Here is a 57,671-nt window from a genome sequence, read left to right as displayed (position 1 = left end):
GGCGGTAATTTCCGGCATCGACACGCGGAATTTTTGCTGAGTCAGGATCGCCAGAATGTCATCGGTCTTCAGCGAAAAGGCGATACGCAATTTTTTCAGTACGATATTGTTATTCACCCGGCGCTCAACCGCCAGCGGCGGCGCTGACTCATCTTTGCCGCGCTTGTCGTAAATCAGACCGTTGAGGAAATTCGACAGTACGACATCCGGGCAGCGCGCAAACCCTTCTTCGTCTTCTTTTTTCAGCCAGGGTACCAGTTGTTCCGCACTCACCGGCGCATCCGCCAGCGCAAAGATGCGTACCAGACCGTTATTATTCGTTTTCAGGGTGTAGCGCAGGCTACGTAAAATATCGTTACTGATCATAATGCCTTCATGATGAAAAATGCTGGCGCTAAGTCTACCATGATTCCGCGTTTTTACAGACCAATCGCCTCTTTCAGGCTTTTCAGATAGCGGCGGCTGACCGGCACCGTTTGTCCGGCGCGCATTAACAATTCCGCCTGCCCATTCTCCTCAAGGCGGATCTCCTTCAAATGCGCCATGTTAACGAGATATTGACGGTGGCAGCGCAACAGCGGCGTACGGCTTTCCAGCGTACGCAAAGTCAGTTCGGTAAACCCTTCTTTGCCTTCACTATCGGTGACGTAAATCCCGCTCATTCGGCTACTCACAAAAGCCACATCTTCCATCTGCAGCAGCCAGATGCGGCTGTGGCCGGTACAGGGAATATACTTCAGCGCCTGCTGGGCATCATCCAACAGTGATACATCCTGCAGGCTGCGCTCGTGGCGCAGGCGACTCAGGGTTTTCTCCAGCCGGGCGTTTTCGATAGGCTTGAGCAGATAATCGAAGGCGTGCTCTTCAAAGGCCTTCACCGCATACTCATCGAAGGCCGTTAAAAAGACGATATAGGGGCGATGTTCTGGATCGAGCATGCCAACCATCTCCAGCCCACTGATACGCGGCATTTGAATATCCAGAAACAGCACGTCCGGGCGCAGCTTATGCACTGCGCCAATCGCCTCGACGGCGTTGCCGCATTCGCCGACGATATCAATATCGCTTTGCGCCTCCAGCAGGATGCGCAGATTTTCCCGCGCCAGCGGCTCATCATCGACGATTAAAACTTTTAGCATGCATTCTCCTCCACAGGCAGTCGCAGCGTGATGCGGGTATATTGTTCCGCTTCGCAAGTGACGCTAATTCCGCAGTCGGCGCCGAAGCGCGTGCGCAGTCGTCTGTCCACCAGACTCATCCCAAGCCCGCTGGCATTAGGGTTATCCCGATACAGCCCGGCATTGTCTTCCACGTCCAGCTGTAGCCAACGCTCATGCTGACTGGCGCGAATGGTAATTTCGCCTACGCCAAGATGCTGAGAAGTGCCGTGCTTGATTGCGTTTTCAACTATCGGCTGTAACGTAAATGCCGGTAGTTGCAGGTGCTCAAGCGACGCAGGCACCTGCATGCGTATCTGCAAATTATCCTGGAATCGCGCCTTCTCAATTTGCAGATAGGCATTCACATGTTCAATTTCGTCCGCCAGGGTGACGATCTCCGTTGGTCGCTTCAGATTTTTGCGAAAGAAGGTCGATAGATACTGCACCAGCTGTCCGGCCTGATCGCTATCGCGGCGGATCACCGCCTTAAGGGTGTTAAGGGCATTAAACAGAAAGTGCGGGTTGACCTGGGCGTGTAGCAGCTTAATTTCCGACTGGGTCAGCAACGCTTTCTGCCGTTCATACTGGCCAGCGAGGATCTGCGCCGACAGCAGTTGCGCTATCCCCTCCCCCAACGTGCGGTTAATCGAGCTAAACAGGCGGTTTTTCGCTTCATACAGCTTGATGGTGCCAATGACCCGTTGATTCTCACCGCGCAGCGGAATGACCAGCGTCGAGCCCAGTTTACAGCCAGGATGAATTGAGCAGCGGTATGGCACCTCGTTGCCGTCGGCATAAACCACTTCGCCGGTATCAATCGCCTTTTGTGTATAGGAAGAGGAGATAGGTTTACCTGGTAGATGATGATCGTCGCCGATACCGGTAAACGCCAGCAGCCTGTCACGGTCGGTAATCGCCACGGCGCCGATATCAAGTTCCTGAATCAGCACCTGAGCGACCTTCATACTGTTCTCTTCGTTGAATCCCTGGCGCAGGATCCCCTCGGTGGAGGCTGCCACCTTTAGCGCGGTGGCGGAAAAAGCCGAAGTGTATTTCTCAAACATCGCCCGTTTATCCAGCAGGATACGCATAAACAGCGCGGCGCCGACGGTATTGGTAACCATCATTGGCGCGGCAATACTCTGCACCAGGTGCAGCGCATCCTGGAATGGCCGCGCAATCAGCAGGATTATCAGCATCTGTACCAGTTCAGCGAAAAAGGTTATCGCCCCGGCGGTGAGCGGGCTGAAAACTTTATCCGGACGTCCGCGTTTAATCAGAATGCTGTGCACCAGGCCACCGAGCAGCCCTTCAACTATGGTCGACACCATACAGCTTAGCGCCGTCATTCCGCCCAGCGAATAGCGATGCAGGCCTCCGGTCAGCCCCACCAGACCGCCGACCACCGGGCCGCCGAGCAGGCCGCCCATCACTGCGCCAATAGCGCGTGTATTAGCAATAGAGTCTTCGATATGTAGACCGAAATAGGTCCCCATAATGCAAAAAATCGAGAAGGTGACATAGCACAGCAACTTATGCGGCAGACGCACGGTGACCTGCATCAGGGGGATGAACAGCCGCGTTTTACTCATCAGCCAGGCGATGACCAGAAACACGCACATCTGCTGGAGCAGCAGCAATACCAGATCGAACTCGTACATACCCGCCAACCACACAACCTTTGAAAGCGCGTAACATACACTGACCGCTTATAACTTTCTTTGAAGCGATACAAGAAAATGATAAATCATGGTGACGATCACACTTCTCACCGTCTCGCCGTCGCCGTAAAGTGCAAAAAATGAACAATTGATAAACCCCTTCTACAGTTAAATGAGGAGAACACGGCGGGAGGGGAAAATGGCGCTGTATACGATAGGCGAAGTGGCTCAGCTTTGTGATATCAACCCCGTGACGCTGCGAGCCTGGCAGCGACGTTATGAACTTATCAAGCCGCAACGCACCGATGGCGGCCATCGTTTATTCAATGACAGTGAAATCGATCGCATCCGCGAAATTAAGCGCTGGATTGATGCCGGCGTTCAGGTCGGTAAGGTAAAAAATCTGCTGCCCGATCGCGAAGCGGATGTCGAAGACGGCTGGCGCGAACAGCAGGAAATTTTGCTCGGTTTTCTGCAGGAAGGTCATTACCAACGGGTGCGGCTATGGCTCAAAGAGCGCAGCCACAGCTATAGCGCACAGATGCTGGTACATCATCTGCTTAATCCGCTTCGTCACCGCCTGCTAAGCCCTCAGCCGACTTTACTGGCGCTGCGTAGCCTGCTCGATGGTATCTTAATCAACCACATCGCCCAATGTCTCGCCCACGCCTGGAAGCGCCCCGGTCATCACGCGGTGGTGGTGGGTTGGAATACCGATGACACCACTCAATTGTGGCTGGAAGGGTGGATCGCCTGCGAGCAGGGCTGGCGGGTGGATATTGTCGCGCATTCGCTTAATCAGATCCGCCCGCAGCTATTTCCCGACAGTACCCTGCTGGTGTGGTGCCCCGCGCCGCCGGGTAGCCCGCAGGCAGCACAGCTCCGCGAATGGGAACAGCGGGAAAATCTGATCTGGCTAAATAGCAATTAATGTTTCATTAACACCTGCGCTTCACCGTATAATCCCACCGTTAACAAAAGGAGCCTATCATGAAGCCTGCGAAAATCGCGGTCATTACCCTCTTCTTATGCATGGCCATTGGCGGGATCGGCGGCGTCATGCTGGCGGGTTACTCGTTTATTGTTCGCGGTGGTGTCGGCTGATCCACTGGTTCAGCCGTTCAAAAAAGCGGTCGATAATGATCGCGGCGAGCGCCACCAGCAGCGCCCCCTGCAGCACATAAGCGGTATTAAAACCGCTGAGGCCGATAATTATCGGCGTGCCGAGCGTGTTGGCGCCCACCGTTGAGGCAATGGTTGCCGTACCAATATTGACGATGGTCGAGGTGCGGATCCCGGCCAGCATTACCGGCGCCGCCAGCGGCAGCTCCACCTTACACAACCGCTGCCAACCGCTCATCCCCATCCCCTCGGCAATATTCAATACCCCAGGCGATATCGAACTTAATCCAGCCAGCGTTCCCTGCAGCACGGGCAATATTCCGTATAGCGCCAGCGCAATAAGCGCTGGCTGCCAGCCGAACCCCATCACCGGCACCGCGATCGCCAGTACCGCTACCGGCGGAAATGTCTGTCCCATGGCGGCGATGGTTTCCACCAGTGGGCGAAACTCTCGTCCGGCGGGTCGGGTGACGAGAACCCCCGCCCCCACGCCGATAACCGTCGCGGCAATACTGGAGAGCGCCACCAGCCAAAAGTGGGCCAGCGTCAGCGCCAGAAAACTCTCCTGCTGATACACCGGGCGCGGCAGCTCCGGAAACAGCCAGCTAAACAGCGGCGCGCTGTGGGGCAATGCCAGCAGCAGCGCGATAAACAGCGCCACCAGCCACAGCAGCGGATCGCGAAGCGCCTTCACGTCGTGCCCCTATCGTGTAGCAGGTCTGCAAAGTGCAACGTACCACACGCTTCGCCCTGTTCATCGACCACCGGCAAAACGTCGCGACGGTGGGCCACAAATTGCGACAGCGCCTCGCGCAACGTCATAGAGACGTTCAGCGCATCGCCCGTCAGCCGTTCATCCCGGCGCAGGTAATCCCCAACGCCGCGTAGCGAGAGCAACCGAACGCCCAGTTCGCTACGGCCAAAAAAGGTTTCAACAAAAGCGTTTTTCGGCTGCAGCAGCATTTGTAACGGCTCCCCCTGCTGCACCACTTCGCCGCCGTCCATCAGCACCAGATGATCCGCCAGGCGTAGCGCTTCGTCGATATCATGGGTGACGAGCACGATCGTGCGCCCAAACAGACGATGAATGCGCAGCATCTCCTGCTGCAACGCTTCGCGGGTGACCGGATCCAGCGCGCCAAATGGCTCATCCATTAACAGCACCTCCGGGTTGGCCGCCAGCGCCCGCGCCACGCCAACGCGCTGCTGCTGGCCGCCGGAAAGCTGATGCGGGTAGCGATCGCGCAGCAGAGGTTCCAGGCCAAGTAACGCCATGAGTTCATCAATCCGCTCGTTAATTTTTCCGCGCGGCCACTTTTGCAGCTGCGGCACGGTGGCGATATTCTGCGCCACCGTCCAGTGTGGAAACAGGCCGATAGACTGAATGGCGTACCCCATACGGCGACGTAGCGTCAGCAGCGGCTGTCGGCGGATATCCTCGCCGGCGAAGCGTATCACTCCGCTATCCTGTTCCACGAGTTGATTAATCATCTTCAGAGTGGTCGATTTTCCGGAGCCGGACGTCCCTATCAACACCGAAAACGCCCCCTCGCACAGATGCAGGTTGAGATCCTTTACCGCCGGCTGCCCGGCAAAGGCTTTATTCACCCCGTCGAACTCAATCATGCGCCTCTCCTTTTAGCAACGCGCCCCATAGCGCAAACACGGCGTCCACTACCACCGCCAGCGCAATCGTCGGAATGACCCCCAGCAGCACCAAATCCAGCGCGCTGCTGAGGAGCCCCTGAAACACCAAAGCGCCGAAGCCGCCCGCGCCTATCAGCGCCGCCACCACCGCCATACCGACGGTCTGCACGCTGACCACCCGCAAGCTGCGCAGCAGAATCGGTAGCGCCAACGGCATTTGGACCTGGCGGAAACGCTGTCCGCCGCTCATTCCCATCGCGGTCGCGCTTTCCAGCGCCTCGCGCGGTACCTGTTGCAGCCCGGTCACCACCCCACGCACCAGCGGCAATAGCGCGTACAGCACCAGCGCGATCAGCGCCGGCGCCAGACCGGTTCCGGAAATGCCAATATCCCCCAGCCACGGAAAATGGCGCGTCAACCCGGCCAACGGCGCAATCAACAAACCGAATAGCGCCACCGAGGGAATAGTTTGAATCACATTAAGGAAGGTGAATACCGGCGCCTGCCAGCTGGGGCGTCGCCAGAGGACAAAGCCTATCGATAAACCCAATAACAATCCGGGCAGCAACGTCCCGAACAATAGCCATAGATGCTGACGCAGCGCGTCATTAAAGACATCCTCGCGGTTAGCATATTCTTTCAGCAAAGAGAGTTGGTCGAGCGACCCATGCCACAGCAGCAGGCACGGTAGCAGCCAAAGCTGCGCATTCAGCAACCAACGCCACAGCGCTCGCGGCGTCAAACGGCGAATAATATCGCTGGCAATCAGCAGGCATAGCGCGAGAGCAAGCCATAATCCGCTACCGGGAGAAGTACGCGCCAGCGGGGAGCCCTGTTGGACCAGTTGTAGCGCGACATGCCCGGCGCCCCACATTAGTAAAGGCAGGAGTAAATCGGCAATAAGCAGACTACCGAGCAACGCCAGACGACCGGGGAGCCAACACATTAGCAATAACAGCAGCCCCCCCGCCAGCTGCGCCGCCGCCAGCCACGGCATCTGCGTCCAAAGCCAACGCGCTTCCCCGGAGAGCAGACGGTTAGGGGCATAAGTGACAAACGGCAGCGCCGCCACGGCCAATAGCAGTAGCGTGAGCAGCAGCGCCACGCGGTTATAACAACGAATAGTCACCAGTCCTTACTTCAGCAGCCCTTTTTGTTGCAGGTAATCGGCGGCCACGCTCTTCGCGTCACGCCCTTCAACGGCAATACTCGCGTTTAATTTCTGCAACGTTTTTTCATCGAGGCTGGCGAACACCGGCTCCAGCCACTGCGCCATCTGCGGATACGCCTTCAGCACCGCGTCGCGCACAACCGGCGCCGGCGCGTAAATGGGCTGTACGCCTTTTGGATCGCTCAGGGTTTGTAACCCCAGCGCCGCCACCGGCCCATCGGTACCATAGGCCATCGCCGCGTTAACGCCGGAGGTTTGCTGTGCCGCCGCTTTGATCGTCACTGCGGTATCGCCGCCCGCCAGCGACAACAGCTGATTCTGATTAAGCTTAAATCCGTAAGCTTTTTCAAATGCCGGCAGGGCATCGGCGCGCTCGATAAATTCCGCGGAAGCCGCCAGTTTGAAGTCGCCGCCCTTCTGTAGATAGGCGCTAAGATCGGCCAAAGAAGTAAGATGATTTTGCTCTGCCACTTCCTGTCGCACCGCGATAGTCCAGGTATTATTGGCGGGGGCAGGAGTCAGCCAGATCAGCTTGTTTTTGTCCGCGTCCAGCTTCTTAACTTTTTCATAGCCCTGTTTGGCGTTTTTCCACGCCGGATCATTTTCATCTTTAAAGAAGAAAGCCCCGTTGCCGGTGTATTCCGGATAGATATCCAGCTCACCGGCGGTAATCGCTCCGCGAACCACCGGCGTGGTGCCAAGCTGAACTTTATTGATCGTTTTCACACCGTGACTTTCCAGCACCTGCAAAATGATATTGCCGAGCAGCGCCCCTTCTGTATCAATTTTCGAGCCCACCTTCACCGGTTCTGCCGCCAGTGAAGAGCAGCTGATGAGTACCAGGCCTGATACGATTGTCTTAATCTTTATTTTGCTCATCAATTTTCACCACTCCTCATATCTCAGTACTAAAGCTTAGGCGCTAAGCTAAAATTCATCAAAGAAAAGTAGCAAAACAATAAAATCATGAACCTTAAAAAACATTAAAAGAAAATCGTCACTTTACTTCATGCATTAAATGCCGAATATCGAACATTAAATATTGCATCCCTCGTCCAAAATCACGATACTTCAACAATTAAGATTTAACGAAAGGTTTCCCTCTAGATAGAGCATGAATCAATGAATTAGAAAATAATAATTCAAATAACGAATTCATGATCACCCCACACCCATTTTAAATGGATAAGTAATGCTTAACTCATGCAGGTGAAACAATTCCCATCAGAACGGATTTATCTAATGAAATTTTTACTGAATGAACATATCGTTTTCGATTTCGACACCAGCACAATATTCACCGAAGAATCTCCTGACGATCCAATACAAATTTCGAACCCTGCCAAGAGACTTCTTTATTTATTACTCTCCCATTCCGGGGAGGTTGTTTGCCGGGAAGTATTATTCAAAAAAGTTTGGGATGACTTTGGTATGGTTTCCAGCAATAACAATCTTAATCAATGTATTAGTAAATTACGCCGAATACTACGCCATTTTAATCAGAACGAAGAAATTATTATTACCGTCCCGAAAGTGGGATTTATGCTAAACAAGCAAATTGTTGTTGAAGAACTTGTTGATCATGCCTCTCCGATTGCCAATACATCAGCAATCATATCCGATTGTCCAACAGTAAAACTATCACAGTATCATAGGCAACATTTTGCGCCGGGGTTGTGGACATGTATCTTCGCCGCATGTTGTGTATCCATATCGCTAATATTATTAATCACATTTCTATTTTTCAATAGCTCACATCACCAGGATGAATTATTAATAGGTTCAGCAAGAACCTGCGCAGTACGGATTGCAGAAAATGCAGCCGATCTGGCGACACTATCTAGTTTTAAAAAAGATGTCCTTCAGAGTCTGCAACAACTTAATTTACACTGTAACCATGATCAATATATTCTGCTGGTTCGTAATGAATCTCTCACGTCCAGAACGTTGGGGGTATCACGTTACTCCCCTCTTTTGTGCGAAAAAATAATATCAAACGAATCAGATATTTGCCTAAAAATACAAATATCAACCATTCTCAAGTAGCGCAATAATATCGCAAGCAGAATAGCCAAACGCTCCACTCGTTAGATGGTCACATAAATATTCACCTACTAAATTAATCAATAAAAATTAATAAATAAAATCAGAAAATGAAAATTAACCATCAAAACAAAAATATAAATAATAAGAAAGTGATATTTAATATTTACAATAAATTCATTCGACAATATTATTCAATCTACATGAATACCTGCCGCGAGAAACATGAAGGAAAGATCGCAAACATCAACCTTTATCTAGCTCCAGCTCTAGCAATTATTATGAGTCAGGCATCATGCAACAAGGGAATTATATACATTATCTTAATATAGGATAGATTTATATGTTTAAGAAAAATATTTTAGCAATCCTGACAGGTTCTTTGCTGCTTTCCGCAAACGCGATGGCAGCTTCAGATAATACCATTAGTTTCCAGGGCGAAGTGAGTGACGAAACCTGTTCCGTCGCTATCAATGGCAATCAAACTTCACCCGTTGTACTACTGCCTACCGTTAGCAGCACTGAACTGGCCGCCAGTGGCGATACCGCAGGCCAGGCGACTTTTGATATTGGCCTGACTGGCTGTACTGGCAACACCGCTGCAGAGACAAAAATCTCCACCGTATTCGTCGGCAACCAGGTCACCACTAACGGCAACCTTGGTAACACCGGAACCGCAGCAAATGTCGAAGTACAAATTCTGGATACCGCCGGTAAGGCAATTAACCTGACTGACAGCTTCAAAGGGGATGGTGACCTGACGCTGGCAGCAGGCGAAACCGAAGCCAGCGCAACGTATACCGCACAGTACTACGCCAACGGCAAGGCAGCTGCAGGTACTGTAGAAGCCACCATGCAGTACGCCGTGTCTTACCAGTAATCGTTTATATGTGGCCTACTGCGTTTGTGTAGGCCACATTTTTAGCCTTCATGGAGCCGTTGAAATGGTAAAGGACTTTATCCGTTATGGCATTCGATATCTCACTGGCGTGGCGCTTATATTACTGCCACTGACCTTTTCATGGGCCAGCGTGACGCTATTAGGTAGCCGTATAATTTATCCTTCAGATGTCACATCCGTGGACGTCCAGTTAAAAAACAACGATACGTTCCCCTATGTTGTACAAACATGGTTTGATAATGGCGATATCGACGCCGACCCACAGGCTGTCGGCACTGTCCCTTTCCTGGCAACGCCGCCCGTTTTTCGTATTCAAGCGAAATCTGGCCAGGTTGTCCGTGTTGTATACAGTAAGACCAAAGCATTACCGCTGGATCGCGAATCGGTTTTTTGGTTTAACGCCCTACAGGTTCCGCCAGCTAACGTTAACGGCGATAAAAAGCAAAATAAAATGCTGGTGATGCTGCGTACGCGTATCAAATTATTTTATCGCCCAGCCAAATTAGGCGCACCAGGAAATCTGGTTAAAAAACTACAAATAAAAACGGTTTTCGACGCAAATAAAGGCACTGGTATTAACGTTATTAATCCACACCCCTGGTACGCCTCTATTAGCAATCTAACGGCGAGCGCCAGCGGCAAAACGTATACACTGAAAACCGATATGGTTGCCCCATTCAGTAACCAAATATTTTGGCTGCCGGAAAATAATAATGCCAAACGGACTACTGGTAGCGTAAATGTCACCCTGGTTAACGATCAGGGCGCAAGGATTAGCGAGCGATATAATGTTACTTATCCCTGAACTCCCCCCGCAAAAACTTGCAGTGCTAGTCGGCTTACTTTGCATTAATCCTGCTTTAGCCGAAGATTTCTATTTTGATCCTAACTTATTCCAGGGTTCGTCCTATGGTCAAAATATAGAGAAATTTAACCAACCGCACACCGCCTCTGGCCTTTATGTGGTGGATATTTTCGTCAATAATACACTAGTGAAATCTGGTGTACCGATTCAGTTCAAAGTCTTAGAGAATGAAAAGGATACTGAACCCTGCCTGCCGCTGGCAATCATGAAAACCGCGCAAGTAAAATCATTACCCGAAAAAGATGATGCATCATGCCGCTCCCTAACTCAGTGGGTGCCGCAGGCTAAGTGGGATTTTGAAGCAGCGATACTTCGTTTATCGCTGACTATTCCAATGACTGAACTCAATCGTGTTCCGCGCGGGTATATCCCACCAACGGAATGGGATAGCGGCGCCCTGGCGCTTTTTTTTCGCCACAATAGTAGCTATACCGTCACCGAGAATACCGACAATAACTCTCGCTATCAGTATTTATGGAGCGGGATTAATGCTGGAACCAATCTTGGATTATGGCAAGTGCGCCATCAGGGAAATATGCGTTATGCCGATAGCGACGAAAGTGGAAACGAATATCACTACGATAGCGTTCGTACCTGGGTGCAGCGGCCTATCCAGCAAATCAATAGCGTCATCAGCGTGGGTGATAATTATACCGACTCAAGTCTATTTGGCAGTATTTCCTTTAACGGTGTCAAACTTGCCACTGATGAACGAATGTGGCCTCAGGGAAAACGCGGTTACGCGCCAGAAGTTCGTGGTATAGCGGCAAGCAGCGCCCGGGTAGTGGTGAAACAGCTGGGTAAAACTATCTACGAAACCAATGTTCCGCCTGGGCCGTTTATCATTGACGATCTGTATAACACCCGTAATCAGGGGGATTTACAAGTCGAAGTGATTGAAGCCAGTGGTAAAACGTCTTCTTTCACCGTTCCCTATTCCGCGGTGCCTGATTCCGTTCGTCCAGGCAATTGGCATTATTCGCTCGCCTTAGGGCGCGTACGCCAATATTACAGCGTTGATAATGACTTTTTCGAGGGAACGCTGCAGCACGGGATCAATAACAATGTCACTATTAATCTCGGTTCCAGAATCGCCGAGGACTACCAGGCCTGGCTGGCTGGTGGAGTCTGGGCCACCTGGCTTGGCGCATTCGGCGTAAATGCCACCTGGTCTAATGCTGTCGTGGAAGATAATAATCGCCATCAGGGCTGGCGCGCGGAATTGAGCTATAGCAAAACCTTCGAAACCGGCACCAATCTGGTACTGGCGGCATACCGATATTCAACAGATGGATTCCGCGATCTCCAGGATGTCTTGGGTGTTCGACGCCAGCAAGAAACTGGGACTGATTATTATTCGGATACCTTACAACAGCGTAATCGCCTCTCCGCTACCATTAGTCAGCCGTTAGCAGGCTTCGGTACCTTAAATTTAAGCGCCAGTACGGCGGATTATTATAGTAATCAGTCACGACTCACCGAACTACAGCTTGGGTACAGCAACCAGTGGAAACAAATAAGCTACGGCATCAACGTCGCCCGCCAGCGCAGCACCTGGGATTACGGCCATTACTATTACGGCGTTGGCGACGAATCAGACAGCAGTACGCAGGAGAAATATACTGAAACCACCGTTTCGTTTAATATTTCCATTCCATTGGATTGGGGCGAAAACCGCACTTCGATGGCCATGAACTATAACCAAACGCACGAAAGCCGGTCATCAACCATATCGATGACCGGCACCAGCGGCGATAACAGTAATTTGTCATGGTCGGTGTATGGCGGCTATGAACGCTACCGCAATGGCGATAGCGGGTCATCGTCAACCTTTGGCGGCAATGCCCAGCAAAATACGCGAATTGGCGCCCTACGGGCCAGCTACGATCAGGGCAATAACTATCGCCAGAGCGCGATTGGCGCGTCCGGAACAATTGTTGTGCACCCTGGGGGAATAACCGCAGGGCCATACGCCAGCGATACCTTCGCCCTAATTCACGCTGATGGCGCAGAGGGAGCTGAGGTACAAAACGGCCAGGGCGCAGTTATTGATCGTTTTGGTTATGCCATCTTACCGTCGCTTTCTCCTTACCGCGCCAACACCGTCGCTCTGAATACACAAAAAATGAACAGCAACGCTGAATTAACCGGCGGTAGCCAACGCGTCGTACCCTATGCAGGCGCCATTGCACGCGTTAATTTTGCCACCCTTTCCGGAAAAGCCGTGCTGATCAACGTAAAAACCCGCGATGGCCATCTGCCGCCGATGGGCGCCGACGTGATAAACGGTGAAGGAGCGGTAATTGGGATGGTCGGCCAGGGCGGGCAGATTTACGCCCGTATCGCCACGGCCTCGGGCTCGCTATTGGTGCGCTGGGGAGATAACAACGCCCTCTCCTGTCGGGTGAGCTACCAAATCGATTTAAAAACCAATGACGATCTTCAGTATCTGGATAAGATCTGTGAAAAGGATTAACGCTATGCGTTCGGCTATTCATTTATTATTACTCATTGCCGCGATGGCTACGGCGGGGATATCTTCGGCTTCCTGCATCAGGGTGACCAGTTCGTCGTCATTATCCTCAGCCGCAAAAGCGGCAGGTTATACCGCCGCCAGCTGGAGCGGAGCCTGTGACACCTGCACCAGCAACATCGGTCTGCCCTCGGTCATAAGCGTCAATTCCGGGAAAAATTTTCAGCCGGCGGGGACGCTCCTCGCCAGCGCCGTCGGCAACTTCCTGACCGCGTCAACTAATCAGACCTATGGGAGTAATCAAGTCCTGTTTCGCTGTGCGCTGGCAGATGCGGGTAGTTTATACGAAATGTACTCGACCAACGGTGACAGTACCTATGCCGGCAAATATGCGGTATCCGATGTCGACGGCGCTTATTATGACGCGGAAAAAAATGTCGCCGTACGCATCACCAACTTGAGTACAGGGGAGTACTACAGCCGTTACTGGAAGGAGCGGCAGCTTACATCAGATAGCTGGTATCAGGATGATCAATACATTTATATCCCGGCAAGCGCCTTCAGCAACGTGCTATATGAAATGTATAAAACGGATGATACAGCCTACTATGTTTACTCCAACGCTACGAACAAAGACGTCTGGAGCCAACCTCGCGGTTATATTGCGTTCAAAGGACCTGGTTTAGCGACCAATGCGCTCTCTCCTGGAGAAGATCACAACACCCATTATGATGGCTGGTATAGCCTGTGGCCTGGCGGCTGGAGCACCTACAACAATGTCACCTACGTACGCGGCGCGCTTTGCCAGATAAAAGATTATCCCTCGGTGGTCACCTTGCCACCGATTGCGGTTGGCGCACTTGCGGCGGGCGGCAGCAGCCAACGCCCTTTCACCGTCAGCCTGGAGTGCGAGTCTGGAGCGAAGTCGAGCACATCAGCTTCCACCAGCAGTTCAGCCAACGTCGCGATGGGTTTTTTAGTTAACCAACCAACCGCGGTCGCCGCAGCACAATCATTAGGACTGGTCACCTCCGGCGGCGGGCTAACGTGGCTATTGGATACCCACTATGGAAGCGGCGGCATCGCCTCAGGTGTTGGGATCCGGATTTACAATCAGTCAGGAAATGCGATCAATTTATTGCCTGACAGACAAAGCACCGGCAGTGGAAATAGCCGCGGCTGGTATGCGTATCAGGATCTCACATCGCTCATCTCCTCTGGCAGTACCAATATCTACAGCGGCGATTTCACCGCCTCGCTGGAGGCGATAAGCGGTCAAACCATTACAGCAGGGACGGTGAATGCGCAGCTTCAGGCAGTGGTCAGCTTTCAGTAAAGCGCTGGCTTTCGCATTGCTGGCAGCGGCGGGAACGACCCGCCCTGCCCTGGCGATAGTCAACGTTGAAAAAACCCGCGTCATTTTCGCCGCCGGCGAAATGTCACAGGCAATTACGTTATCTAATGACGGCGAGACGCCTATGCTTTTGCAAACCTGGAGCGACAAGGGTGATATCGCCGCTTCGCCGGATAGCCGTGACACGCCTATTGTCGTTCTGCCTCCGGTGTTCAAAATGCAGCCCGGCGAACTGCGTTCGCTGCGCTTAATGCTTACTTCACGGCAAATTTTAGCCGCGGACCGCGAAAGCCTGTTTTGGCTCAATCTCTATCAAATCCCCCCCAACACTAAAACCGCTGACACCGGATCACGTCAGGTTATCCTGCCGCTGCGGTTACGGTTAAAGGTTTTTGTTCGACCGGCAAATTTGAAAGCGCCAACCCCCGATACGGAACAGCAACTGAAATTTAGCGTGGAGGGGAAAACCATCACCATCGATAATCCCACGCCGTGGTTTATGAGCATAAGCGTGCAGCCAGGTATGCAAAAATCGATTGATAACCTGCTTATCCCGCCAAAATCAGGTCAAAAGATAGAGTCTAGCCAACCGCTACAGCGCAGCGACGCCATACGTTACTCGGTAATCGGCGATGATGGAAACGCCAGGAATTACGCCGCAACACCGCAATTTATGCATTAAAAAACCCCTTCCGTTTCTACGGAAGGGGTTTGTAGTCTCAAAAATATTGCTGGTTACAGCAGTTCAAATTCGCTCTGCTTAACGCGGGCGGAATCCACCCCAATAAAGACGTTGAATTTGCCCGGTTCGGCAACGTATTTCATCTGCTGGTTCCAGAACTTCAGCGCTTCAACATCAATCGGGAAGCTAACGGTTTGCGTCTCGCCCGGCTTGAGATTCACCTTCTTAAAGCCGCGCAGCATTTTCACCGGCCGGCTCATCGACGCGGTCACGTCCTGCAAATAAAGCTGGATCACCGTCGCCCCTTCGCGTTTGCCGGTGTTGGTCACCTGCACGCTGGCGGTCACGCTGCCGTCGCGCGGCATCGTTGACGCCGACATTTTGACATCAGAAACGCTAAAGGTGGTGTAGCTCAGGCCATAGCCAAATGGATACAGCGGGCCATTCGCTTGATCGAAATAACGCGAGGTGTATTTATTAGGCTTTTCCGGATTATACGGACGGCCGGTATTCAGATGGCTGTAGTAGGTCGGGATCTGCCCCACCGAACGCGGGAAGGACATCGGCAGCTTACCGGAAGGGTTATAATCGCCAAACAGCACATCGGCGATTGCATGCCCGCCTTCAGTACCGGCAAACCAGGTCTCCAGCAGCGCATCAGCCTGCTGATCCTCTTTCACCAGCGCCAGCGGACGGCCGTTCATCAGCACCAGCACCAGCGGCTTACCGGTCGCTTTCAGCGCGCTAATCAGGTCGCGTTGGCTTTGCGGCAGGGTGATATCGGTACGGCTGGAAGCCTCATGCGCCATGCCCTGCGCTTCGCCCACTACCGCAACGACCACGTCGGACTGTTTCGCCGCCGCCACGGCTTCATCGATCATCTCCTGCGGCGAGCGCGGGTCGACTTGCACTGCTTTCTCATACAGGTTAAGGAAATCGACAATGCCTTTATCGTCGGTAACGTTAGCGCCTTTGGCATAAATCACTTTGCCTTTATCGCCCAGCGCTTCTTTGATGCCGGTCAGCACGGTGACCGACTGATCGGCCACGCCCGCCGCCGACCAACTGCCCATCATGTCGCGCTTGCTATCCGCCAGCGCGCCCACCACCGCGATGGTGCCGGATTTTTTCAGCGGCAGGGTATCGAGACGATTTTTCAGCAGCACCAGGCTTTCTCGCGCCACTTCACGCGCCTCTTTACGATGCAGACGGCTTTCGGCGTTGGTGTCCTGCGGGTCGGATGCTTTCGGCCCCAGGTGGCTGTACGGATCGTTGAACAGCCCCATATCATACTTGACGTTGAGCACGTGACGGGTAGCGTCATCCAACTCGGCCATCGTCACCTTGCCGGATTTCACCAGCCCCGGCAGATATTTGCTGTAGTACTCATCGCTCATGCTCATGTTGATACCGGACTTCAGCGCGACGCGCACCGCGTCTTCCGGGTCGGAGGCGACGCCGTGTTTAATCAGCTCTTTGATGGCGCCATGGTCGGAAACGGTGATGCCTTTGAAGCCCCACTGGTCGCGCAGGACGTCTTTCAGCAGCCAGGAATCGGCAGTGGCCGGAGTACCGTTGAGCGAGTTTAGCGCCACCATCACCGCGCCGCTGCCGGCATCGAGACCGGCTTTATACGGCGGCATATAGTCGTTGAACAGGCGCTGCGGGCTCATATCGACGGTGTTGTACTCTTTGCCGCCTTCAACCGCGCCGTAGGCGGCGAAGTGTTTAACGCTGGTCATCACCGAATAGCGGTCTGCCGGGCTCTTGCCCTGCATCGATTCCACCATCGCTTTACCCATCATGGTGGTCAGGTAAGTATCCTCGCCAAAACCTTCGGAGGCGCGGCCCCAGCGCGGGTCGCGAGAGACGTCGACCATCGGCGCCCAGGTCATATTAAGACCATCGTCAGCCGCTTCGTAGGCCGAAATACGCCCGACGGTATTCACCGCGTCGAGATTAAAAGAGGAGGCCAGACCGAGGCTTATCGGGAAGACGGTACGCTGGCCGTGCAGCACATCGTAGGCGAAAAACAGCGGGATCTTCAGGCGGCTTAGCTGCATCACCTGATCCTGCATCACGCGGATATCAGGCCGGGTTACGGTATTAAAAATCGCCCCTACCTGACCGTCTTTGATCATTTCCCGGATCGCCTCTTTCGGGTTATCCGGGCCGACGCTGATTAAGCGCAGCTGACCGATTTTTTCATCGACCGTCATTTTTTTCAGCAGTTCGCTAACAAACGCATCTCGCGCCTCAGGCGTCAGCGGATGGTTACCAAACAGCTCATCGGCCAGCGCGGGTTGCAGCGCCAGGCTCACGGCGACGCCAACAGTACACAACCATTTCATTATTATGTATCCCTCTTTGATTCGGTGCTAATAGCCCAGCGAAAACGCAGCAAAAACCGCAGTTTGCCATATATATAAACAACGCGCCCGTAGAATGCTAAGGTTCTTATCTGATTTATAGAAACATTCATGCACCAAATTGTCATACAAAGCGGTATGCTAACAGCGATATAGCTTTCCTGTGCCCACAAGGAGTGAATCATGTCATCTGCAACAACAATAAATAACCCTCCCTTTTTGGCGGAACTGGCGCGGCTGGTTGGCTCCTCGCATCTGTTAACCGATCCGGCGAAAACCCAGCGTTACCGAAAAGGTTTCCGCTCCGGCCACGGCGATGCGCTGGCGGTGGTGTTCCCCGGTACCCTGCTTGAACTATGGCGAGTTCTCAGCGCCTGCGTTCAAGCTGATAAAATTATCCTGATGCAGGCGGCGAATACCGGCCTCACTGAAGGCTCCACCCCGAGCGGCAATGATTACGATCGTGAAATTGTCATTATCAGCACGCTGCGTCTGGACAAGCTGCACCTGCTGGATAAGGGCGAGCAGGTGCTGGCCTACCCTGGCACCACCCTCTATTCACTGGAAAAAGCGCTAAAACCGCTGGGCCGCGAACCGCACTCGGTGATCGGCTCTTCCTGCATCGGCGCATCGGTTATCGGCGGTATCTGTAACAATTCCGGTGGTTCACTGGTGCAGCGCGGACCTGCCTATACCGAAATGTCGCTGTTTGCGCAGATTGACGCCGACGGCAAGCTGAAATTAGTCAACCATCTGGGAATCGATTTAGGCGCGACGCCGGAACAAATCCTGAGCCGCCTCGACGATGACCGTATCAACGATGCCGACGTGCAGCACGATGGCCGCCACGCCCACGATCACGATTACGTCACCCGCGTGCGCGATGTCAACGCCGATACCCCGGCTCGCTATAACGCCGACCCGGACCGCCTGTTCGAATCCTCCGGCTGCGCCGGTAAACTGGCGGTCTTCGCCGTTCGTCTCGATACTTTTCCGGCGGAAAAACGCCAGCAGGTGTTCTATATCGGTACCAATCAGCCGGAAGTGCTCACCGAAATCCGCCGCCACATCCTCGCTGAATTCAATAATCTGCCGGTGGCCGGCGAATATATGCACCGCGATATTTACGATATCGCCGAAAAATATGGCAAAGACACCTTCCTGATGATCGATAAGCTCGGCACCGACAAAATGCCGTTCTTCTTCACCATGAAGGGGCGCACCGACGCGATGCTGGAAAAAGTCTCCCTGTTCAAGCCGCACTTCACCGACCGCTTTATGCAGAAGCTCGGTCATGCCTTCCCGGCGCACCTGCCGGAGCGTATGAAAACCTGGCGCGATAAGTACGAACATCATCTGCTGCTGAAGATGGCCGGCGACGGCATCGAAGAAGCGCAGAAGTGGCTTACGGAGTATTTCCAGCAGGCCGAAGGCGATTTCTTTGTCTGTACCGCGGAAGAAGGCAGCAAGGCATTCCTGCACCGCTTCGCCGCCGCCGGCGCGGCGATCCGCTATCAGGCGGTACATGCCGACGAAGTGGAAGATATTCTGGCGCTGGACATCGCCCTGCGCCGCAATGACACCGAATGGTTCGAACATCTGCCTGCGGAAATCGATAGCCAGCTAGTCTACAAGCTCTACTATGGCCACTTTATGTGTCACGTCTTCCACCAGGATTACATCGTAAAGAAAGGGGTCGATGCGCACGAACTGAAGGAAAAAATGCTGGATCTGTTGAAAGCGCGCGGCGCGCAGTACCCGGCGGAGCACAACGTCGGCCATCTGTATGAAGCGGCGGAGAGTTTAAAGCGCTTCTATCGCCAGAACGATCCCACCAACAGCATGAATCCGGGTATTGGCAAAACCAGCAAACAAAAATACTGGGGCGAGGCGCAGAAGCCAACGAAAGCACAATAATCGTCACCAGGACTATTCAGCCGCCGGGCTTCTGTATTACGCTGCAGGCCGGAGAAAAAGACTCTCCGGCCAATTAGCTTGAGGAGCCCCCATGTCCGCCAAGGATAAGTTACAAGACGCCGACTTAGAGATCCGCGAAGCGCTGCCTGATGACGCGCATGCGATTGCCGCGCTGTACGTCTGGCACGTGCTTAACGGCCGCGCCTCATTTGAAGAGATCCCGCCTACCGTCGACGAAATGCGTAAGCGAATCAAAACTGTACGCGATAACGGGCTTCCCTGGCTGGTCGCGCTGTGGCGCGGCACCATCGTCGGCTACTGCTACGCCACCTTTTACCGCCCTCGCCCGGCGTACCGCTATACGCTGGAAGAGTCGATTTACGTTGAGTCCGGCATGGGCGGGCGCGGCATCGGCAGCGCGCTACTGACGCGGCTCATTGCGCAATGTGAACAGGGGCCGTGGCGGCAGATGCTGGCGATTATCGGCGACGGACATAACAACGCCGGCTCGATTGCCATCCATAAGAAATTTGGCTTTACCGTTGCCGGACAGCTGCGCAGCGTCGGCTATAAGATGGGCGACTGGCGCGATACCCTAATCATGCAGCGCCAGCTTGGCGACGGCGACTGGACGTTACCGGAGTGATATCAAAATTCCCGGATTGCGGCGCAATCCGGGGGAAGGACAAATTAATCGTTCTGCGCGGTCTGCGTGCCGCCTTTCAGCATCGCTTCCGCCATCTGCGCTTCACGCTGCTTTTTATAGCTCAATGCGGACGCCGGAACCGGCATCACCTTACCGGTTTCAATCCAGGTCCGTAACCGGCTGGCGTCGGCAAAGTGGGTATATTTGCCAAACGCGTCCATTACCACCAGCGCCACCGGGCGTTGATTGATCACCGTACGCATAATCAGGCAGTGACCGGCGGCGTTGGTAAAGCCGGTTTTGGTCAACTGAATATTCCAGTTATCGCGATACACCAGATGGTTGGTATTGCGGAACGGCAAGGTATACGCCGGATGCGCAAAAGTGGCGGTATCTTCTTTGGTGGTGCTTAGCTGGCCGATCAGCGGATATTGTTCGCTGGCGATCAGCAGCTTAGTCAGATCGCGCGCCGTGGAGACGTTATGCACCGACAGGCCGGTCGGCTCAACATAGCGTGTATGGGTCATACCCAGCGCCTGCGCTTTGGCGTTCATCGCGCGGATAAAAGCGTTATAACCGCCAGGATAGTGGTGCGCCAGGCTGGCGGCGGCACGGTTTTCCGAAGACATCAGCGCCAGCAGCAGCATATTGCGGCGGCTGATTTGGCTGTTAAGTCGTACGCGGGAATAGATACCTTTCATCTCCGGCGTCTGGCTGATATCAACGGTCAGCATTTCGTCCAGCGGTAAATGCGCATCCAGCACTACCATAGCGGTCATCACTTTGGTAATAGACGCCATCGGGCGCACCAAATCGGGCTGGCTGGCGTAAATGATTTTCTTGGTCGCCAGATCGACGATCATCGCGCTACCGGAAGCGATATCCGGCTGTGAAGCGGCGGTTACCGCAGTGGTTTTTGCTATCGCCTGGGGCGCAAAAGGCGCAGCCAGCAGCAAAGTCAGGCTGAGCAAAGAAATTCGAAAATTCGGCATCATGGGCATTCTGAAAAGTATTTTTGCACGTTATAGAACGTACGCCGCGGCGTAAAGTGAGCTACGCCGCTGGCAAACGCCATCATACCGCGTCATAACGCCCTGAGGCCAATAAGAATCGTGAGTAAATGCTGCATTGCCGACATAATTATTCATTTCTGCCGGCAATGCATTTGATTAGAAGAGTCGGTACCCGTAGCCCCACAGCACGACGGTGATCGCCAGCAGCACTTCCAGCACCAGCACCCCGATAGCCAGGGTTGAGCTGGCGAAGCTGAGCCCCTCTTCCTTATTAATACTCAGGAAGGTCGGAATACCCAGATACAACAGATAACCGGTGTAAAACAGCGCGATGGTGCCTATCAGCGCGCACAGCCATACCAGCGGATAGAGCGCCACGATCCCGCTTAAAAATAGCGGCGTCGCGACGTAGCCGGCAAAGACCATACAGCGTTTCAGCGACGGCTGCTGCGGATAGCTTCTGGCCATCCACCAGATCACCCGCCCCATCACCGCCACCCCCGCTAACATCACGGCGTAAAACAGTACCGCTAATACCAACCCGGTCATCAGCGAGAGCTTAATCACCGTACCGTCGCCGAAGTTCCAGCCGAGCTGCGTCGTACCGATAAAGGCGCAGATAACCGGAACCGCCGCCATCACCAGCACATGGTGCGTGTAGTGGTGCGAAACGGTCTCATTTTCACTCTTGATCACGCTCATCTCTTGATTAGGATGAGCGAAGAGTCCCCAGACATGGTTCATAGCGTCCCCCTTGTCACGGCTTCGTACAGCACTGATCCAAGTATAATTCACTCTGTAGATTATTTTGTGTACAGCGATAAAAATCCGCTTCAGCGCGTTTTAATGATCAAGGTGTATGATTAAGGGACTGGTAAGAGTAGGAGTTTATGTTTATATGGATATCAATCACCTGATTTCCCAATACGGCTACGCGGCGCTGGTTATCGGCAGCATCGCAGAAGGTGAAACCATCACCATCCTTGGCGGCGTGGCGGCGCATCAGGGTCTATTGAAGTTTTCGTTGGTGGTCATCGCCGTGGCCTTAGGCGGCATGATCGGCGATCAGCTGTTGTATTTCCTCGGACGCCAGTTCGGCGGTAAGCTACTGCGCCGCTTTTCGCGGCAGAAGGCGCGGATCCGTAAAGCGCAGCGCCTGATTCAACGCCATCCCTATCTGTTCGTTATCGGCACCCGCTTTATGTACGGCTTTCGGGTTATCGGCCCGGTTTTGATCGGCGCCAGCCGCTTGCCGCCGAAAATTTTTCTGCCGCTGAATATTTTCGGCGCCATCGTTTGGGCGCTGATTTTTACCACCCTGGGTTATCTCGGCGGCGAGGCGATCGGCCCGTGGCTGCATCATCTCGATCAGCACATCAAACACTGGATCTGGCTGATTCTCGTAGTGGCGCTGGTGGTCGGAGCCCATCTGTGGCTGAAACGCCGGGAAGCGAAAAGAAAAGCGGAAGATACAGAGGATGATAATCAATAGCGGCGCCGCGCGCCGCTATTGACGCCGTTATTTCGTCGTCTGGTGATAACCGCCGCCCAGCGCGGAAGTCAGCTGAATGCTGGCGTCCAGCCACTGGCCGTGCAGGCGCAGCGCGGTAATTCGCTCCTGTAGCGCAGGCAGCTTCGCCATACTCACGCGGGAGCCGGGTAAAATACCGGCGTTCATTCGCGCCTGGGCGAGATTGACCACCCGCTGCGCGTCTTTCTCCACCTGCTGCTGCTGCTGGTTTTTCTCCATCAGCGTCTCTACCTGGCTTGCGGTTTTCGCTACCTGGTTCACCGCATCGACTACGGCCTTGTTGTATTTAGCGATCGACAGGCCGTTCTGCGCGCTGGCGATATCAAGATTGGCATTCAGCCTGCCGCTATCAAAGATAGGCAGCGTCAACCCGGCGGTGATGCCCATCTGCTGCGCCGAATGACGGAACAGATCGCTTAAATGCAGCGCATCCTGTTGCAGGAACGCCATCAGGTTGATATCCGGATAAAACGCCGCTTTCGCCGCATCAATTTCGCTTAGCGAGGATTCAATATACCAGTGGGCTTCCTGCAGATCCGGACGACGGGCCAGCAGTTCATAGCCCAGTTCGCTCGGCATCTGCGCGCTGACCGCGGGCAGCGGCGCCGCACGCAGATTGAGCGACTGGCTCTGGCTATTGGTTAACGCCATCAGCCGCGCTTCAATCTCTTTCATATTACCCGCCACATCGGCCAGCTGCTGATCGGTTTTGCTGACGTTAATGTCGTTCTCCGCCCCTTCGGCGGAGTTAGTGATACCACGCTGATAGAGCGCGGTATCCACGCTAACAATATTATTCTGTTCGCTTTTGACCTGCTGCAGCACCGTTTTCACCGCCGCTTCGGTCTGCCACTGCCAGTACAGTCGCGCCACGCTGCTGGCCAGCAGCTCGCGGGTCTGCGCCTGCTCGGCGACCTGGGCTTTCACTTCGCCGATACGCGCTTTCACCAACGCACGGTTTTTCCCCCACAGATCCAGATCCCAACCGGCGGTCAGGCCAAAGGTACCGTTGGTGTACCAGGGTCCGGTGTTGCCGTCGGTATCGGTGGCGAACGGTCCCATCAGGCCTTCCGCGGACATTTTCTGCCGTTCGATATCGGCGGAAAAATCCATCTCCGGGCCGAGATTCGCCTGCGACATTCGTGCCTGCGCTTCGGCCAGTTTGATGCGCTGCGCGGCAATTTGCATATCCGGAGCATTGGCTAACGCGCGCTGAATCAGATTATCCAGCTGGGCATCGTGGTAATCTTTCCACCAGTCGGTATGCGGCCAGCCATTTTTTACGGCGGCGGGCAGATCCATCGAAACATGAGATGCCGGAGTTTGCTGCTTTAAAGGGCCGCCAATGTCATGCGATGGCGCGCAGCCAGCCAGCGCGATGGCCAGTGGCAGTGCCGCCAGCACGCTTTTGCTCAATGTAAGGTTCATTCTTCAGGTCGGGTTACTTATAAAGGTTGGTCATCATAAATTAATTGAATGACGTTCGTTAAGTAAAGCGTGTGCATTGACAATGAGTCAGCTAAAAATAAACAAAGTTATTATTGGAGTTGCAATGAGTCAGAACATTTATGACGATCCCGGTTTCTTTGCCGGTTACGCCACCCTTGACCGTTCGGTGAAGGGGCTTGACGGCGCGCCGGAGTGGCCGGCAATTCAGCGCCTGCTGCCACAGTTAGACGGCCAGCGCGTGGTCGATCTCGGCTGCGGATACGGCTGGTTTTGCCGCTGGGCGCAGCAACAGGGGGCAAAACAGATAATCGGTTTCGATCTCTCCAGCCGAATGCTGGAGCGGGCGCGGGAGATGACCACCGGCGAGACTATCGAATATCGCTGCGCCGACCTGCAAACCCTGACGCTGCCCGCGAATAGCTGCGAACTGGTCTACAGTTCGCTGGCGCTGCACTATTTACCGGATGTCGCGCCGCTGTTCGCCACGCTCTATCAGGCGCTGGTTCCCGGCGGTAAGCTTGTCTTTTCTGCCGAACATCCCATCTATACCGCGCCGCTGCAGCAAGGCTGGCAGGTGGATGAACAGGGGCGGAAACGCTGGCCGGTGAGCCACTATCAGCAGGAAGGCGAACGCATCAGCAACTGGTTTGCCGACGGGGTGATTAAACAGCATCGCAAACTCTCAAGCTGGATTAATGCGCTCATCGCGGCCGGTTTTGTGCTTGAGCAGCTTGACGAATGGGGCCCGAGCGCCGAACAAATCGCCGCCCAACCGGCGCTGGAGGAAGAGAAAGAGCGTCCGATGATCTTTTTACTGCGCGCCCGTAAACCGGCTTAAACGGCATGCGGCCCGGATCAACCGGGCCGCCGAATAGCTTATTCCTGCAGGCTACCGCCGTTGCTGGCAATCACCGCCTGATACCAGGCAAAACTTTTCTTCTTACGCCGTTCGAGCGTCCCCTGCCCGCGATCGTCACGATCGACATAGATAAAACCGTAGCGCTTGGACATCTCGGCCTTCGACGCGCTAACCAGATCGATTGGCCCCCAGCTGGTAAAGCCCATCAGTTCAACGCCGTCAGCAATGGCTTCCCGCGCCTGCACCAGGTGATCGTTGAGATAGCTGATGCGATAGTCATCGTTGATGCTGCCGTCGGCTTCAATTTTATCCTTCGCCCCCAGACCATTTTCAACGATAAACAATGGCTTCTGATAGCGGTCCCACAGTACATTCAACAGCGTACGCAGCCCCAGCGGGTCTATCTGCCAGCCCCACTCCGAGCTTGCCAGATGCGGGTTCGGCACCATGCTGAGAATGTTGCCGCGCGCCTGCTGGTTCAGCGCTTCATCAGCGGTGACGCAGCCGGTCATATAGTAGCTAAAGGAGATAAAATCGACGGTCTCTTTCAGCGCTTCCCGGTCGCCGTCGGTGATGGTCAGCGTAATATCGTTTTCGCGGAAATAGCGCTGCATGTAGCCCGGATAGGCGCCACGGCACTGGACGTCGCCAAAGAACTGCCAGCTGCGGTTTTGCTGCAGCGTTTCAAAGACATCTTCCGGCTTGCAGCTCAGCGGATACATCAGCCCGCCGAGCAACATATTGCCAATCTTCCCCTGTGGTACCAGTTCGTGACAGGCTTTGACCGCCAGCGCGCTGGCCACCAGCTGATGGTGGATAGCCTGATAAACTTCGCCTTTGCTGCTACCGGCCGGCAGCCCGACGCCGGTCATTGGCGCATGCAGCGACATATTAATTTCGTTAAAAGTGAGCCACAGTTTGACCTGATTTTTATAGCGGCTGAATACCGTCCTGGCGTAGCGTTCGAAAAAGCCAATCACCTTGCGACTGCCCCAGCCGCCATAGTTTTTTACCAGCGCCCACGGCATCTCATAGTGCGATAGCGTCACCAGCGGAGTGATGTTGTGCGCGGCCATCTCGGCAAACAGCTTGTCGTAAAAGGCCAGCCCGGCTTCGTTCGGCTCGGCGTCATCGCCATTCGGGAAGATACGCGTCCAGGCGATCGAGACCCGCAGACAGTTGAAGCCCATCTCAGCAAACAGCGCGATATCCTGCGGATAACGATGGTAAAAATCGATCGCCACATCTTTAATACCGCTGTCGCCCGCGACGCGCTCCACGACGTCGCCGAATACCCCCTGCGGCTGCACGTCGGAGGTGGATAAACCTTTGCCATCTTCCAGATATGCGCCTTCGACCTGATTTGCCGCGGTGGCGCCGCCCCATAAAAAGCCCTGCGGGAATGTTTTCATCGCTCTCTCCTGTGATTAATGGCTGACGGACAACAGCGGCTGGCCGGCATCCACGACGCTCGCGGACACCATCTCAACGCTACGGTAATCATCGCTGTTGCTGATAATAATCGGGGTCGCCAGGTCGTAACCGGCGTCCAGAATGGCCTGACGATCGAACTCCAGCAGCAAATCGCCGGCCTGAACTTTATCCCCCTCTTTGACATGGGCGGTAAACGGTACGCCGTCGAGTTTGACGGTATCAATACCGACGTGAATCAGTAGTTCAATGCCGCTGTCGCTCAGCAGGCCGATGGCATGTTTAGTCTGAAACAGCGAGGCGACCTCGCCAGAAAACGGGGCAATGACCTTGCCCACCGCCGGAATAATAGCCACGCCTTTGCCCAGCAGGCCGCTGGCGAAGGTGCTATCCGGCACCTGATCGAGGGCCAGCACGCTGCCGGACATCGGCGCCAGAATATCGTTTTCCGCCGCAGAGGCGACGACGACCGCGCGTTCCGCCTGGCTGCGCGGCAAGCCGGCGAAGAAGGTCAATACGCAGGCGAGAATGAAAGCCACGCCGGTGCCGATTAATCCCCCCCACACGCTAAAATCAATGCCGCCGGGCGGGATCATCTGCGCCGGAAAGAAAATGTTCGGCACCCCAAAGGAATAGGCGTAGCTATTACTGAAGGCGGTAATCGCGCCGCCAATCGCGCCGGCGATACAACCAAAAATAAACGGGCGACGTAACGGAAGGGTCAGGCCATAAATGGCAGGCTCAGTGATGCCAAACAGCCCGGCGGAAAACGCGGAACCTGCCAGCATCCGCTGACGCGAATCGCGCGTGGCCAGCAGTATCCCCAGCACGGCGCCTACCTGGGCTATCACCGCCGGCAGAATGATCGGCAGCATAGAATCATGCCCCAACACGGTCATGTTATTGATCATCAGCGGTATCAGCCCCCAGTGCAGGCCGAAGATAACGCATACCTGCCATAGCGCGCCCAGCACCGCGCCTGCCAGCCATGGGGCAAAAACGTAGATAACCTGATAGCCATTTGCAATCATGTGGCTCAGCCAGGTCGCCAGCGGGCCTATCACCAGAAAGGTCAGCGGCACAACCACCGCAAGACAGATTGCCGGAGTAAAAAAGTTCTTCATCGCGGACGGCAGCACCGCATTACTCTTACGTTCCAGCCAGCAGCAGACCCAGGAGGCGAGGATAATCGGGATCACCGAGGAGCTATAATTGATATAGGTCACCGGTATACCGAGGAAGTGTTCCACTGGTGCCCCCGTCTGACTGGCTTCAAAGGCCTGAATCATCAGCGGGTGGGTTAATGCGCCGCCGATCACCATTGAGATGAACGGGTTGCCGCCAAACTTTTTGCCAGCGGTGTAGCCAAGAAACAGCGGGAAGAAAAAGAACAGCGCATCACTGGCGGCAAACCAGATTTTATAGGTCCCCTGTTGCGGCGTGAGCCATCCGCAGGTTAGCGCCAGCGCCAGCAGTCCTTTCAGCAGACCCGTCGCCGCCATTACGCCAATAAAAGGGGTAAAGATGCCGGAAATGATATCGATGAGCTGACTTAATATCGAGCTTTTCGCCGCTTTCTCCTGCGGCACCGGTTCGCTGTCGTCGCTTAATCCCGCCTGCTGGCGTACTGCCAGCCAGACATCGTGAACATGGTTGCCGATAACCACCTGAAACTGGCCGCCGCTTTCTACCACCATGATCACGCCGGGGTTCGCCTTCAGCCCTTCGGCATCGGCCTTAGCATTATCTTTCAATTTAAAACGCAGACGTGTCGCGCAGTGAACCAGACTCACAATATTCTCTTTGCCGCCGACGCGGTGAAGAATATCCTGCGCGAGTGCTTTATATTCCATGCTCTTTTCCTTACTGCCGCTGCCCGCAGACAACCGGCGACTGAGTATTAAAAATAAAAAAACCCGAGAACCACGCCGGTTGGCGTCGCGCTCAGGTTTTGCCTGCATCATGCAGTAACAATCCAGTTTTGTGGGGGAATTAACGCCCCTCTTTTCTTACCCGTTCAATATGAATGGCAAGAAACATAATCTCTTCGGTGGTCAGCGCCCGTTGATAATTCTTTTGCAAGTGCTTCGCCACCGTTTCCGCGCACTTCCACGCTTTGGCATAGTTATCTTTCACCGCGCTGTGCAGCGTGACGTCGTCATCCTGCACTACCGTCCGCGTTAACATGCGCTGGGCGAAAAACTTCAGATGGGTCACAAAGCGCTGGTAGCTGAGCGACTCTTCATCGTAGTTAAGCTGCAGCTGATACTTCACCAGTTGCAGGATCTCCTGCATCACCCGCGTCACGTGCATCACTTCCGGCATTTCGCTGTTGAGCTGCGCCGTCACCAGATGCAAAGCGATAAACCCGGCTTCATCCTCGGCAAGCTCGACGCCCAGCCGGCGGGCGATGATGGCCCTCGCCTCCTGCCCCAGTTCGAACTCCTTCGGATACAGCCGTTTAATCTCCCACAGCAGCACGTTGCGAATCGCGACGCCGTTTTTCTGCCGCTCGATGGCAAAGTGACAGTGGTCAGTTAAGGTGATGTACAAACTTTCCTGTAACTTTCCCAACCGCCCGCGGGCCAGCTCGATGATACGATCGCAGGTGGTCATCACTTCTAACGGTATCTGACTGAGTAATTCGCCTAAGCGGCCAACCAGTTCATCGCTTTGCAAGGCGAAGACTTTTTCAATTTTACTTTCGTCCAACGAGTCGCCCACGCGCTTTTGAAAGGCCAGCCCTCGCCCCATCACCACCTGTTCGCGCTGCTGCTCGTTGACCACTACCACCACGTTATTATTAAGTACTTTGGCGATTAGCATATGAACCCCAGAAACAAAAAAACCTGACCCCCGACAAATGCCAGGTAATCAGGTTTCGCCTGCCGAAGCAGTAGCAATCCAACGTTTGCACTGTATCAACTTCTTGCGGCGACTCAAGCGCGAGGGAATAAAAACGTGATACAGCTCGCGTCGCATCGTGCAGGAATGAGTGCTAATTAATAAAGTGCGTACGGATTAACACATCTTATCTAATAACGAGCAATGGCGTTCGCTATATCTGCTGAGGTTTGCAAGGTGCGAATTTCATTAAAGACGCCAAGCGCTTCAGTATATTCCTTGCGTAAATAGCCCAGCCACTGCTTAATGCGCGCCACGTGATATAAACCGGTATCCCCCTGCTTTTCCAGCTGGGTATATTTTTTAAGTAACTCAACCACCTGCGGCCACGGCATGCGCGGTTCGTTGTATTTAATTACCCGGCTGAGATTCGGCACGTTGAGCGCGCCGCGGCCGATCATCACCGAATCGCAGCCGGTAGCCGCCATACATTCCTGCGCACTTTGCCAGTCCCAGATTTCGCCGTTAGCAACCACCGGAATAGTCAGCCGCTGGCGGATTTCGCCGATGGCCTGCCAGTTGATGCGTTCAGCTTTGTAACCATCCTCTTTGGTGCGGCCATGCACCACCAGCTCGCTGGCGCCCGCCTGCTGCACCGCGTCGGCGATTTCAAAGCGCCGTTCGCCGCTGTCCCAGCCGAGGCGAACTTTCACCGTCACCGGCAGATGATCGGGAACCGCTTCGCGCATGGCCTTCGCGCCGCGATAGATAAGTTCGGGATCTTTCAATAACGTCGCACCGCCGCCGCTGCCGTTCACCAGCTTCGATGGACAACCGCAGTTTAAATCCACGCCCCATGAGCCAAGCTCCACCGCGCGGGCGGCGTTTTCCGCCAGCCATTGCGGGTATTGCCCCAACAATTGTACGCGCACGCGGGTGCCGGACGGAGTACGGCTTTGATGGTGCAGTTCCGGGCACAGTCTATAGAACGATTTAACCGGCAGCAGTTGGTCCACCACGCGCAGAAATTCGGTGATGCACAGATCGTAATCGTTAACCTCGGTCAGCAGCTCGCGCACCAGCGAATCGAGCACGCCTTCCATTGGCGCCAGTAATACACGCATATCGTTACCCGGAAAAAAAAGAGGCGCTATGGTAGCGCCTCTGTGCGTCGGTTGAAAGACCTCAATACCAGACCTTAGCGTGGTTCGAGGCAGTTATCCTCTTTCCAGCCGTAAAGCCACTCGATACCGCGGTAAAATTCATCCTGCGTTTTGCCCTTCCATAGCAGATTACGAACCTGACGTTCGACCCCCGCCGCGTGATAAATCCGCCCCATTTCACGGGTCGACCAGACAATTCGCGCGGTACGCGGAATACGCACCGACTCGTACAGCGCGAAGGCGCGAGCGGCGTCGCCGTCGCACTGCTGCAGCGCTTTACCTATCGTTACCGCATCCTCCAGCGCCATGCAGGCGCCCTGCGCCATATATTGCGCCACCGGATGGGCGGCATCGCCGACCAGGGTAATGCGATCGTTGCCCCACTTTGCAACCGGCTCGCGGTCGGCGGTGGACCAGCGGCGCCAGGAAGTCGGTTTGTCGAGCATCTGCCGCGGGCGCGGATGAATCCCTTTAAAGTAAGAGAGCACCTCTTCTTTACTACCGTCGCGCACGCCCCACTCTTCGCTTTCGCGGCTATGGAAGGTGACCACCAGGTTGTACTGTTTGCCGCCGCGCAGCGGATAGTGCACCAGATGACAATGCGGCCCGGCCCACAGTACCGGCGCGTTGATACGCAGGTCTTCCGGCATGTCGGCCGCCTCGATCACCGCGCGGTACACCACATGGCCGGTGACCCGCGGCGCATCGCCGAGCAGACTCTGGCGCACCACTGACTTCACGCCGTCGCAACCCAGCAGAATATCGGCAGTCCAGCTATTGCCTTTGTCATCAAAGACCGTCACGTCGTCGGCGGTCTGGCGGATATCCACCACCTGAGTTGAAGTCCGGTATTCCACGCCGGGATGGGTCAGCGCGGCTTCCCAGACGGTGGCGTGAATGTCCACCCGATGGATCACCGCATACGGGCCGCCGAAATGGTCACGGAAGGCCTGCCCGGTCTCGATACGCACCACCTCTTCCCCATTCACCGCATCCATCATCGTGATATGGTCGGTGAACACCGCACGCTGGCGCGCCACTTCGCCGACGCCCAGACTATCCAGCGCTGAAAACGCATTCGGCCCCAGCTGAATACCGGCGCCGATTTCGCCGATTTCATGCGCCTTTTCCAGCAGCATCACTTTGATCCCCTGGCGCGCCAGAGAGAGCGCCGTCGCCGCGCCGCCAATGCCGCCGCCAACGATAATTGCTCGCGTCACTTTCGCCATTTTCCCTCCTCCCTAGGCCGGAATTTTGTCTTGTTGATTTTCCGGCGCGGCGGCGATAAACGCCGGTAGCCGGGTACAGGCATCGTAAACCGCCTGGCAGCGCGGATAATGGCTCAGATCGCACCCCATTCGCTGCGCGTTAGCCCACTGCGGCACCAGGCAACAGTCGGCGAGCGTTGGCCTATCGCCGACGCAGTAAGCGCCGGATTTCGCCTGCCGCAGCAGTTGCTCCAGCGCGCTGAGCCCCTGCTGGATCCAGTGGGCATACCAGCGTTTTTTGTCCGCTTCGCTGACCTTCAGCTCGTCGCTAAGGTAGCGTAAAACCCGCATGTTATTAATCGGATGAATATCGCAGGCAATGGCGTAGACCATCTCCAGCACCCGCATCCGCGCCGGATCCTCCTGCGGCAGCAGCGGCATTTGTGGGTAGTGGCGGTCAAGCCAGTCAACTATCGCCAGCGACTGGCCCAGCGATTCACCGTCATCGGTGATAAGCGTCGGCACCAGCCCCACCGGATTGAGCCGCCGGTAGTCCAGCGCATTCTGCGCCCCGATGCGGATATTCACCCCCACGCTCTGATAATCGATGCCCTTGAGGGCCAGTGCGATGCGCACCCGGTATGAGGCAGAGCTATTAAAAAAACTGTACAGCTTCATTGTTCACCTCACACCACGCGAACGGCGATAGGCGTCAGTCCGTCTACGTTGCCGGTAATCACATCGCCCTTCACCACCGCGCCGACGCCCTCCGGCGTGCCGGTGAAAATCAGATCGCCGGGCTGCAGTTCAAAAAAGCCCGAGAGATAGCTGATAGTTTCATTTACTGACCAGATGAGGTGGCGTATATCGCTACGCTGATGATCTTCACCGTTCACCTGCAGCCAGATCCCGGCCTGATTCACTTCACGCGCCTCGGCGGCTTTATGCAGCGGCGCGACAGGAGCGGAAAGATCGAATGCTTTACCTATTTCCCACGGGCGCCCCATCTGGCGCATCTCCATCTGGCGGTCGCGGCGGGTCATATCGAGTCCGGTGGCATAGCCCCAGATATATTCCTGCGCCTGCTCAAGCGGGATGTCGCGTCCCGCTTTGCCGATGGCGATCACCAGCTCAATCTCGTAGTGATAGTTGTCGGTCTGCGCCGGATACGGCAGATCCAGCGTTTCGCCAGCTGCGACCGGCACAACCGCATCCGCCGGTTTGCAAAAGAAGAACGGCGGTTCGCGATCCGGGTCGAAGCCCATTTCACGGGCGTGGGCGGCATAGTTACGGCCAACGCAGTAAACGCGGCGTACCGGGAATTGCTCATCGCTGCCAACAACCGGGATGCTAATCGGCGCCTGGGGGGCAAAAACGTATTGAGTCATCATTGTTTTCCTTCTTATTAATAACGCGCTTCGCGGAACAGGCCTAAGGCCTCCTGTACCGGACGGTCCGAGAAGCTAAATAACACGCACTCTTCGCAGGCGTTGAACGATACGCCGTGCCAGGTTGGCGCCACGAAAATGTCTTTCGCCTGGAATGCAAAGGCTTGTTCGCCAATCGTCACCTGGCCGCTACCTTCCACTACGTGGTAGATGGTGCTGTCGGTGGTTTTCGCCACCCGCGACCGGAACCCTTTCGGCAACAGTTGCAGGAAAGCGCCCATCGAAGGCATCGGATAGCCGCCGGTGACCGGGTTGACGTAGCGCATCTTGTAGCCGTCCCATTCGTCGGCCTCGCCAAGATGGGTCAGGTCATGCAGCGCCTCGCGGCTACGGTCGTAGCGGTAGTTAAAAATCGGCGAGGAATTTCCCACCTGATGGCGCAGCGGCAGCATGTTGGCAGCGTAGCGCGGCAGGTAATCGCCCTCTTTACGCGTCACTGGCTGTTGTTCCTGCGGATAATCTTCAGCAAAGCCGCAGCCAAGATAGTTGACCAGCGGTAAATCGAGACCATCGAGCCAGACCACCGGTTCATCGCCAGGATTGCCGTGATCGTGCCAGCGCCACTGCGGAGTCAGAATAAAATCGCCGGGGCGCATTGGCGTGCGCTCGCCGTCGACGGCGGTAAACGCGCCGTGGCCTTCCACGATAAAGCGCAGCGCCGACTGGTTGTGACGGTGGCTCGGCGCCACCTCGCCCGGCATGATGAGCTGCAGGCCGGCATACAGCGACGCGGTAATGGACGACTGGCCGCGCAGCTGCGGGTTCTCCAGCACCAGTACCCGACGCACCGCCTCTTTAGCGCCGATTAACTGCCCGCTTTCCAGCAGCAGCGGGCGAATTTCCTGATAGTTCCAGTACGCCGGGGCGCAGTTGGCATTTGGCGTTTGCGGCACCAGGTGGTGCAGCGATTCCCACAGCGGCGTCAGATTCTGCCCGGCAATATGCTGGTAGAACTGCTGGCGTTCGGGGTTCGATTGCGGAGTAGATGGCGTCATTATTGTTCTCCTCATTTATTCGCGATACCGGCAGAGGGCAGCGCGTCGGGTACAGATCCAGGACGGCGAACCGCCAGCATCAGCATGATGAGCATCACCGCGCCGATCGCCGCCGGTACCGCTATAACGTAAAACAGCGTGTCGAAAGAGAGATTCATCGCCATCATCATGCCGCCGGAGAGCGAACCCACGATGGCGCCGCAGCGGCCTACGGCATTGGACCAGCTGACCCCGGTCGCGCGGCTCTGAGTAGGGTAAAGCGTGGCGGTCAGCGCATTCAGGCCTACCTGCGAACCACTCACGCCAATGCCGGTGCCGAAAATCGCCAGCGCCATCAGCCACAAACCGTTTTCGCTTAAACCGATCATCACGATACACAACGCCCCCAGGCAGTAACTCAGCGCCAGCACAAGGAAGGGATTGAAACGGTCCATCAGGATGCCGAGCAACAGTGCGCCAAGCGTGCCGCCCACCTGAAACGCGGCGGTCACCCACGAAGCGTGCTGCAAATCGATACCACGATGGTTAAGCAGCGTCGGCATCCAGCTGGAGAGTAAATAGATAATCAGCAGGCTCATAAAGAACACCACCCAGAGCATCAAGGTGATCGTCAACTGGCGGCCGACAAACAGCTGGCTAATGCTGCCTTTCGGCCCGGCTGCCGGTTCATCCAGCCAGAAATGGGTCTCGGGATAGCGCTCGCCGGTGATAGCGCTGACAGTTCTGGCGATGGTCGCCTGCGGCAGCCCGCGACGAACCTGCCAGCGCGGCGATTCCGGCAGCGCCCACAGCAGCGCGACGGCCAGCAGCAGCGGCAGGATCCCGCCTAAGGCCAGAATGCCGTGCCAGCCGATATGCGCCACAAGCTGGGCGCTCACCACGCCGCCCAGCGCCGAACCCAGCGTGAAGCCGCAGAACATCAGGGTAACTAACGCGCCGCGGCGGCGGGCGGGCAGATATTCCGAGGTCATGGTGATGGTGTTGGGCATCGCCCCGCCCAATCCCAGACCGGTGAGGAAACGCAGGATAACCAGCATCTCAAGATTCGTCGAGAATGCGGAGAGCAGGCTAAATAAGCCAAACAGCGCGACGCAGAACTCAATCACCCGTTTACGACCGAAGCGGTCGGAAAGCGGGCCGCAGAGCAGCGCCCCGGCGGTCAATCCCAATAGCCCGGCGCCAAACAGCGGCGCGAGGTCGCTGGCGCTCAATTGCCAGTGAACGCGGATATCGGGGGCGATAAAACCAATGGCGGCGGTGTCGAAACCATCAAGCATGACCACCAGAAAACAGCAGATAATCACACGCCACTGCAGGGCGCCAACCGGCGCTGCGTTAAGTAACGTCTGTAGTTCACGTCGTTGAGCCATAATGATGCCTCAGTGCAGGTCAGGGTAGATGTTGTATTTATTTCTTTTATGTTGCGATTTTGTAACCATGGCGATGAAATGTACAATGGCTTTTCGGGCATAGACATAACCTGGAGGTTATCGGCTGATGGCGAACTGGACGCAAAAGTTGAAGCTGCAGCATTTAAAAATGCTGGTGGCGCTGGGTGAGCAAGGCAATCTCACGCAGGTCGCGAAAATGATGAATATTACCCAGCCCGCACTCTCTAAGTGGCTGACGCAATTTGAAGAAGAAGTCGGCATGCCGCTCTTTGAGCGCCACAGTAAGGGCCTGCGCCCTTCGGAAGGCGGTAAACTGCTGCTTCAGCATGCCCAGCGGCTAATCAACGACATGTCGCGCTCGCAGTATGAGATTGAGCGCTTTAAGCAAGGCGGGCTGGTCGGCAGCCTGATGGTAGGCTGCTCTCCCGTGGCGACAGACTGCGTGGCGCAGGCCATCCTCGCCCTGCTTAAAGAGATGCCGACCCTGCATCTGAATATCGAAGAAAAAGTGATGACCCCGCTGCTGCACGACCTGCTCTCCGGCGTGGTCGATGTGGTCGTCGGACGTGTTGGCGGCCGCGCGCTGGAACTGCCGCTCAACTATCGTGTGCTGTATACCGAACCGGTGTGCTTCGTCGCCCGTCCGGACCATCCGCTGGCTAGCATGCCGCGTTTGAGCTGGGCGGATCTCGCCGTCTGGCGCTGGATAGTCTGGCCTACCGGCACGCCCATCCGTCAGAGCATTGATAACGCGCTGGTCGATAACGGCGTCATGCTGCCGGAGAATACTATCGAGTCAGCCTCAATGAATGTCACCAGCAATTTGCTGCAAAGCAGCGATATGATCTCTATTCTTTCTTTGCGGCTGGCGCAGCATTACGCCGAACATCGGCAGCTGACGATTCTGAATTTGCCGCGTATTGAACAAAAAGGTAGCGTTGGGGTGTTCTGGCGCAAAAGCGAAGTACCGTCGCTGGCGCTCACTCGTTTTCTGCATTACCTCGCAGAATAAGGCCGCTGTTCCCATTTTCTATGCTGACGATGCGTAGAATTCATGATGTGATCGGTAGCACATTTCAGGGTTTAATTGTATGATGAATGGCAGTTCATCAAGGGTTATTACCATGAGTAAGTCGCTGAATATTATCTGGCAGTATGTGCGAGCTTTCGTCCTGATTTACGCCTGCTTGTATGCAGGCATTTTTATCGCCGGGCTGCTGCCCATCACCATCCCCGGCAGCATTATCGGCATGCTGATTTTGTTCGTGCTGCTGGCGCTGCAAATTATGCCGCCGCAGTGGGTCAATCCCGGCTGCAACATTCTGATTCGCTACATGGCGCTGCTGTTCGTGCCTATCGGCGTTGGCGTAATGCAGTACTGGGATTTGCTGCGCGCGCAGCTGGGGCCGGTGGCGGTATCCTGCGCCGTCAGTACCTTATTAGTCTTTTTGGTGGTGAGCTGGAGCTCGCATCTGGTCCACGGTGAACGCAAAATCATCGGGCAAAAAGGAAGTAAAAAATGATCCATGAAATGTGGTGGTCGCTACCGTTAACGCTGATTGTCTTTTTCCTTGCGCGCAAGCTGGCGGCGCGGTTTAAATTTCCGCTGCTCAACCCGCTGCTGGTCGCCATGGTGGTCATTATTCCTTTCCTGCTGGTCACCGGTATTTCTTATGAACGCTATTTTGCCGGCAGCAAAATCCTTAACGATCTGCTGCAGCCGGCGGTGGTTGCGCTGGCCTTTCCGCTATATGAACAACTGCACCAGATCCGCGCGCGTTGGAAATCCATCATCACCATCTGCTTTATCGGTAGCTGCGTGGCGATGATCACCGGTACCACCGTCGCTCTGCTGATGGGCGCCACCCCGCAAATAGCCGCTTCCATCATGCCAAAATCCGTCACCACGCCAATTGCCATGGCGGTCAGCGGCAGTATTGGCGGTATTCCAGCGATTAGCGCCGTGTGCGTCATTTTCGTTGGGATCCTCGGCGCGGTGTTCGGCCATACGCTGCTTAACGCCATGCGTATTCATACTAAAGCATCCCGCGGCCTGTCGATGGGTACCGCCTCGCACGCCCTCGGCACCGCGCGTTGCGCCGAACTGGACTACCAGGAAGGGGCGTTTAGCTCTCTGGCGCTGGTACTGTGCGGAATTATTACCTCGCTGGTCGCGCCTTTTCTGTTCCCGGTGATCGTCGCTGTTGTCGGATAAATGTGATTTATATCACATTTATAAATGCAACAAGTTATCGTTGCATAAACAATGAGACCCATGTCACATATGGGTCCCGTGCAGGCCCGTACACTAGCTTCCCATTACATTGTTATGAGGCAACGCTATGCACTCTCGTTTTCAAGCTGCTTTGACTAATCTGGCGGCAGACCTGCAGGCGGCCATCGCCCCGATGCTCGCAGACCCGCACTTCCCGGCGCTGCTCGAAGCCGATCAGGTGGCGACGCTACAACAAGCAACAGGTTTGGATGAAGACGCGCTGGCCTTTGCGCTACTGCCGCTTGCCGCCGCCTGCGCCCGCGCCGATCTTTCTCACTTTAACGTTGGCGCTATCGCCCGCGGCGTGAGCGGTCGCTGGTACTTCGGCGGCAACATGGAATTCCTCGGCGCCACCATGCAACAGACCGTCCACGCGGAACAGAGCGCCATCAGCCACGCCTGGCTACGCGGCGAAAAATCCCTGCGCGCCATTACCGTCAACTACACGCCTTGCGGCCACTGCCGCCAGTTTATGAATGAACTGAACAGCGGTCTGGCGCTGCGCATTCATCTGCCGGGTCGCGAAGCGCACTCCCTGCAGCACTATCTGCCGGACGCCTTTGGCCCGAAAGATCTGGAAATCAAAACTCTGTTGATGGATGAGCAGGATCACGGCTTCCCTCTCAGCGGCGATGCGCTCACGCAGGCGGCTATTCAGGCGGCGAACCGCTGCCACGCGCCGTACAGCGACTCCCCTTCCGGCGTGGCGCTGGAGCTGAAAGACGGCACCATTTTCTGCGGCAGCTACGCGGAAAACGCGGCGTTCAATCCGACGCTACCGCCGCTGCAGGGCGCGCTGAACCTGCTGAGCCTTAACGGTTACGACTATCCGGATATCCAGCGCGCGCTGCTGGCCGAGAAAGCCGATGCATCGCTTATCCAGTGGGATGCGACCGTCGCAACCCTGAAAGCGCTGGGCTGTCAGAATATCGACCGCGTGCTGTTAGGTTAACTAGCCCGATAGTCTGAGCAGATTGCCGGATGCGCCTTTGGCTTCTCCGGCCTGGATTCGGTAATCTGCCATATTGCTGAAAATCCCCGCAATTAAACGATGGTTTCTTGCGCTTACCCGGCGGGTAAAGTAGCCTGAAGCTTCCCTCGTCCACCATTGAGTCAAGTTCATGTTAAAGCGTGTGTTATACAGCCTGTTAGTCCTGCTCGGCCTGCTGCTGTTGACCGTGCTGGGTCTTGACCGCTGGATGAGCTGGAAAACCGCGCCCTATATTTACGATGAGCTGCAGGATCTCCCCTACCGCCAGGTTGGCGTGGTGTTGGGTACTGCCAAATATTATCGCACCGGCGTGATCAATCAGTATTATCGTTACCGGATCCAGGGCGCGCTCAACGCCTACAATAGCGGTAAGGTTAATTATCTGCTGTTAAGCGGTGACAACGCCCTGCAAAGCTATAACGAACCGATGACCATGCGCCGGGATCTGATCAAAGCCGGCGTCGATCCGGCGGATATCGTGCTGGACTACGCCGGTTTCCGCACCCTCGATTCGATCGTGCGCACCCGCAAAGTGTTCGATACCAATGATTTTATTATTATCACCCAGCGCTTCCACTGCGAGCGTGCATTGTTTATCGCCCTGCATATGGGGATTCAGGCGCAGTGCTATGCGGTGCCTTCGCCGAAGGATATGTGGACCGTGCGTCTGCGCGAGTTTGGCGCCCGGTTTGGCGCGCTGGCGGATCTCTATATCTTCAAACGCGAACCGCGTTTCCTCGGGCCGCTGATCCCCATCCCGGCGCAGCAGCATGAAGTTCCGGAGGATGCGCAATCCTACCCGGCGGTCACGCCCGAGCAGTTACTGGAGCTACAGAAAGAAAAATAGCCGCCGTCGTTTGGTCGATTTGAGGTATAAAAAAACCCGCGCCAGGCGCGGGTTTTTGATGCGTTCAATCTTATTTCTTGCGCGCGTATTTCAGTGAATCCAGCGCCACGGCGAAGATGATAATCGCCCCTTTAATAATGTACTGCCAGTACGGATTGACGCCGATGTAGGTCAGACCATAGTTGATGACGGTAAAGATAATAACCCCGGTCACCACGCCGAAAACCGTACCCACGCCGCCGCTGAAGGAAACGCCCCCCACCACGCAGGCGGCAATCGCATCCAGTTCGTACATAAAGCCGAGGTTGTTGGTCGCCGAACCGATACGTCCGGCTTCCAGCAGCCCGCCGAAGGCGTAAAACACCCCGGACAGGGCATAAATCATGAGCAGGTTCAGCGCCACGTTAACGCCGGAGACACGCGCCGCTTCCGGGTTGCCGCCGATAGCGAAGATGTTTTTACCGAAACGGGTTTTATTCCACAGGATCCACACGAAGAAGATAGCGATCAGCGCGTAGAAAGTAATGTACGACAGGCGGAATGAACCTAAAGCGACAAAGCCCTGGGCAAACTGTGAGAAGTGGCTGTCGAAACCGGAAATAGGCGACGCGCCGACAAAGTCGTAGTACAGGGAGTTGATACCGTAAACGATGATCATCGTACCCAGGGTAGTGATAAACGGCGTCACGTTGAGATAGGCAATGACGATACCGTTAATCAAGCCAATCACCGCGCCAATCGCGCAGACCAGCAGAATAACCAACGGGATCGGCATGGTCGCCATCTCCGGGAACACCTTGTTGGCGTTATCCACCGCCTGCAGCATGGTAGCCGCTACCACCGCCGCCAAACCCACCTGACGTCCGGCGGAAAGGTCGGTCCCCTGGGTGACAATCAGCCCGGCGACGCCGAGCGCGATGATAATACGTACCGAGGATTGCGTCAGGATGTTACTTAAGTTCAGCAAACTTAAGAAGGTCGGGTCCTGGAAAATAATAATGGCCAGCAAGACCAAAAGGACAACGTAAATCCCACCCTCTTTCAGGTAAGTGAGGAAACTCTTTTTATTTAACGCACTCATGGAAAGCCCCTGATCTCAAAGGTGCAATGATGCAAGACGCAGAATTTCATTTTGCGTCGTGGTTTTGGTCTCAACAATTCCGGCAACCAGCCCGTTGCTCATAACCAGAATACGGTCGGTAATTCCCAGCAGCTCCGGCATTTCAGAAGAGATAATAATGATGCCCTTATCTTTTTTGGCCAGTTCAGCAATCAGCTGGTAAATTTCAAATTTCGCGCCGACGTCAATTCCGCGGGTCGGTTCATCAAGCATTAATATTTCCGGTTGGGTTAATAACCAACGACCGATAATAACCTTCTGCTGATTCCCGCCGGAAAGTGAACCGATCTGAGTTTGATGACCTGGGGTTTTAACCCGCATGGAATCGATAACCCATTGGGTATCGCTTTTCATCCGTGAATTGTCCAACAGGCCGACCTTGTTTTTATACTTCTTGATATTTGATATCAGCGAGTTAAAACCAATATCGAGATAAGCATAAATCCCCGTCGAACGACGCTCTTCGGTTACCAGCGCAAAGCCGTGGTTAATCGCTTCGTTAGCGCTATGGTTATTAATTTTTTTACCATGCAGGGTAATGGTGCCGCTGGCCTTTTCGCGGATGCCAAACAGCGTTTCAACGATATCGGTACGCTTCGCGCCTACCAGTCCGGCAATGCCGAGGATTTCGCCCTTATGCAGATCGAATGAGACATCGCGAATCGACGGCTGGCGCAGCGAGGTCAGGTTACGAACTTCAAGGATTACTTCGCCCGGTTTGTTTTGTTTATCCGGAAAACGCTGGTTCAGCGAACGGCCAACCATCATCGCAATGATCTTATCCATATCCAGCCCTTCCAGCGGCTGGGTGGCAATCCACTGACCATCGCGCAGGATAGTAATCTCATCGCAGAGCTGAAATATCTCCTCCATTTTATGGGAGATATAAACAATACCGCAGCCACGCTCTTTCAGCTTGCGGATTATTTTAAACAGGTGATTGACCTCTTTCTCGGTCAGCGATGAGGTAGGCTCATCCATAATGACGATTTTGGCGTCATAAGAGAATGCCTTCGCTATTTCAATCATCTGCATCTGAGATACCGATAAAGTTCCCACGCGAGCGCGCGGATCAATATCAATATCGAGCTCATCAAATATCGCTTTGGTATCGCGATACATTTTATCCTGATCGACAAACATGCCTTTGGTGGGGTAGCGTCCCAGCCACATGTTGTCCATGACCGAACGTTGAAGTACCAGGTTTAACTCCTGGTGCACCATAGAAATACCGTTTTCCAACGCTTCTTTCGCCGAATGGAAATCGATCTCTTTTCCTTGAAAAAGAATACTGCCGGAATCTTTTTGATAGATCCCAAATAAGCATTTTAATAATGTCGATTTACCCGCGCCATTCTCCCCCATTAATGCATGGATAGAGTGCGGACGAACCTTCAGGTTGACATTATCAAGAGCTTTAACGCCGGGGAAGGATTTGTTGATGTCGCTCATTTCCAACAAATATTCGCCCGACTGTACGCTATTATTGCTGACCATAGTTATACCTGGCTGCGTTCGTGACGATCCGCGACGATAAGTTATATCGCAGCAAAATCGGCTTCGGTATCAGGAATAATCGGGCGCGCTGAACGCGCCCGCAATGCATGAAGAACTTATTTACCGATAAACTGGCTGAGGTTGTCTTTATCGACGCCTACGTACGGTACGCGGACAATCTTATTCTCAATTTTCCAGTTGGTGCCAGCAGCGGGCTCTTTGCCGTCAGCCAGGTTCTTCGCCAGATCGAAAGTCGCTTTCGCCTGGTTATTGGCATCGTTCAGCACGGTACCGGCCATCGCGCCGGATTTCACCAGCGCCAGCGCTTCAGGCAGGGCATCGACGCCGAACACCGGAATGCTGCTCTTGTTATGCGCTTTCAGCGCTTCTACCGCGCCCATCGCCATCGCATCGTTGTTAGCGATGACCACTTCGATTTTGTTAGCGTTCGGGCCGGAGAGCCAGGCGTCCATTTTATCTTTCGCTTGCGCGGTATCCCACATGGCGGTATCTAACGCCAGTTGCTGAGTTTTAAGCCCTTTTTCATTCAGCTCTTTGATGACGTAGGAAGTACGCGCTTCGGCGTCCGGGTGGCCCGGCTCGCCTTTCAACAGGACAAACTGAATCTGACCATCTTTGTTCAGATCCCAGTTTGGGTTCGCTTTCCAGTGTTTGGCGATAAGATCGCCCTGGATAATACCGGATTCTTTGGAGTCGGTACCTACATAGTAGGCTTTATCGTAGCTATCCAGCGCCTTGCGCGATGGCTCTTTGTTAAAGAACACCACCGGCACATTTTGCCCGCGCGCTTTGTCGATAACCGTACCCGCCGCCGCCGGGTCAACCAGGTTGATGGCCAGCGCCTTCACCCCCTTCGCCAGCAGCACGTCGATCTGATCGTTCTGTTTGGACTGATCGTTCTGCGAGTCATTCATCAGCAGTTTCACATCCGGCGCAGATTTGCCGTCTTTTTCGATAGCTTTACGCACGACGGACATGAAGTTGTCGTCATACTTGTAGATCGTAACGCCGATACGGGTATCCGCGGCATGCGCTGCGGCGCCGAAAAGCATGCCAGCCATGACGGCGGACAGAGCTAAGACCTTCTTATTCATGGAATCTCCGGTTTTATTATTTTGCATCGTTTTTTTTGGCGTGAAGATAGCTGGCGGGAGTTGTTACATTAGGGTTACCGCACAACGATATTCACAACGTTAATTCTGTCTTCCGTGTAGGGTAACGCTCCAGAAAAACGGCTTCATCAAGTGCCTAACCTATTGTTTAAGATGATGTTTAAACGCATCATCAGCACAGCCTGGTTCGGACTGGTCAACGCTGCCATCATAAACAGCGGAATGTTAATATACTGTGAATTTACTCACAGATTGAAAGCGGTTACATCGATTGATAGATTCAGTTAGTGATCGGCCCCACACTTTGCTTCTGCGTCACCGAATGGCGCCGCACCAGCGTGGGCATAAAACAGTGGCTGGCCTCACTATCGAGTTTTCCTGCCGCCCCTTGTAGCGCCAGTTCGGTAGCCAGTTTAGCCATCGACATAATGGGATAGCGCACCGTGGTCAGCTGCGGGTCGGTGTAACGGGAAATGGGAATGTCATCAAAACCAATCAGCGAGAGATGCTGCGGCACGGCAATGCCGTTATCCTTGAGGGTGGTGAGCGCGCCGGCAGCCATACTGTCGTTATAGGCAAACACCGCCGTCAGGCCTAAATTACGCCCCAGCAGTTCAACCATCGCCGCTTCGCCGCCCTGCATATCCGGCGAACCTGAGCCCACCCAGCTATCCGGCGCGATAATGCCCTGCTCCTGCAGCGCTTTACTCCACCCTTCGCGGCGCAGTTCATCATCCTCAATGCCGTGATTGGAAGAGAGATAGCCAATCCGCTGATGGCCGTGATTGAGCAGCATTCGCGTAGCCATTAGCGCGCCGCTGACGTTATCGAGACCCACGCAGCGGTGCGCGAAACCCGGTACAATGCGGTTTATCAGCACCATGCCCGGGATATGCTGCATAAAGTCGCCAAGTTCGGCATCGCTTAACGCTTTCGAATGCACGATAAGCGCCGAACAGCGCTGGCGAATCAGCACCTCAATGGCGTTACGCTCTTTTTCAGCTTCATGGTAGCTGTTGCCGATTAGCACATATTTCTGATGCTGCTGCGCGACGGTATCCACCGCTTTCACCAGCGCGCCGAAAAAGGCGTCTGACACATCCATCACCACCACGCCAATGGTATCGCTAACCTGGGTCGCCAGCGCCTGGGCATTGGCATTCGGCCGATAGCCCAGTTGCGCGACCGCCTTCATCACTGCCTCCCGGGTATCCGGGCTCACCAGCGCGCTGTTATTCAGCACCCGCGAAACCGTTGCTACCGAAACCCCCGCCTGACGGGCGACATCACGAATGGTGATCATACATACCCGCCTTTATCGCATTGCAATACGTCACACCCACCTCCTGTGTTCAGCAAGGTGGCTATTCTGGCAGCGACGCGCGCCGCGCTACGTGAGTGAGGTCACATCGCTGGAAACGGTTACATCCATTTTGTTAATGATTGTGATCGAGATCGTTATACAGATGTATCTCTGGATGATGTCCCTGAGGCTCTCAGGGTTAACTGTCGCCATAGCCACTCAACGGGCCCCTGGCGGAAATGACGCAGCCAAAACTGCGAGAAGAGGAGATTAACGGCCCACACCGCCGGCACAAAGGCCAACAGCTGAAAACGGTCAAATTTCATAAACAGGCCGAGATGATAGAACAGCGTGGTGCAGATCAGGGTTTGCAGTAAATAGTTACTGAGCGCCATCCGCCCAACGCAGGCAATCGCCCCGACCAGACGAAAGCGGCATAATTGCGGCCAGAATCCCCACGCCAGCGCGGCATAGCCAATGGTTTGTAACGGCGCGCCAAGTTCACGCGGCGCCTGCAGCAGAAAACCACACCAGCGGTAGTCCCATTGCAAGTACCACTGCGCGGCGATGGCCGGCACATTTACCATCATTCCGGTAATAATCAGCACAGCCCCGACGCGGCGGTAGTGACTAAGGCTAAACTGCCCTTTCAACCAGCCGCAGCGCATCAGCGCCGCGCCCATTAGCATCATCCCCGCCAGCTGCCAGCCGTACTGCACGCCAAGCGCCACCAGGTTATCGGACAGCATATCCGCGCGATTGCTCACCGCCTCCATACCGCCTTTGAGCTTCCAGAACTGCTCATACTGCACATTCGCGGCATCGGGCACCCATGACCGACTGGCGCCGTTGCCGGAAATTAATCCCAACAATACCAGCACCGCAATACCGATGAGATAAAGCACTACGCCGGTATTAAATAGCGATTTAACGTGATGGGCATCGCGTACCATGCGCCAGGCAATTAGCCCCACCAACGCATAGGCCAGCAGAATATCTCCGTCCCAGAAAAAGAGACCGTGAATAAAACCAAGTAGGGCAAGCAGCGTTAGCCGCGACTGGATCCAACGTTTACCGCGTACCAGCAGCATTTGCAATCCGGCGCCGAACAGCAGAGCAAACAGGGTGAGGAATTTTACCTGCGCAAACAGATCGAGGATTGCCCAGCTCCAGGCGTCGCTCGGCGAAATACTCCCGGCCCAGGCCGGATTAAGATAGGCCGCCTTCGGCAAGCCGAAGGCGGTGATATTCAGTAGCAGAATGCCGAGGATGGCGACACCGCGAACGAAGTCCAGCGTGACGTTTCTCTCCATGCACCCTGCTCCGAATTAATTGTGGTGACGTACGGCGCGCAGGAACTCCTGGCGGGTATTCTGGCTGGATTTAAACAGACCGCCCAGCGAAGTGGTGGTCGTGGCGCTGGTCGCATCGCGGATGCCGCGCGCTTTCACGCAGTAATGCACCGCATCAATGGATACCGCGACGTTACTGGTACCGAGCAGAGTCTGCAGCGCGGTAAGGATCTGCTGCGTCAGGCGCTCCTGCACCTGTGGACGCTGGGCAAAGAACTGCACGATGCGGTTAATTTTCGACAGGCCGATTACCGAATCTTTCGGGATATAAGCAACGGTCGCTTTGCCGTCAATCGTCACAAAGTGATGTTCACAGGTACTGGTCAGCGTGATATCGCGAACCGTCACCATCTCGTCAACTTTCATTTTGTTTTCAATAACGGTGATTTTCGGGAATCTGGCGTAATCCAGACCGGAGAAAATCTCATCAACGTACATTTTTGCGATGCGATGCGGAGTCTCCATCAGGCTGTCGTCACTGAGATCAAGATTCAGCAGTTGCATAATCTCAGTCATGTGCCCGGCGATCAGACGCTTGCGCGTTTCATTATCAATTTCTTGTACTGGCGGACGCAGCGGCGTCTCCAGCCCACGAGCGACCAGCGCTTCATGAACGAGTATGGCTTCTTTACTCAATGATGACATTTAGGTTCTCCTGCAGGTGTGGCGCTCTTTGCTCTTCTGAGGGCAAAGTTTGCACTCATTGTGCGTGAGGTGGCGCACATAATCCAGTAGCCGTCACGATAATTATTGAAATTGGCGCAACCTTTCATTTTTACCGCTGCGGTTGGACGTTGTCGATGCGCCACGCCAGCGAGCCCCGCCGCTACCGCGCGCAATCATAAGTACTGTAGATGTTCTGAGATGTTCTTTATAACTCGTATTAATGATGCAATAGCTTTGCGCGACGGGAAAGTGAAAGTTACTCACCGGTTAATGAAATATCTGTATTATTAAGCATTACACATAGATACCCGAGGAGCCCTGGATGGAACTGCTTGAAGAACATCGCTGTTACGAAGGTCGGCAGCAGCGCTGGCGTCATCACTCCAGTACCCTGAACTGTGCGATGACGTTCAGCATTTTTTTACCGCCGACGACGGAAACCGCCCCACCGCCGGTGCTGTACTGGCTATCCGGTTTGACCTGCAATGACGAAAACTTCACCACTAAGGCCGGCGCTCAGCGGATAGCCGCCGAACTTGGTATCGCGCTGGTGATGCCCGACACCAGCCCGCGCGGCGATGACGTCGCCGATGATGCCGGTTACGATCTCGGTAAAGGCGCAGGTTTTTACCTCAACGCCACTCAGGCGCCGTGGGCGGCCCATTTTCGCATGTATGACTACCTGCGCGATGAGCTGCCGCAGTTAATTAACCACCAGTTTCAGGTCGCCGACCGTTGCGCCATCAGCGGCCACTCGATGGGCGGCCACGGCGCGCTCATCATGGCGCTGAAAAACCCAGGGCGCTTTACCAGCGTCTCGGCCTTCGCGCCGATCGTCAACCCATGCAAAGTTCCGTGGGGACAAAAAGCGTTCAGCGCTTATCTGGGCGATGATGAAGCGACCTGGCAGGAGTGGGACAGCTGCGCGCTGATGCAGGCAAGCCAGGCCGGGGATGCCATTCCGACCTTAATTGACCAGGGTGACGCCGACCAGTTTCTTGGCGCCCAGCTGCAGCCCGCGGTCCTTGCAGAGGTGGCGCGACAGAAACAGTGGCCGCTGAGCCTGCGTATCCAGCCCGGCTACGACCACAGCTACTATTTCATTGCCACCTTTATAGAAGATCATCTGCGCTTCCACGGGAAGCATCTGTTTAAATAGTCCCCCTCCCCCGCCTCGCCGGGCATACTCCGCTTGCCCGGTTTTTTATCATCGTCAGGAACTACCTTGTCGCTACGGGCGATAATTTGTTATTTCAAACACAACACATATGATTTAGCATATATGTACTCCGATGATAATCTGGTCAACCATGATAAAACCTATCCAGCTGTTTAAAATTCTGGCGGATGAAACCCGTTTAGCCATCATCATGTTGCTGCGTGAGTCCGGCGAACTGTGCGTCTGCGATCTGTGTGCCGCCACCGGGCAATCCCAACCGAAAATATCGCGTCATATAGCGATATTACGTGAAGCCGAGCTGGTACTCGACCGCCGGCAAGGGAAATGGGTGCACTATCGCCTCTCGCCCCATATGCCTGCTTGGGCGGCGGAAATCATTGCCACAACCAGGCTGAGCATGAGGGAAGATATTAACGAATGGCGCAAGAAAACAGCGTGCGCCGCCTGTTGATACATATATAGAAACGCATATATTGGAGTAGAGAATGTTGTTGGCAGGTAGTCTCTTTTTATTCACGCTGGTATTGGTTATCTGGCAGCCCCGGGGCCTCAGCATCGGCTGGAGCGCGAGTATTGGCACCGTACTGGCGCTGGTCAGCGGCGTTATTCATCCCAGTGATATTCCCGTTGTCTGGAATATCGTCTGGAACGCAACAGCGACTTTTATCGCAGTGATTATCATCAGCCTACTGCTCGATGAATCGGGCTTTTTTGAATGGGCCGCGCTGCATGTCTCCCGCTGGGGCAACGGGCGCGGTCGTCTGCTGTTTACCTGGATAATCCTGTTAGGCGCGACCGTTGCGGCGCTGTTTGCTAACGATGGCGCAGCGCTCATTCTTACTCCCATCGTCATTGCCATGCTGTTCGCTCTGGGGTTCAGCAAAAGGACAACTTTGGCTTTTGTCATGGCTGCCGGGTTTATTGCCGATACCGCCAGCCTGCCGCTTATCGTTTCCAATCTGGTAAACATTGTCTCTGCTGACTTCTTCCGGCTTGGTTTTACGCAATACGCCTCTGTAATGGTTCCTGTTGATATTGCTGCCATCGCGGCCACGCTGGGCATGCTGCATCTGTTTTTCCGCCGGGATATTCCGGCAACCTACAACGTCACTTTGCTGAAAACGCCTGCCAGCGCGATTAAAGATCCCGCAACCTTCAAAGCTGGCTGGGTTGTTCTGCTTTTGTTGCTGGTTGGTTTCTTTGTTCTTGAACCGATGGGGCTGCCCGTTAGCGCCATCGCCGCTGTCGGAGCCGCTGTTCTGTTTGCCGTTGCGAAAAGAGGTCACGCCATCAATACCGGTAAAGTGTTACGCGGCGCGCCCTGGCAGATCGTTATTTTCTCGCTGGGTATGTACCTGGTGGTCTACGGTCTGCGCAATGCGGGCTTAACGGAATATCTATCGGCTGCGCTGAATATGCTGGCGGATAAGGGACTGCTGGCGGCAACGTTCGGCACGGGCTTCCTGACCGCTTTCCTGTCGTCGATAATGAACAATATGCCAACGGTCCTGGTGGGCGCGCTGTCGATTGAAGGAAGCACCGCTTCTGGCGTTATCAAAGAAGCGATGATCTACGCCAACGTGATCGGGTGCGATTTAGGCCCCAAAATCACGCCAATAGGCAGTCTGGCAACCCTGCTGTGGCTGCACGTACTGTCGCAGAAGAGCATGACCATCAGTTGGGGATATTACTTCCGCACCGGCATCATCATGACGCTACCTGTCCTGTTTGTCACTCTGGCCGCGCTGGCGCTGCGGCTCTCTCTCACTCTATAACGAGATACTCATATGAGTAATATCACCATCTATCACAACCCGGCCTGTGGTACGTCACGTAATACGCTGGAGATGATCCGTAACAGCGGTACTGAGCCCACCGTTATTCATTACCTTGAAACCCCGCCGACTCACGATGAGCTGGTTAAACTTATCGCAGAGATGGGGATCGCGGTGCGTACTCTGTTACGAGGGAATGTTGAACCTTATGCTCTGTTGGGGCTTGCGGAGGACAAGTTCACTGACGAGCAGTTAATAGAATTTATGCTCGCTCATCCCATCCTGATTAATCGCCCTATTGTGGTCACTGAACGGGGAACCCGCTTATGTCGGCCTTCTGAAGTGGTACTGGATATCCTGCCCGATCCGCAGCAAGGCGCTTTTAGCAAAGAGGATGGAGAAAAGGTGGTGGATGAAAGAGGCAAGCGGCTGATACCTGGCGGATAGCGGCGTACACGTTTTATCGGGACTGCCGCCACTGAAGTCACTTCAGCGGCGGCAGACAGTTTATCGCTATCAGAAGCGGTAATCGACGGCCATAAAGTAGCGACGGCCATCTTCGGTGTAGCTGTAATCGTCGCGGTTCAGATCTTTGTCGCCGACGTTAAGCACGCCGGAGCGCAGTTTCACGTTTTTACTGACCTGCCACGCGGCGCCGATATCGAACATGGTATAACCGCCTGGGGTTTTACCCGTCGCGCTTACCGCTCGCTGCTCGCCGGTATAGTTGGCCGTGACATAGAAAGACCAATCCTCCAGCGGTTTCCAGTCGAGTGTACCGTTAGCGGTATGGAACGGCAGCGTCTGTAGCGGTTTATTGCCGCCGTTGCTCAGATCGCGACCATCGTTATAGGTATAGTTGACCGTCAGTTTCCACTCTTCGCCGAACGGAACCTTCACTTCGGTCTCCACGCCTTTAATCCGCGCTTTGTTGACGTTGAAGTAGCGGAATACCGGCACGCGCTTACCGTTCACGGTCTTCCAGCCGACGAAGTTCGGGTAACCCGGCGCCTCGCTGGCGCTGGAGGTGCGCAGGATGTCGATCATATCGTCAACGTTGTTCTGGAAGGCGGTCACGCTGCCTTCAACACCTTCCAGCCAGCCCTCTTCACCGCTGTAATACAGACCAAGCTCAAAGCTTTCGCTGGTTTCCGGCTTCAGATTCGGGTTACCGATAATGCTGCAGCTGCCGCGACAGGAGTTGGTGGTCCAGTCCGGGTTCAATTGCAGCAGCGACGGCGCTTTAAAGGCCGTAGCCCAACCGCCTTTCACGGTCACGGTATCGGTGGCGTTATAGACCAGGTACGCACGCGGGCTCCAGTGATCGCCGTAGGTTTGGTGATCGTCCATACGGATGCCGGTGGTCAGCGCCAGCGGTTCAAAGATCCGCCACTCATCTTCGAGGAACAGCGCGTACTGGCTGGCGGAAGTCGATTTACCGCCGCTGCTCAGGTTTACCGGATCTTTGAGTTTATCGTGGCGCCATTCACCGCCGAGGGTGACGATCTGGTTGATCATACCCAGCGGCATCACATATTTACCATCGACCGCATTACTCTCAGAAGTAATAGTGCCCGCCTGCCCTGGATTTTTGTTATCCACTTTCTCGCCGTAGAATTTCACTTCGCTATTACCAACGTCCCAGCGCCCGTTATGGGTCAAAGAGTAGTTTTGGCGTTCAAGGCGGTTTTTGTCGAGCGAGTCTGAATCGCGATCCTGGCGATCGAAACCGTAGCCGGCGGTAATGTCCTGGTTCTCCGTTGGCGTCCAGGCGAACTCAACGTTGCCGTCGCGGCTGGTAAAACCTTCAATGCGCGGCGTTTCGCCCGCGGCGTTGCTGGAAGATTGTTGATCGTCTTTACTGCGTTTCGCCAGGCTGCCGTAGGCTTTCATGCCCAACACGCCGTCAATCAGCGGACCGCTGGTGAAGAACTGGCCGTTGTAAGTGTCACCGCGATCGCGGTGTTCCTGAATGGTGGCATCGCTGCTGAGGGTACCGGTCCATTTCTGGCCGATTTTTTTGGTAATGATGTTGACCACGCCGCCGAGCGCGTCGGAACCGTACAGGGAAGACATCGGGCCGCGCACTACTTCAATCCGCTCGATGGAGTCCACCGGGATCCAGTTAAGATCGAAATCGTTATGGCGGAAGACAGCATTACGCGAGTTCACCCGTTTGCCATCGATGAGAATCAGCGTATAGCTGCTACTCAGACCGCGAATACTCACGCCCTTACGGTTATCCCCTTCGTTGGTGAGCTGAACGCCAGGCACATCGCGCAGCACGTCCTTCAGGTTCTGCACCGGCTTACGCTGCAAGTCCTGTTGGGTGATAACGCTGATACTGGCGGGGGCATCTTTGACGCTCTGTTCAGTCGCCGCGGCGGTGACAACCAGCGTTTCGTCATCATTTGCGGCCAGCGCCGGAAATGCCAATGCGACGACGGACGCGCACAGTCCCGCCCGGGCAAAAGGGTTTAACCTGAACATACCAAATCTCCATGAGGTCAACTACAAATCAAACAAAGGGTGCAGCTTGCACATCTTGTCGACACGCGGCTCTGGCGGCCGCGTGCAAATTTTTTACAGTCGATGTGGCTGGTCACCCCTTGCCTTTCGTTGTTGAGCGGCAAGATAGGGAGATTGGCTTCATCCTGAATTTTCCGAAATGATAAGGATAATGATTACAATTATCAATACAATTATGAAGAAGTGTGTCCGTTTGTAAGCCTTGCAGGCATAAAAAAAGCCCTCTTTAAAAGAGGGCTTTATCGAAAGCGGTAAAGAGTGGAATTAGCCTTTAAAGCGTTCCGGGAACTTCATTTCGCTGTAGCGCACGAAGCGGGTACCTTTCACCAGCTTGTAACCAAACCAGATAACCAGGAATAGCGGAATGCCGATGTAGGTCGCCGCCACGCCGCCCCAATCAATGGTGTCCTTGAGGAAGGCTTCGTAGTTCTGGCCAAGGGTAATGATAAGGCACAGTACGAAAGCGAAGATCGGCCCCAGCGGGAAGAAGCCGGAACGGTACGGCAGGTTATTGATATCGTTACCCTGCAACACGTAGCCACGACGGAAACGGTAGTGGCTGATCGCAATACCCAACCAGGCGATAAAGCCGGTCATCCCGGAGGTATTCAGCAGCCACAGATAAACCGTCTGGTTGCCGAACATCGAGGTCAGGAAGCACAGCGCCGCAATCACGGTAGTCGCATACAGCGCATTGCGCGGTACGCCGCCTCTCGACAGCTTCGAGAAAATGCGCGGCGCTTTGCCGTCGCACGCCAGGGTATACAACATACGCGTAGAGGCGTACATCCCGGAGTTACCCGCCGACAACACCGCCGTCAGGATAACCGCGTTCATGATAGCCGCCGCAGAGAGCAGACCGGCATGCTCGAACACCAGGGTGAACGGGCTAACGGAAATATCTTTAACGTCGTTGCGCAGCAGACTCGGATCGGTATACGGGATGATCAGGCTGATAATCAAAATCGCGAAGACATAGAACAGCAGGATACGCCAGAACACCTGACGCACCGCGCGCGGAATGTTCTTCTCCGGATTTTCCGATTCGCCTGCGGCAATACCGATGAGCTCGGTGCCCTGGAAGGAGAAACCGACAATCATCGCCACGCCGATCATCGCCGCAAAGCCGCCGGCAAACGGCGCGTCATCAATGCCCCAGTTGCTCCAGCCCGCCGGCGTCGTGCCTTCGAAGATGCCAAAAATCATCATGATGCCGACGATGATAAAGATAATCACGGTGGCAACTTTAATCAGCGAGAACCAGTACTCCGCTTCGCCGAAGCCGCGTACCGAGATCCAGTTCAACAGGAACATGATACCAAGGAACAGCGCGCTCCAGATCCAGCCGGGGGTATCCGGGAACCAGTAGCTCATCACCAGCTGCGAGGCTACGAGGTCAACGGCGATAGTCACCGCCCAGTTGTACCAGTAGTTCCAGCCCAGCGCGAAGCCAAAGCCTTCTTCTACGTAGTTCTGACCGTAGGTCGCAAAGGAGCCTGAAACCGGCATAAACGCCGCCAGCTCGCCGAGACTGGTCATCAGGAAATATACCATCAGACCGATCAGAATGTAGGAAAGCAGCGCGCCGCCGGGGCCTGCCTGTGAAATTGTTGCGCCAGAGGCAACGAAAAGACCTGTACCGATGGAACCGCCAATAGCGATCATGGTCAAGTGGCGCGCTTTTAGCTCGCGGCGGAGCGTGGGCGCTTCTGTGGTTTTAGTTTCCGAAACCATGTGAAAATGCTATCCATCCAAAAAATGAGGCGCGATTGTAGCAGACGATCGTCCGTCCATCCGGTACAAATGCAAAGTTATAAGAGAGCTTCATGATCTGACACAAATTATTAGTAAAGCAGTAATCCTGAATTGGCGCATAAAAAAACAGACAAAAAATCGTAACTTACGTCGTCGCTAGCGCTACACCTCGCAGTAACGGATAAAACGCTGCAGCGCCTTGGAAACGTGCTTTTGCCGATGGCGAATACGCCACAACGTGCGCGTCAGGCGCGGCAGCGGCAGCTTGAGCTCCACCAGCGTTCCGGCTGCCAGCTGTTCAGCAATTACCCGCCGCGACAAGCAACTAATGCCTAACCCATGACGGACCGCATGTTTAATGGCCTCTGAGTTGCCAAGCTCCATGCCTAACTGGAACGCGGGCAGATGCGATAACAGCACGTAGTCGACGATTTCCCGCGTGCCGGAGCCATGCTCGCGAAGGATCCACTGTGCTTCCGCCAGCCGTTGCAGCGTCAATTCGCCTTCGAGGAATGGAGAATCAGGGGCGGCGAACACCACCAGTTCATCTTCAATCCACGGCTCGGCGATAATATCCGCCGCGTGGCACGGGCCTTCAATCAGGCCAATATCGACGCGCAGATCGCTGACCGCATTAATCACGTCCTGGCTGTTGCCGACGCTCAGTTCCAGCGGCAGTTCGGGGAAATCGCGGCGGTAGCGGGCGATGATTTCCGGCAGAATATAGTTGCCAATGGTGCTACTGGCATAAACGCGGATAGCGCCATTATCGCCACGGAACAGCTGTTCTATCTCCCCGGCGCGCTCCAGCAGCGCAAGCGCGCGCGGATAGAGCAAACGCCCGTGCTCGTTGACCACCAGCCGTTTGCCGACGCGGTCAAACAGCTGGACGCCAAGTTGCCCCTCTAGTTCGGTCAGAGCCGCGCTCACCGCCGACTGCGACAGCGCCAGCATCTGTGACGCCTGAGTCGTTGACCCGCTTTTCAAAACCTCAGCAAAAACTTCCAGTTGCCGTAGCGTGATATGCATAACTCACCTGTTTATTAGCCCAATCTGGATAACCGTCAACACTATGGTGACATAAATCATCAGGGCTGTGGCCTGAAGGATGAAGGGTTTAACCCAAAATCATTCGTGCTGCAGGAAGGCGGCAAGTGAGCGACAAATTCGTCAGGAACGAATTTGACCAGCCAAAGGCTGGCCTCCGGTGAGGGACAAGGATGTCCCTCATTAGTCCCCAGGAGCTTACATCAGTAAGTGACTGGGGTGAGTAAACGTAGCCAACACACCTGCAGCGCGAAGGATGAAGGGTTTATCACTTATTCCGATAGATTATAAATATATAATCAATTTTATTTTTAAACCAGTCAGTCGTATTCTTTGCCCAGACAAAGGAGAAGGTTATGACAGCACTCACTTTACCCACTAAACATCGCACCCTGTGGCATTTCGTCCCAGGCCTGGCGCTGACCGCCGCGTTGACCGGCGCCGCCCTGTGGGCAGGCAGTTTCCCTGCAATCGCCGGCGCGGGCTTCAGCGCGCTAACGCTGGCTATCTTGTTCGGCATGGTGGTCGGTAACACCGTTTATCCCAAAATTTGGCAGTCCTGCGACGGCGGGGTGATTTTCGCCAAGCAGTATCTGCTGCGCCTGGGGATCATTCTTTATGGTTTTCGTCTGACGTTTGCCCAGATTGCTGACGTCGGCGTCAGCGGGATCCTGATTGACGTGCTGACGCTGTCCAGCACCTTCTTTATCGCCTGTTTCCTCGGGCAGAAGGTTTTCGGGCTCGATAAACACACCAGCTGGCTTATCGGCGCCGGTAGCAGCATCTGCGGCGCCGCGGCGGTTCTGGCCACCGAGCCGGTCGTCAAAGCCGAAGCCAGTAAAGTGACGGTCGCCGTGGCGACAGTGGTTATCTTCGGTACTATCGCCATCTTCCTCTACCCGGCGATGTATCCGCTGCTGGCGCACTGGTTCACTCCGGAAACTTACGGCATCTATATGGGCTCCACCATGCATGAAGTCGCCCAGGTCGTTGCCGCCGGTCATGCGGTTAGCCCGGATGCCGAAAATGCCGCGGTTATCGCCAAAATGCTGCGCGTGATGATGCTGGCTCCGTTCCTGCTGTTCATCGCCGCTCGTGTGAAACAGCTGGCGCCAGCCGGTAACGGCGAAAAGAGCAAAATCACCATTCCATGGTTTGCCATCCTGTTTATTCTGGTGGCGGTGTTTAACTCCTTCCACCTGCTGCCAAAAGCCGTAGTCGATATGCTGGTCACCCTCGATACCGTACTGCTGGCGATGGCAATGGCCGCGCTGGGCTTAACCACCCACGTCAGCGCGCTGAAAAAAGCCGGTGCGAAGCCGCTGCTGATGGCGCTGGTACTGTTCGTCTGGCTAATTGTTGGCGGCGGCGCGATTAACTTCGCTATCCACCACCTGATTGGTTAAACAGTAAGTTTCCTCATCGATATTCATTCATTGCTGTAACTCTCCGGTTAAGCCGCTATCATTACCCTCCCCCCAGCGGCTTAACTGGAGTTTTTTATGAAATACATTGGAGCGCACGTTAGCGCCTCCGGCGGGTTGGCCAATGCCGCCATCCGCGCCGCCGAAATCGAAGCGACCGCATTCGCCCTGTTCACCAAAAATCAGCGTCAATGGCGCGCCGCGCCGCTCACCGACGAAGCGATTGCCGAATTCAAAGCCGCCTGCGAAAAATATCACTTCGGCCCGGGGCAGATCCTGCCGCACGACAGCTACCTCATTAACCTCGGTCATCCGGTCGAAGAAGCGCTGGAGAAATCTCGCGAGGCGTTTATCGATGAATTAACCCGCTGCCAGCAGTTGGGATTAACGCTGCTCAACTTCCATCCGGGCAGCCACCTGCAGCAGATCCCGGAAGATGAATGCCTGGCGCGTATCGCTGAATCCATCAACATCGCGCTGGCGAAAACCGAAGGCGTGACCGCGGTTATCGAAAATACCGCCGGCCAGGGCAGCAATCTCGGGTTTAAATTTGAACATCTGGCCGCCATCATTGACGGCGTTGAGGACAAATCCCGCGTTGGCGTCTGCATTGATACCTGCCACGCTTTCGCCGCCGGTTATGACCTACGCAGCGCGGAGGAGTGTGAAAAGACCTTTGCCGAATTCGAACGAATCGTCGGCTTCCAGTATCTGCGCGGCATGCATCTGAATGATGCCAAAAGCGCTTTTGGCAGCCGCGTCGACCGTCACCATAGCCTGGGTGAAGGCAATATCGGCCATGATGCTTTTCGTTGGATCATGCAGGATAACCGTTTCGATGGTATCCCGCTGATTCTGGAAACCATTAACCCGGATATCTGGGCGGAAGAAATTGCCTGGCTGCGGGCGCAGCAGACCGCCGAAGTGGCCTGAATTCAGGAACAAAAAAAGGGCCGATGAATCGGCCCTTTTTTATTACGCTTATATTATGCCGCTTTTTCAGCTTCCGCTGCCGGCGCTTCCGGGCGCTTCAGCACCGCGTAAGAGAGACCCGCGACCAGCGTACCGGCAATAATCGCCAGCAGATAACCCAGCACCGGAGTGATGGCTCCTGGGATCAGCAGAACGAACAGACCGCCGTGCGGCGCCATCAGTTTCGCGCCAACCGCCATCGAGATAGCGCCGGTCACCGCGCCGCCTACGATACAGCAAGGCAGTACGCGCATCGGATCGCGAGCGGCGAATGGAATCGCCCCTTCGGTGATAAAGCACAGGCCCAGAACCAGCGCCGCTTTACCGCCTTCACGCTGTGATTTGTCGAACTTGTTGCGGGCAATAAGCGTCGCCAGGCCAAGCGCCAGCGGTGGCACCATACCGGCCGCCATAATCGCCGCCATCGGCGCGTAGGTTTGAGTACTCAACAGACCCACACCG

53 protein-coding genes (2 of these 53 cut by a window edge) are annotated in these 57,671 nt (G+C 54.9%); 23 read left to right on the top strand and 30 right to left on the bottom strand.

Annotation, left to right across the window (positions count from 1 at the left end):
- The 3 genes in view from PGQ95_RS15165 to PGQ95_RS15155 are tightly spaced (at most 53 nt apart) and all read right to left on the bottom strand, a layout consistent with a single transcriptional unit that may run on beyond the window.
- Positions 1-366, bottom strand: partial view of a DUF1456 family protein gene (locus PGQ95_RS15165; RefSeq protein ID WP_015706088.1) — the 5' portion only. 102 nt of this gene lie to the left of the window's left edge; the window shows 366 of its 468 coding nt (coding positions 1-366); it begins with the start codon at positions 364-366; the stop codon falls past the left edge of the window.
- 53 nt (positions 367-419) lie between these two features.
- Entirely contained in the window at positions 420-1,139 is a 720-nt protein-coding gene (gene btsR / locus PGQ95_RS15160; protein WP_087860183.1) for a two-component system response regulator BtsR, read from the bottom strand.
- The gene (locus PGQ95_RS15155) at positions 1,133-2,821 is read right to left on the bottom strand and encodes a sensor histidine kinase (protein WP_087860182.1); all 1,689 of its coding nucleotides are present in this window, start codon (positions 2,819-2,821) and stop codon (positions 1,133-1,135) included. The genes btsR and PGQ95_RS15155 overlap by 7 nt, the downstream gene beginning before the upstream one ends.
- A 199-nt stretch (positions 2,822-3,020) precedes the next feature.
- On the opposite strand from PGQ95_RS15155, the gene PGQ95_RS15150 reads away from it, so the two are divergent.
- Positions 3,021-3,752: a MerR family transcriptional regulator gene (locus tag PGQ95_RS15150; protein WP_113374376.1), complete on the top strand. Its 732-nt coding sequence runs from the start codon at positions 3,021-3,023 to the stop codon at positions 3,750-3,752.
- A 59-nt stretch (positions 3,753-3,811) separates the two neighbouring features.
- Complete coding sequence (locus tag PGQ95_RS15145; protein ID WP_015365743.1) at positions 3,812-3,925, top strand: protein YohO; 114 nt, start codon at positions 3,812-3,814, stop codon at positions 3,923-3,925.
- Here the strand turns inward: PGQ95_RS15145 and PGQ95_RS15140 are convergent.
- From PGQ95_RS15140 to osmF, 4 genes are read right to left on the bottom strand one after another with little or no spacing between them, the layout of a single operon-like run.
- The gene (locus PGQ95_RS15140) at positions 3,900-4,637 is read right to left on the bottom strand and encodes an ABC transporter permease (protein WP_087860180.1); all 738 of its coding nucleotides are present in this window, start codon (positions 4,635-4,637) and stop codon (positions 3,900-3,902) included. The genes PGQ95_RS15145 and PGQ95_RS15140 overlap by 26 nt on opposite strands.
- Positions 4,634-5,569, bottom strand: coding sequence for an ABC transporter ATP-binding protein (locus tag PGQ95_RS15135; RefSeq protein ID WP_430918575.1), 936 nt, complete (start codon positions 5,567-5,569; stop codon positions 4,634-4,636). The genes PGQ95_RS15140 and PGQ95_RS15135 overlap by 4 nt, the downstream gene beginning before the upstream one ends.
- Positions 5,562-6,719 (bottom strand): ABC transporter permease, encoded by a 1,158-nt coding sequence (locus tag PGQ95_RS15130; protein ID WP_213316991.1) that lies wholly within the window; start codon positions 6,717-6,719, stop codon positions 5,562-5,564. Before PGQ95_RS15130 ends, PGQ95_RS15135 begins: the two co-directional genes overlap by 8 nt.
- Positions 6,720-6,725: 6 nt before the next feature.
- The gene (gene osmF / locus PGQ95_RS15125; RefSeq protein WP_430918572.1) at positions 6,726-7,640 is read right to left on the bottom strand and encodes a glycine betaine ABC transporter substrate-binding protein OsmF; all 915 of its coding nucleotides are present in this window, start codon (positions 7,638-7,640) and stop codon (positions 6,726-6,728) included.
- Between the two features lie 363 nt (positions 7,641-8,003).
- On the opposite strand from osmF, the gene PGQ95_RS15120 reads away from it, so the two are divergent.
- The 6 genes from PGQ95_RS15120 to PGQ95_RS15095 all read left to right on the top strand — a co-directional run bounded on the left by PGQ95_RS15120 (position 8,004) and on the right by PGQ95_RS15095 (position 15,079).
- Positions 8,004-8,807, top strand: coding sequence for a winged helix-turn-helix domain-containing protein (locus tag PGQ95_RS15120; protein WP_430918570.1), 804 nt, complete (start codon positions 8,004-8,006; stop codon positions 8,805-8,807).
- Positions 8,808-9,147: 340 nt separating this feature from the next.
- Positions 9,148-9,684, top strand: coding sequence for a fimbrial protein (locus tag PGQ95_RS15115; RefSeq protein WP_213316988.1), 537 nt, complete (start codon positions 9,148-9,150; stop codon positions 9,682-9,684).
- A gap of 64 nt (positions 9,685-9,748) precedes the next feature.
- Positions 9,749-10,510, top strand: a complete 762-nt coding sequence (locus tag PGQ95_RS15110; protein WP_213316987.1) for a fimbria/pilus periplasmic chaperone — start codon at positions 9,749-9,751, stop codon at positions 10,508-10,510.
- The gene (locus PGQ95_RS15105; RefSeq protein WP_430918602.1) at positions 10,494-13,046 is read left to right on the top strand and encodes a fimbrial outer membrane usher protein; all 2,553 of its coding nucleotides are present in this window, start codon (positions 10,494-10,496) and stop codon (positions 13,044-13,046) included. Before PGQ95_RS15110 ends, PGQ95_RS15105 begins: the two co-directional genes overlap by 17 nt.
- A 4-nt stretch (positions 13,047-13,050) precedes the next feature.
- Positions 13,051-14,379, top strand: a complete 1,329-nt coding sequence (stbD, locus tag PGQ95_RS15100; protein WP_430918568.1) for a fimbrial usher protein StbD — start codon at positions 13,051-13,053, stop codon at positions 14,377-14,379.
- Complete coding sequence (locus tag PGQ95_RS15095; RefSeq protein ID WP_213316985.1) at positions 14,345-15,079, top strand: fimbrial assembly chaperone; 735 nt, start codon at positions 14,345-14,347, stop codon at positions 15,077-15,079. Before stbD ends, PGQ95_RS15095 begins: the two co-directional genes overlap by 35 nt.
- 53 nt (positions 15,080-15,132) lie before the next feature.
- On the opposite strand, the gene bglX is transcribed toward PGQ95_RS15095, so the two are convergent.
- Positions 15,133-17,430, bottom strand: coding sequence for a beta-glucosidase BglX (gene bglX, locus PGQ95_RS15090; RefSeq protein ID WP_430918566.1), 2,298 nt, complete (start codon positions 17,428-17,430; stop codon positions 15,133-15,135).
- 201 nt (positions 17,431-17,631) lie between these two features.
- Between bglX and dld the strand changes: the two genes are divergently transcribed.
- Together dld and PGQ95_RS15080 are read left to right on the top strand one after the other, a co-directional pair.
- Positions 17,632-19,365, top strand: coding sequence for a D-lactate dehydrogenase (gene dld, locus PGQ95_RS15085; RefSeq protein ID WP_430918564.1), 1,734 nt, complete (start codon positions 17,632-17,634; stop codon positions 19,363-19,365).
- 91 nt (positions 19,366-19,456) lie between these two features.
- Positions 19,457-20,011 (top strand): GNAT family N-acetyltransferase, encoded by a 555-nt coding sequence (locus tag PGQ95_RS15080; RefSeq protein ID WP_015365736.1) that lies wholly within the window; start codon positions 19,457-19,459, stop codon positions 20,009-20,011.
- 44 nt (positions 20,012-20,055) lie between these two features.
- On the opposite strand, the gene pbpG is transcribed toward PGQ95_RS15080, so the two are convergent.
- A complete protein-coding gene (gene pbpG / locus PGQ95_RS15075) occupies positions 20,056-21,006 on the bottom strand; it encodes a D-alanyl-D-alanine endopeptidase (RefSeq protein WP_430918562.1) in 951 nt (316 codons plus the stop codon).
- A 174-nt stretch (positions 21,007-21,180) separates the two neighbouring features.
- Positions 21,181-21,768 (bottom strand): Yip1 family protein, encoded by a 588-nt coding sequence (locus PGQ95_RS15070; RefSeq protein ID WP_015365733.1) that lies wholly within the window; start codon positions 21,766-21,768, stop codon positions 21,181-21,183.
- Positions 21,769-21,922: 154 nt separating this feature from the next.
- On the opposite strand from PGQ95_RS15070, the gene PGQ95_RS15065 reads away from it, so the two are divergent.
- Positions 21,923-22,516 (top strand): DedA family protein, encoded by a 594-nt coding sequence (locus tag PGQ95_RS15065; protein WP_087860173.1) that lies wholly within the window; start codon positions 21,923-21,925, stop codon positions 22,514-22,516.
- A gap of 27 nt (positions 22,517-22,543) precedes the next feature.
- On the opposite strand, the gene mdtQ is transcribed toward PGQ95_RS15065, so the two are convergent.
- Positions 22,544-23,983, bottom strand: coding sequence for a multidrug resistance outer membrane protein MdtQ (mdtQ, locus tag PGQ95_RS15060; protein WP_430918559.1), 1,440 nt, complete (start codon positions 23,981-23,983; stop codon positions 22,544-22,546).
- Positions 23,984-24,107: 124 nt separating this feature from the next.
- On the opposite strand from mdtQ, the gene PGQ95_RS15055 reads away from it, so the two are divergent.
- On the top strand, positions 24,108-24,842 hold the full coding sequence (locus PGQ95_RS15055; protein ID WP_430918557.1) for a class I SAM-dependent methyltransferase: 735 nt from the start codon (positions 24,108-24,110) through the stop codon (positions 24,840-24,842).
- A gap of 38 nt (positions 24,843-24,880) precedes the next feature.
- Here the strand turns inward: PGQ95_RS15055 and PGQ95_RS15050 are convergent, their stop codons facing one another.
- The 9 genes from PGQ95_RS15050 to mhbT form a co-directional block, all read right to left on the bottom strand.
- Positions 24,881-26,275, bottom strand: a complete 1,395-nt coding sequence (locus PGQ95_RS15050; protein WP_020078295.1) for a glycoside hydrolase family 1 protein — start codon at positions 26,273-26,275, stop codon at positions 24,881-24,883.
- A gap of 15 nt (positions 26,276-26,290) precedes the next feature.
- Positions 26,291-28,258 carry a PTS beta-glucoside transporter subunit IIABC gene (gene bglF / locus PGQ95_RS15045; RefSeq protein WP_430918553.1) on the bottom strand — a complete coding sequence of 656 codons (1,968 nt, stop codon included), beginning with the start codon at positions 28,256-28,258 and terminating at the stop codon, positions 26,291-26,293.
- Between the two features lie 28 nt (positions 28,259-28,286).
- Complete coding sequence (gene bglG, locus PGQ95_RS15040; protein WP_032712035.1) at positions 28,287-29,120, bottom strand: transcriptional antiterminator BglG; 834 nt, start codon at positions 29,118-29,120, stop codon at positions 28,287-28,289.
- A 209-nt stretch (positions 29,121-29,329) separates the two neighbouring features.
- The gene (gene dusC, locus PGQ95_RS15035) at positions 29,330-30,262 is read right to left on the bottom strand and encodes a tRNA dihydrouridine(16) synthase DusC (RefSeq protein WP_087860168.1); all 933 of its coding nucleotides are present in this window, start codon (positions 30,260-30,262) and stop codon (positions 29,330-29,332) included.
- Between the two features lie 74 nt (positions 30,263-30,336).
- Positions 30,337-31,530: a 3-hydroxybenzoate 6-monooxygenase gene (locus PGQ95_RS15030; protein ID WP_032708754.1), complete on the bottom strand. Its 1,194-nt coding sequence runs from the start codon at positions 31,528-31,530 to the stop codon at positions 30,337-30,339.
- Positions 31,531-31,542: 12 nt separating this feature from the next.
- Positions 31,543-32,187, bottom strand: a complete 645-nt coding sequence (gene maiA, locus PGQ95_RS15025) for a maleylacetoacetate isomerase (protein ID WP_113374367.1) — start codon at positions 32,185-32,187, stop codon at positions 31,543-31,545.
- A gap of 8 nt (positions 32,188-32,195) precedes the next feature.
- Positions 32,196-32,897 (bottom strand): fumarylacetoacetate hydrolase family protein, encoded by a 702-nt coding sequence (locus PGQ95_RS15020; RefSeq protein ID WP_430918600.1) that lies wholly within the window; start codon positions 32,895-32,897, stop codon positions 32,196-32,198.
- A gap of 17 nt (positions 32,898-32,914) precedes the next feature.
- Positions 32,915-33,952: a gentisate 1,2-dioxygenase gene (gene gtdA / locus PGQ95_RS15015; RefSeq protein WP_430918550.1), complete on the bottom strand. Its 1,038-nt coding sequence runs from the start codon at positions 33,950-33,952 to the stop codon at positions 32,915-32,917.
- A gap of 11 nt (positions 33,953-33,963) precedes the next feature.
- A complete protein-coding gene (mhbT, locus tag PGQ95_RS15010; RefSeq protein WP_087860165.1) occupies positions 33,964-35,322 on the bottom strand; it encodes a 3-hydroxybenzoate transporter MhbT in 1,359 nt (452 codons plus the stop codon).
- Between the two features lie 127 nt (positions 35,323-35,449).
- On the opposite strand from mhbT, the gene PGQ95_RS15005 reads away from it, so the two are divergent.
- The 5 genes from PGQ95_RS15005 (at position 35,450) to sanA (ending at position 39,456) form a co-directional block, all read left to right on the top strand.
- The gene (locus PGQ95_RS15005; protein ID WP_087860164.1) at positions 35,450-36,355 is read left to right on the top strand and encodes a LysR substrate-binding domain-containing protein; all 906 of its coding nucleotides are present in this window, start codon (positions 35,450-35,452) and stop codon (positions 36,353-36,355) included.
- A gap of 112 nt (positions 36,356-36,467) precedes the next feature.
- Positions 36,468-36,866 (top strand): CidA/LrgA family protein, encoded by a 399-nt coding sequence (locus PGQ95_RS15000; protein WP_020078292.1) that lies wholly within the window; start codon positions 36,468-36,470, stop codon positions 36,864-36,866.
- The gene (locus tag PGQ95_RS14995; RefSeq protein ID WP_015365717.1) at positions 36,863-37,558 is read left to right on the top strand and encodes a CidB/LrgB family autolysis modulator; all 696 of its coding nucleotides are present in this window, start codon (positions 36,863-36,865) and stop codon (positions 37,556-37,558) included. The genes PGQ95_RS15000 and PGQ95_RS14995 overlap by 4 nt, the downstream gene beginning before the upstream one ends.
- A 127-nt stretch (positions 37,559-37,685) precedes the next feature.
- Positions 37,686-38,570 carry a cytidine deaminase gene (gene cdd, locus PGQ95_RS14990; RefSeq protein ID WP_087860163.1) on the top strand — a complete coding sequence of 295 codons (885 nt, stop codon included), beginning with the start codon at positions 37,686-37,688 and terminating at the stop codon, positions 38,568-38,570.
- A gap of 169 nt (positions 38,571-38,739) precedes the next feature.
- Complete coding sequence (gene sanA, locus PGQ95_RS14985) at positions 38,740-39,456, top strand: outer membrane permeability protein SanA (protein ID WP_015365714.1); 717 nt, start codon at positions 38,740-38,742, stop codon at positions 39,454-39,456.
- A gap of 70 nt (positions 39,457-39,526) precedes the next feature.
- On the opposite strand, the gene mglC is transcribed toward sanA, so the two are convergent.
- From mglC to folE, 6 genes are all read right to left on the bottom strand, one after another.
- Complete coding sequence (mglC, locus tag PGQ95_RS14980) at positions 39,527-40,537, bottom strand: galactose/methyl galactoside ABC transporter permease MglC (RefSeq protein ID WP_015365713.1); 1,011 nt, start codon at positions 40,535-40,537, stop codon at positions 39,527-39,529.
- A gap of 15 nt (positions 40,538-40,552) precedes the next feature.
- Positions 40,553-42,073 (bottom strand): galactose/methyl galactoside ABC transporter ATP-binding protein MglA, encoded by a 1,521-nt coding sequence (gene mglA / locus PGQ95_RS14975; RefSeq protein WP_015365712.1) that lies wholly within the window; start codon positions 42,071-42,073, stop codon positions 40,553-40,555.
- Positions 42,074-42,189: 116 nt separating this feature from the next.
- Positions 42,190-43,188 carry a galactose/glucose ABC transporter substrate-binding protein MglB gene (mglB, locus tag PGQ95_RS14970; protein WP_045391288.1) on the bottom strand — a complete coding sequence of 333 codons (999 nt, stop codon included), beginning with the start codon at positions 43,186-43,188 and terminating at the stop codon, positions 42,190-42,192.
- Between the two features lie 298 nt (positions 43,189-43,486).
- A complete protein-coding gene (gene galS, locus PGQ95_RS14965) occupies positions 43,487-44,509 on the bottom strand; it encodes an HTH-type transcriptional regulator GalS (RefSeq protein WP_015365710.1) in 1,023 nt (340 codons plus the stop codon).
- Positions 44,510-44,664: 155 nt separating this feature from the next.
- The gene (gene yeiB / locus PGQ95_RS14960; protein ID WP_087860162.1) at positions 44,665-45,822 is read right to left on the bottom strand and encodes a DUF418 domain-containing protein YeiB; all 1,158 of its coding nucleotides are present in this window, start codon (positions 45,820-45,822) and stop codon (positions 44,665-44,667) included.
- 15 nt (positions 45,823-45,837) lie between these two features.
- Positions 45,838-46,506, bottom strand: a complete 669-nt coding sequence (folE, locus tag PGQ95_RS14955) for a GTP cyclohydrolase I FolE (protein WP_015365708.1) — start codon at positions 46,504-46,506, stop codon at positions 45,838-45,840.
- Positions 46,507-46,849: 343 nt separating this feature from the next.
- Between folE and fghA the strand changes: the two genes are divergently transcribed.
- The 4 genes from fghA (at position 46,850) to arsC (ending at position 49,929) form a co-directional block, all read left to right on the top strand.
- The gene (fghA, locus tag PGQ95_RS14950) at positions 46,850-47,686 is read left to right on the top strand and encodes an S-formylglutathione hydrolase (RefSeq protein ID WP_430918547.1); all 837 of its coding nucleotides are present in this window, start codon (positions 46,850-46,852) and stop codon (positions 47,684-47,686) included.
- A 151-nt stretch (positions 47,687-47,837) separates the two neighbouring features.
- Positions 47,838-48,158, top strand: a complete 321-nt coding sequence (locus tag PGQ95_RS14945; RefSeq protein WP_411325893.1) for a metalloregulator ArsR/SmtB family transcription factor — start codon at positions 47,838-47,840, stop codon at positions 48,156-48,158.
- A gap of 34 nt (positions 48,159-48,192) precedes the next feature.
- A complete protein-coding gene (locus PGQ95_RS14940; protein ID WP_430918545.1) occupies positions 48,193-49,482 on the top strand; it encodes an arsenic transporter in 1,290 nt (429 codons plus the stop codon).
- Between the two features lie 12 nt (positions 49,483-49,494).
- Positions 49,495-49,929: a glutaredoxin-dependent arsenate reductase gene (gene arsC, locus PGQ95_RS14935; protein ID WP_213316969.1), complete on the top strand. Its 435-nt coding sequence runs from the start codon at positions 49,495-49,497 to the stop codon at positions 49,927-49,929.
- 69 nt (positions 49,930-49,998) lie between these two features.
- On the opposite strand, the gene cirA is transcribed toward arsC, so the two are convergent.
- The 3 genes from cirA to yieE form a co-directional block, all read right to left on the bottom strand.
- Positions 49,999-51,972: a catecholate siderophore receptor CirA gene (gene cirA / locus PGQ95_RS14930; protein WP_045391307.1), complete on the bottom strand. Its 1,974-nt coding sequence runs from the start codon at positions 51,970-51,972 to the stop codon at positions 49,999-50,001.
- A gap of 303 nt (positions 51,973-52,275) precedes the next feature.
- On the bottom strand, positions 52,276-53,745 hold the full coding sequence (locus PGQ95_RS14925; protein WP_045376788.1) for an amino acid permease: 1,470 nt from the start codon (positions 53,743-53,745) through the stop codon (positions 52,276-52,278).
- A gap of 183 nt (positions 53,746-53,928) precedes the next feature.
- Entirely contained in the window at positions 53,929-54,795 is an 867-nt protein-coding gene (gene yieE, locus PGQ95_RS14920; protein ID WP_087860155.1) for a DNA-binding transcriptional regulator YeiE, read from the bottom strand.
- A 374-nt stretch (positions 54,796-55,169) separates the two neighbouring features.
- Between yieE and PGQ95_RS14915 the strand changes: the two genes are divergently transcribed.
- Complete coding sequence (locus tag PGQ95_RS14915; RefSeq protein WP_047466087.1) at positions 55,170-56,219, top strand: YeiH family protein; 1,050 nt, start codon at positions 55,170-55,172, stop codon at positions 56,217-56,219.
- 96 nt (positions 56,220-56,315) lie between these two features.
- On the top strand, positions 56,316-57,170 hold the full coding sequence (nfo, locus tag PGQ95_RS14910) for a deoxyribonuclease IV (protein WP_020078284.1): 855 nt from the start codon (positions 56,316-56,318) through the stop codon (positions 57,168-57,170).
- A gap of 53 nt (positions 57,171-57,223) precedes the next feature.
- Here the strand turns inward: nfo and fruA are convergent, their stop codons facing one another.
- Positions 57,224-57,671 carry the end of a PTS fructose transporter subunit IIBC gene (gene fruA, locus PGQ95_RS14905; RefSeq protein ID WP_430918542.1) on the bottom strand. Its footprint extends 1,247 nt past the window's final position, so only the last 448 of its 1,695 coding nucleotides appear in the window; its start codon lies off the right edge, out of view; the stop codon is at positions 57,224-57,226.

The organism is Klebsiella sp. 141240, assembly GCF_050600805.1.
GTDB lineage: Bacteria > Pseudomonadota > Gammaproteobacteria > Enterobacterales > Enterobacteriaceae > Klebsiella > Klebsiella aerogenes.
This window is presented reverse-complemented; position numbering and strand designations above follow the sequence as displayed.

What these genes read in the sequence shown, in the direction of transcription:
- btsR (WP_087860183.1), bottom strand. Translation starts at nt 1,139, where the DNA reads ATGCTAAAAGTTTTAATCGTCGATGATGAGCCGCTGGCGCGGGAAAAT.
- PGQ95_RS15155 (WP_087860182.1), bottom strand. Translation starts at nt 2,821, where the DNA reads ATGTACGAGTTCGATCTGGTATTGCTGCTGCTCCAGCAGATGTGCGTG.
- PGQ95_RS15150 (WP_113374376.1), top strand. Translation starts at nt 3,021, where the DNA reads ATGGCGCTGTATACGATAGGCGAAGTGGCTCAGCTTTGTGATATCAAC.
- PGQ95_RS15145 (WP_015365743.1), top strand. Translation starts at nt 3,812, where the DNA reads ATGAAGCCTGCGAAAATCGCGGTCATTACCCTCTTCTTATGCATGGCC.
- PGQ95_RS15135 (WP_430918575.1), bottom strand. Translation starts at nt 5,569, where the DNA reads ATGATTGAGTTCGACGGGGTGAATAAAGCCTTTGCCGGGCAGCCGGCG.
- osmF (WP_430918572.1), bottom strand. Translation starts at nt 7,640, where the DNA reads ATGAGCAAAATAAAGATTAAGACAATCGTATCAGGCCTGGTACTCATC.
- PGQ95_RS15120 (WP_430918570.1), top strand. Translation starts at nt 8,004, where the DNA reads ATGAAATTTTTACTGAATGAACATATCGTTTTCGATTTCGACACCAGC.
- PGQ95_RS15115 (WP_213316988.1), top strand. Translation starts at nt 9,148, where the DNA reads ATGTTTAAGAAAAATATTTTAGCAATCCTGACAGGTTCTTTGCTGCTT.
- PGQ95_RS15110 (WP_213316987.1), top strand. Translation starts at nt 9,749, where the DNA reads ATGGTAAAGGACTTTATCCGTTATGGCATTCGATATCTCACTGGCGTG.
- PGQ95_RS15105 (WP_430918602.1), top strand. Translation starts at nt 10,494, where the DNA reads ATGTTACTTATCCCTGAACTCCCCCCGCAAAAACTTGCAGTGCTAGTC.
- stbD (WP_430918568.1), top strand. Translation starts at nt 13,051, where the DNA reads ATGCGTTCGGCTATTCATTTATTATTACTCATTGCCGCGATGGCTACG.
- PGQ95_RS15095 (WP_213316985.1), top strand. Translation starts at nt 14,345, where the DNA reads ATGCGCAGCTTCAGGCAGTGGTCAGCTTTCAGTAAAGCGCTGGCTTTC.
- bglX (WP_430918566.1), bottom strand. Translation starts at nt 17,430, where the DNA reads ATGAAATGGTTGTGTACTGTTGGCGTCGCCGTGAGCCTGGCGCTGCAA.
- dld (WP_430918564.1), top strand. Translation starts at nt 17,632, where the DNA reads ATGTCATCTGCAACAACAATAAATAACCCTCCCTTTTTGGCGGAACTG.
- PGQ95_RS15080 (WP_015365736.1), top strand. Translation starts at nt 19,457, where the DNA reads ATGTCCGCCAAGGATAAGTTACAAGACGCCGACTTAGAGATCCGCGAA.
- pbpG (WP_430918562.1), bottom strand. Translation starts at nt 21,006, where the DNA reads ATGATGCCGAATTTTCGAATTTCTTTGCTCAGCCTGACTTTGCTGCTG.
- PGQ95_RS15070 (WP_015365733.1), bottom strand. Translation starts at nt 21,768, where the DNA reads ATGAACCATGTCTGGGGACTCTTCGCTCATCCTAATCAAGAGATGAGC.
- PGQ95_RS15065 (WP_087860173.1), top strand. Translation starts at nt 21,923, where the DNA reads ATGGATATCAATCACCTGATTTCCCAATACGGCTACGCGGCGCTGGTT.
- mdtQ (WP_430918559.1), bottom strand. Translation starts at nt 23,983, where the DNA reads ATGAACCTTACATTGAGCAAAAGCGTGCTGGCGGCACTGCCACTGGCC.
- PGQ95_RS15055 (WP_430918557.1), top strand. Translation starts at nt 24,108, where the DNA reads ATGAGTCAGAACATTTATGACGATCCCGGTTTCTTTGCCGGTTACGCC.
- PGQ95_RS15050 (WP_020078295.1), bottom strand. Translation starts at nt 26,275, where the DNA reads ATGAAAACATTCCCGCAGGGCTTTTTATGGGGCGGCGCCACCGCGGCA.
- bglF (WP_430918553.1), bottom strand. Translation starts at nt 28,258, where the DNA reads ATGATGCAGGCAAAACCTGAGCGCGACGCCAACCGGCGTGGTTCTCGG.
- bglG (WP_032712035.1), bottom strand. Translation starts at nt 29,120, where the DNA reads ATGCTAATCGCCAAAGTACTTAATAATAACGTGGTGGTAGTGGTCAAC.
- dusC (WP_087860168.1), bottom strand. Translation starts at nt 30,262, where the DNA reads ATGCGTGTATTACTGGCGCCAATGGAAGGCGTGCTCGATTCGCTGGTG.
- PGQ95_RS15030 (WP_032708754.1), bottom strand. Translation starts at nt 31,530, where the DNA reads ATGGCGAAAGTGACGCGAGCAATTATCGTTGGCGGCGGCATTGGCGGC.
- maiA (WP_113374367.1), bottom strand. Translation starts at nt 32,187, where the DNA reads ATGAAGCTGTACAGTTTTTTTAATAGCTCTGCCTCATACCGGGTGCGC.
- PGQ95_RS15020 (WP_430918600.1), bottom strand. Translation starts at nt 32,897, where the DNA reads ATGACTCAATACGTTTTTGCCCCCCAGGCGCCGATTAGCATCCCGGTT.
- gtdA (WP_430918550.1), bottom strand. Translation starts at nt 33,952, where the DNA reads ATGACGCCATCTACTCCGCAATCGAACCCCGAACGCCAGCAGTTCTAC.
- mhbT (WP_087860165.1), bottom strand. Translation starts at nt 35,322, where the DNA reads ATGGCTCAACGACGTGAACTACAGACGTTACTTAACGCAGCGCCGGTT.
- PGQ95_RS15005 (WP_087860164.1), top strand. Translation starts at nt 35,450, where the DNA reads ATGGCGAACTGGACGCAAAAGTTGAAGCTGCAGCATTTAAAAATGCTG.
- PGQ95_RS15000 (WP_020078292.1), top strand. Translation starts at nt 36,468, where the DNA reads ATGAGTAAGTCGCTGAATATTATCTGGCAGTATGTGCGAGCTTTCGTC.
- PGQ95_RS14995 (WP_015365717.1), top strand. Translation starts at nt 36,863, where the DNA reads ATGATCCATGAAATGTGGTGGTCGCTACCGTTAACGCTGATTGTCTTT.
- cdd (WP_087860163.1), top strand. Translation starts at nt 37,686, where the DNA reads ATGCACTCTCGTTTTCAAGCTGCTTTGACTAATCTGGCGGCAGACCTG.
- sanA (WP_015365714.1), top strand. Translation starts at nt 38,740, where the DNA reads ATGTTAAAGCGTGTGTTATACAGCCTGTTAGTCCTGCTCGGCCTGCTG.
- mglC (WP_015365713.1), bottom strand. Translation starts at nt 40,537, where the DNA reads ATGAGTGCGTTAAATAAAAAGAGTTTCCTCACTTACCTGAAAGAGGGT.
- mglA (WP_015365712.1), bottom strand. Translation starts at nt 42,073, where the DNA reads ATGGTCAGCAATAATAGCGTACAGTCGGGCGAATATTTGTTGGAAATG.
- mglB (WP_045391288.1), bottom strand. Translation starts at nt 43,188, where the DNA reads ATGAATAAGAAGGTCTTAGCTCTGTCCGCCGTCATGGCTGGCATGCTT.
- galS (WP_015365710.1), bottom strand. Translation starts at nt 44,509, where the DNA reads ATGATCACCATTCGTGATGTCGCCCGTCAGGCGGGGGTTTCGGTAGCA.
- yeiB (WP_087860162.1), bottom strand. Translation starts at nt 45,822, where the DNA reads ATGGAGAGAAACGTCACGCTGGACTTCGTTCGCGGTGTCGCCATCCTC.
- folE (WP_015365708.1), bottom strand. Translation starts at nt 46,506, where the DNA reads ATGTCATCATTGAGTAAAGAAGCCATACTCGTTCATGAAGCGCTGGTC.
- fghA (WP_430918547.1), top strand. Translation starts at nt 46,850, where the DNA reads ATGGAACTGCTTGAAGAACATCGCTGTTACGAAGGTCGGCAGCAGCGC.
- PGQ95_RS14945 (WP_411325893.1), top strand. Translation starts at nt 47,838, where the DNA reads ATGATAAAACCTATCCAGCTGTTTAAAATTCTGGCGGATGAAACCCGT.
- PGQ95_RS14940 (WP_430918545.1), top strand. Translation starts at nt 48,193, where the DNA reads ATGTTGTTGGCAGGTAGTCTCTTTTTATTCACGCTGGTATTGGTTATC.
- arsC (WP_213316969.1), top strand. Translation starts at nt 49,495, where the DNA reads ATGAGTAATATCACCATCTATCACAACCCGGCCTGTGGTACGTCACGT.
- cirA (WP_045391307.1), bottom strand. Translation starts at nt 51,972, where the DNA reads ATGTTCAGGTTAAACCCTTTTGCCCGGGCGGGACTGTGCGCGTCCGTC.
- PGQ95_RS14925 (WP_045376788.1), bottom strand. Translation starts at nt 53,745, where the DNA reads ATGGTTTCGGAAACTAAAACCACAGAAGCGCCCACGCTCCGCCGCGAG.
- yieE (WP_087860155.1), bottom strand. Translation starts at nt 54,795, where the DNA reads ATGCATATCACGCTACGGCAACTGGAAGTTTTTGCTGAGGTTTTGAAA.
- PGQ95_RS14915 (WP_047466087.1), top strand. Translation starts at nt 55,170, where the DNA reads ATGACAGCACTCACTTTACCCACTAAACATCGCACCCTGTGGCATTTC.
- nfo (WP_020078284.1), top strand. Translation starts at nt 56,316, where the DNA reads ATGAAATACATTGGAGCGCACGTTAGCGCCTCCGGCGGGTTGGCCAAT.